Origin of the sequence: Streptomyces curacoi (assembly GCF_001513975.1) — a bacterium.
In the GTDB taxonomy this organism is placed as follows: Bacteria; Actinomycetota; Actinomycetes; order Streptomycetales; family Streptomycetaceae; genus Streptomyces; species Streptomyces curacoi.
Genome location: NZ_KQ947998.1, coordinates 1 through 57,671 on the forward strand (window position 1 = coordinate 1; position 57,671 = coordinate 57,671).

General features: G+C 67.8%; 52 protein-coding genes and 1 pseudogene. 23 read left to right on the forward strand and 30 right to left on the reverse strand.

Annotated features, from left to right (window positions below; all coding sequences use genetic code 11):
• Positions 1 to 448: 448 nt before the first annotated feature.
• From AQI70_RS34995 to thyX, 3 genes are all read right to left on the reverse strand, one after another.
• Complete coding sequence (locus AQI70_RS34995) at positions 449 to 2,134, reverse strand: ribonuclease J (protein ID WP_062156472.1); 1,686 nt, start codon at positions 2,132 to 2,134, stop codon at positions 449 to 451.
• 154 nt (positions 2,135 to 2,288) lie between these two features.
• The gene (gene dapA / locus AQI70_RS35000) at positions 2,289 to 3,188 is read right to left on the reverse strand and encodes a 4-hydroxy-tetrahydrodipicolinate synthase (protein WP_062156473.1); all 900 of its coding nucleotides are present in this window, start codon (positions 3,186 to 3,188) and stop codon (positions 2,289 to 2,291) included.
• Positions 3,189 to 3,400: 212 nt separating this feature from the next.
• Complete coding sequence (thyX, locus tag AQI70_RS35005) at positions 3,401 to 4,141, reverse strand: FAD-dependent thymidylate synthase (RefSeq protein WP_062156474.1); 741 nt, start codon at positions 4,139 to 4,141, stop codon at positions 3,401 to 3,403.
• A gap of 218 nt (positions 4,142 to 4,359) precedes the next feature.
• Here thyX and AQI70_RS35010 point away from each other — a divergent pair, with 218 nt between their 5' ends.
• Complete coding sequence (locus AQI70_RS35010; protein ID WP_062156475.1) at positions 4,360 to 4,596, forward strand: hypothetical protein; 237 nt, start codon at positions 4,360 to 4,362, stop codon at positions 4,594 to 4,596.
• 133 nt (positions 4,597 to 4,729) lie between these two features.
• Complete coding sequence (locus tag AQI70_RS35015) at positions 4,730 to 5,284, forward strand: hypothetical protein (RefSeq protein WP_062156476.1); 555 nt, start codon at positions 4,730 to 4,732, stop codon at positions 5,282 to 5,284.
• A 67-nt stretch (positions 5,285 to 5,351) separates the two neighbouring features.
• Here the strand turns inward: AQI70_RS35015 and AQI70_RS35020 are convergent, their stop codons facing one another.
• The 6 genes from AQI70_RS35020 to eccD form a co-directional block, all read right to left on the reverse strand.
• Positions 5,352 to 5,795: a tetratricopeptide repeat protein gene (locus AQI70_RS35020; protein ID WP_062156477.1), complete on the reverse strand. Its 444-nt coding sequence runs from the start codon at positions 5,793 to 5,795 to the stop codon at positions 5,352 to 5,354.
• Between the two features lie 15 nt (positions 5,796 to 5,810).
• Complete coding sequence (gene dapB, locus AQI70_RS35025; protein WP_062156478.1) at positions 5,811 to 6,563, reverse strand: 4-hydroxy-tetrahydrodipicolinate reductase; 753 nt, start codon at positions 6,561 to 6,563, stop codon at positions 5,811 to 5,813.
• A 54-nt stretch (positions 6,564 to 6,617) separates the two neighbouring features.
• Complete coding sequence (locus AQI70_RS35030; RefSeq protein WP_062156479.1) at positions 6,618 to 7,997, reverse strand: M16 family metallopeptidase; 1,380 nt, start codon at positions 7,995 to 7,997, stop codon at positions 6,618 to 6,620.
• Positions 7,994 to 10,240 carry a polyribonucleotide nucleotidyltransferase gene (locus tag AQI70_RS35035; RefSeq protein WP_062156480.1) on the reverse strand — a complete coding sequence of 749 codons (2,247 nt, stop codon included), beginning with the start codon at positions 10,238 to 10,240 and terminating at the stop codon, positions 7,994 to 7,996. Before AQI70_RS35035 ends, AQI70_RS35030 begins: the two co-directional genes overlap by 4 nt.
• Before the next feature lie 345 nt (positions 10,241 to 10,585).
• Entirely contained in the window at positions 10,586 to 10,873 is a 288-nt protein-coding gene (gene rpsO / locus AQI70_RS35040) for a 30S ribosomal protein S15 (protein ID WP_003997419.1), read from the reverse strand.
• A 199-nt stretch (positions 10,874 to 11,072) separates the two neighbouring features.
• Positions 11,073 to 12,530: a type VII secretion integral membrane protein EccD gene (gene eccD, locus AQI70_RS35045; RefSeq protein ID WP_079051607.1), complete on the reverse strand. Its 1,458-nt coding sequence runs from the start codon at positions 12,528 to 12,530 to the stop codon at positions 11,073 to 11,075.
• A 269-nt stretch (positions 12,531 to 12,799) separates the two neighbouring features.
• On the opposite strand from eccD, the gene eccCa reads away from it, so the two are divergent.
• The 5 genes from eccCa (at position 12,800) to AQI70_RS35070 (ending at position 20,387) form a co-directional block, all read left to right on the forward strand.
• Positions 12,800 to 16,741, forward strand: a complete 3,942-nt coding sequence (gene eccCa / locus AQI70_RS35050; RefSeq protein WP_062156481.1) for a type VII secretion protein EccCa — start codon at positions 12,800 to 12,802, stop codon at positions 16,739 to 16,741.
• 171 nt (positions 16,742 to 16,912) lie between these two features.
• Positions 16,913 to 17,299 (forward strand): hypothetical protein, encoded by a 387-nt coding sequence (locus AQI70_RS35055; RefSeq protein WP_062156482.1) that lies wholly within the window; start codon positions 16,913 to 16,915, stop codon positions 17,297 to 17,299.
• Between the two features lie 82 nt (positions 17,300 to 17,381).
• Positions 17,382 to 17,699, forward strand: a complete 318-nt coding sequence (locus AQI70_RS35060) for a DUF397 domain-containing protein (RefSeq protein ID WP_062156483.1) — start codon at positions 17,382 to 17,384, stop codon at positions 17,697 to 17,699.
• Positions 17,700 to 17,865: 166 nt separating this feature from the next.
• Positions 17,866 to 19,998, forward strand: coding sequence for a hypothetical protein (locus AQI70_RS35065; RefSeq protein ID WP_062156484.1), 2,133 nt, complete (start codon positions 17,866 to 17,868; stop codon positions 19,996 to 19,998).
• An 83-nt stretch (positions 19,999 to 20,081) separates the two neighbouring features.
• Complete coding sequence (locus AQI70_RS35070; protein WP_063801654.1) at positions 20,082 to 20,387, forward strand: hypothetical protein; 306 nt, start codon at positions 20,082 to 20,084, stop codon at positions 20,385 to 20,387.
• A 20-nt stretch (positions 20,388 to 20,407) separates the two neighbouring features.
• On the opposite strand, the gene AQI70_RS35075 is transcribed toward AQI70_RS35070, so the two are convergent.
• Positions 20,408 to 20,836, reverse strand: coding sequence for a hypothetical protein (locus AQI70_RS35075; RefSeq protein ID WP_062156485.1), 429 nt, complete (start codon positions 20,834 to 20,836; stop codon positions 20,408 to 20,410).
• A 166-nt stretch (positions 20,837 to 21,002) separates the two neighbouring features.
• Here AQI70_RS35075 and AQI70_RS35080 point away from each other — a divergent pair, with 166 nt between their 5' ends.
• Entirely contained in the window at positions 21,003 to 21,542 is a 540-nt protein-coding gene (locus AQI70_RS35080) for an LppU/SCO3897 family protein (RefSeq protein WP_062156486.1), read from the forward strand.
• 88 nt (positions 21,543 to 21,630) lie between these two features.
• On the opposite strand, the gene AQI70_RS39325 is transcribed toward AQI70_RS35080, so the two are convergent.
• Complete coding sequence (locus tag AQI70_RS39325) at positions 21,631 to 21,849, reverse strand: hypothetical protein (RefSeq protein WP_159042736.1); 219 nt, start codon at positions 21,847 to 21,849, stop codon at positions 21,631 to 21,633.
• A gap of 66 nt (positions 21,850 to 21,915) precedes the next feature.
• On the opposite strand from AQI70_RS39325, the gene AQI70_RS39330 reads away from it, so the two are divergent.
• The 8 genes and pseudogenes from AQI70_RS39330 (at position 21,916) to AQI70_RS38115 (ending at position 32,672) form a co-directional block, all read left to right on the forward strand.
• Entirely contained in the window at positions 21,916 to 22,053 is a 138-nt protein-coding gene (locus AQI70_RS39330) for a hypothetical protein (protein WP_159042737.1), read from the forward strand.
• Between the two features lie 42 nt (positions 22,054 to 22,095).
• Positions 22,096 to 22,746 (forward strand): hypothetical protein, encoded by a 651-nt coding sequence (locus tag AQI70_RS35090; RefSeq protein ID WP_062156488.1) that lies wholly within the window; start codon positions 22,096 to 22,098, stop codon positions 22,744 to 22,746.
• A gap of 218 nt (positions 22,747 to 22,964) precedes the next feature.
• On the forward strand, positions 22,965 to 28,223 hold the full coding sequence (locus tag AQI70_RS35095) for a toxin glutamine deamidase domain-containing protein (protein WP_062156489.1): 5,259 nt from the start codon (positions 22,965 to 22,967) through the stop codon (positions 28,221 to 28,223).
• Positions 28,224 to 28,321: 98 nt separating this feature from the next.
• Positions 28,322 to 29,077 carry an immunity 49 family protein gene (locus AQI70_RS35100; protein ID WP_244181965.1) on the forward strand — a complete coding sequence of 252 codons (756 nt, stop codon included), beginning with the start codon at positions 28,322 to 28,324 and terminating at the stop codon, positions 29,075 to 29,077.
• Positions 29,078 to 29,236: 159 nt separating this feature from the next.
• Complete coding sequence (locus tag AQI70_RS35105; protein WP_062156491.1) at positions 29,237 to 30,244, forward strand: HEAT repeat domain-containing protein; 1,008 nt, start codon at positions 29,237 to 29,239, stop codon at positions 30,242 to 30,244.
• Positions 30,245 to 30,463: 219 nt separating this feature from the next.
• Positions 30,464 to 31,039 carry a hypothetical protein gene (locus AQI70_RS39335; protein ID WP_159042739.1) on the forward strand — a complete coding sequence of 192 codons (576 nt, stop codon included), beginning with the start codon at positions 30,464 to 30,466 and terminating at the stop codon, positions 31,037 to 31,039.
• A 98-nt stretch (positions 31,040 to 31,137) separates the two neighbouring features.
• Positions 31,138 to 31,821 carry an SUKH-4 family immunity protein gene (locus AQI70_RS35115; RefSeq protein WP_062156493.1) on the forward strand — a complete coding sequence of 228 codons (684 nt, stop codon included), beginning with the start codon at positions 31,138 to 31,140 and terminating at the stop codon, positions 31,819 to 31,821.
• A 259-nt stretch (positions 31,822 to 32,080) separates the two neighbouring features.
• Positions 32,081 to 32,672: pseudogene (locus AQI70_RS38115) on the forward strand (immunity 49 family protein).
• A gap of 177 nt (positions 32,673 to 32,849) precedes the next feature.
• Here the strand turns inward: AQI70_RS38115 and AQI70_RS35130 are convergent.
• Complete coding sequence (locus AQI70_RS35130; RefSeq protein ID WP_062156496.1) at positions 32,850 to 34,160, reverse strand: SUKH-4 family immunity protein; 1,311 nt, start codon at positions 34,158 to 34,160, stop codon at positions 32,850 to 32,852.
• A gap of 412 nt (positions 34,161 to 34,572) precedes the next feature.
• Between AQI70_RS35130 and AQI70_RS35135 the strand changes: the two genes are divergently transcribed.
• Positions 34,573 to 35,103: a hypothetical protein gene (locus AQI70_RS35135; RefSeq protein ID WP_244181966.1), complete on the forward strand. Its 531-nt coding sequence runs from the start codon at positions 34,573 to 34,575 to the stop codon at positions 35,101 to 35,103.
• Positions 35,104 to 35,239: 136 nt separating this feature from the next.
• Here AQI70_RS35135 and AQI70_RS35140 read toward each other — a convergent pair whose 3' ends face one another.
• The 7 genes from AQI70_RS35140 to AQI70_RS35170 form a co-directional block, all read right to left on the reverse strand.
• Positions 35,240 to 35,632, reverse strand: coding sequence for a hypothetical protein (locus tag AQI70_RS35140; RefSeq protein WP_062156498.1), 393 nt, complete (start codon positions 35,630 to 35,632; stop codon positions 35,240 to 35,242).
• Positions 35,633 to 35,689: 57 nt separating this feature from the next.
• Positions 35,690 to 35,974: a hypothetical protein gene (locus AQI70_RS35145; protein WP_062156499.1), complete on the reverse strand. Its 285-nt coding sequence runs from the start codon at positions 35,972 to 35,974 to the stop codon at positions 35,690 to 35,692.
• 83 nt (positions 35,975 to 36,057) lie between these two features.
• Positions 36,058 to 37,188 carry a type VII secretion target gene (locus AQI70_RS35150; RefSeq protein WP_100246882.1) on the reverse strand — a complete coding sequence of 377 codons (1,131 nt, stop codon included), beginning with the start codon at positions 37,186 to 37,188 and terminating at the stop codon, positions 36,058 to 36,060.
• 81 nt (positions 37,189 to 37,269) lie between these two features.
• Positions 37,270 to 37,683 (reverse strand): hypothetical protein, encoded by a 414-nt coding sequence (locus tag AQI70_RS35155; RefSeq protein ID WP_062156574.1) that lies wholly within the window; start codon positions 37,681 to 37,683, stop codon positions 37,270 to 37,272.
• Between the two features lie 252 nt (positions 37,684 to 37,935).
• Positions 37,936 to 38,418 carry a hypothetical protein gene (locus tag AQI70_RS35160; protein ID WP_159042740.1) on the reverse strand — a complete coding sequence of 161 codons (483 nt, stop codon included), beginning with the start codon at positions 38,416 to 38,418 and terminating at the stop codon, positions 37,936 to 37,938.
• Positions 38,419 to 39,197: 779 nt separating this feature from the next.
• Complete coding sequence (locus AQI70_RS35165) at positions 39,198 to 40,382, reverse strand: S8 family peptidase (RefSeq protein ID WP_062156501.1); 1,185 nt, start codon at positions 40,380 to 40,382, stop codon at positions 39,198 to 39,200.
• Positions 40,379 to 40,792 carry a hypothetical protein gene (locus AQI70_RS35170; RefSeq protein WP_062156502.1) on the reverse strand — a complete coding sequence of 138 codons (414 nt, stop codon included), beginning with the start codon at positions 40,790 to 40,792 and terminating at the stop codon, positions 40,379 to 40,381. The genes AQI70_RS35165 and AQI70_RS35170 overlap by 4 nt, the downstream gene beginning before the upstream one ends.
• Before the next feature lie 854 nt (positions 40,793 to 41,646).
• Between AQI70_RS35170 and AQI70_RS35175 the strand changes: the two genes are divergently transcribed.
• The 6 genes from AQI70_RS35175 to AQI70_RS35200 all read left to right on the forward strand — a co-directional run bounded on the left by AQI70_RS35175 (position 41,647) and on the right by AQI70_RS35200 (position 45,994).
• A complete protein-coding gene (locus AQI70_RS35175) occupies positions 41,647 to 41,874 on the forward strand; it encodes a hypothetical protein (RefSeq protein WP_244181968.1) in 228 nt (75 codons plus the stop codon).
• Positions 41,871 to 43,280 (forward strand): putative T7SS-secreted protein, encoded by a 1,410-nt coding sequence (locus AQI70_RS35180; RefSeq protein WP_062156504.1) that lies wholly within the window; start codon positions 41,871 to 41,873, stop codon positions 43,278 to 43,280. The genes AQI70_RS35175 and AQI70_RS35180 overlap by 4 nt, the downstream gene beginning before the upstream one ends.
• A gap of 83 nt (positions 43,281 to 43,363) precedes the next feature.
• Positions 43,364 to 43,810: a hypothetical protein gene (locus AQI70_RS35185; protein ID WP_159042741.1), complete on the forward strand. Its 447-nt coding sequence runs from the start codon at positions 43,364 to 43,366 to the stop codon at positions 43,808 to 43,810.
• The gene (locus tag AQI70_RS35190; protein WP_062156506.1) at positions 43,810 to 44,484 is read left to right on the forward strand and encodes a hypothetical protein; all 675 of its coding nucleotides are present in this window, start codon (positions 43,810 to 43,812) and stop codon (positions 44,482 to 44,484) included. Before AQI70_RS35185 ends, AQI70_RS35190 begins: the two co-directional genes overlap by 1 nt.
• A 753-nt stretch (positions 44,485 to 45,237) precedes the next feature.
• A complete protein-coding gene (locus tag AQI70_RS39340; protein WP_159042742.1) occupies positions 45,238 to 45,408 on the forward strand; it encodes a hypothetical protein in 171 nt (56 codons plus the stop codon).
• Positions 45,409 to 45,547: 139 nt separating this feature from the next.
• Positions 45,548 to 45,994, forward strand: a complete 447-nt coding sequence (locus AQI70_RS35200; protein ID WP_159042743.1) for a hypothetical protein — start codon at positions 45,548 to 45,550, stop codon at positions 45,992 to 45,994.
• A gap of 312 nt (positions 45,995 to 46,306) precedes the next feature.
• Here AQI70_RS35200 and AQI70_RS35205 read toward each other — a convergent pair whose 3' ends face one another.
• The 11 genes from AQI70_RS35205 to eccB form a co-directional block, all read right to left on the reverse strand.
• Positions 46,307 to 46,945, reverse strand: a complete 639-nt coding sequence (locus AQI70_RS35205; RefSeq protein ID WP_159042744.1) for a hypothetical protein — start codon at positions 46,943 to 46,945, stop codon at positions 46,307 to 46,309.
• Positions 46,946 to 46,990: 45 nt separating this feature from the next.
• Positions 46,991 to 48,121 carry a hypothetical protein gene (locus AQI70_RS35210; protein WP_159042745.1) on the reverse strand — a complete coding sequence of 377 codons (1,131 nt, stop codon included), beginning with the start codon at positions 48,119 to 48,121 and terminating at the stop codon, positions 46,991 to 46,993.
• 215 nt (positions 48,122 to 48,336) lie between these two features.
• Positions 48,337 to 49,506, reverse strand: a complete 1,170-nt coding sequence (locus AQI70_RS35215) for a WXG100 family type VII secretion target (protein ID WP_062156511.1) — start codon at positions 49,504 to 49,506, stop codon at positions 48,337 to 48,339.
• Complete coding sequence (locus AQI70_RS35220; RefSeq protein WP_062156512.1) at positions 49,503 to 49,838, reverse strand: hypothetical protein; 336 nt, start codon at positions 49,836 to 49,838, stop codon at positions 49,503 to 49,505. Before AQI70_RS35220 ends, AQI70_RS35215 begins: the two co-directional genes overlap by 4 nt.
• A gap of 266 nt (positions 49,839 to 50,104) precedes the next feature.
• The gene (mycP, locus tag AQI70_RS35225; protein ID WP_062156513.1) at positions 50,105 to 51,472 is read right to left on the reverse strand and encodes a type VII secretion-associated serine protease mycosin; all 1,368 of its coding nucleotides are present in this window, start codon (positions 51,470 to 51,472) and stop codon (positions 50,105 to 50,107) included.
• Positions 51,473 to 51,540: 68 nt separating this feature from the next.
• The gene (locus tag AQI70_RS39345; protein WP_159042746.1) at positions 51,541 to 53,094 is read right to left on the reverse strand and encodes a hypothetical protein; all 1,554 of its coding nucleotides are present in this window, start codon (positions 53,092 to 53,094) and stop codon (positions 51,541 to 51,543) included.
• Positions 53,095 to 53,130: 36 nt separating this feature from the next.
• Positions 53,131 to 53,499 carry a hypothetical protein gene (locus tag AQI70_RS35235; protein ID WP_063801655.1) on the reverse strand — a complete coding sequence of 123 codons (369 nt, stop codon included), beginning with the start codon at positions 53,497 to 53,499 and terminating at the stop codon, positions 53,131 to 53,133.
• Positions 53,500 to 53,609: 110 nt separating this feature from the next.
• A complete protein-coding gene (gene mycP / locus AQI70_RS35240; RefSeq protein WP_244181970.1) occupies positions 53,610 to 54,770 on the reverse strand; it encodes a type VII secretion-associated serine protease mycosin in 1,161 nt (386 codons plus the stop codon).
• A gap of 378 nt (positions 54,771 to 55,148) precedes the next feature.
• Positions 55,149 to 55,433 (reverse strand): WXG100 family type VII secretion target, encoded by a 285-nt coding sequence (locus AQI70_RS35245; RefSeq protein ID WP_003997455.1) that lies wholly within the window; start codon positions 55,431 to 55,433, stop codon positions 55,149 to 55,151.
• A 79-nt stretch (positions 55,434 to 55,512) separates the two neighbouring features.
• Positions 55,513 to 55,824, reverse strand: coding sequence for a WXG100 family type VII secretion target (locus tag AQI70_RS35250; RefSeq protein WP_003997456.1), 312 nt, complete (start codon positions 55,822 to 55,824; stop codon positions 55,513 to 55,515).
• 217 nt (positions 55,825 to 56,041) lie between these two features.
• A complete protein-coding gene (eccB, locus tag AQI70_RS35255; protein ID WP_062156517.1) occupies positions 56,042 to 57,619 on the reverse strand; it encodes a type VII secretion protein EccB in 1,578 nt (525 codons plus the stop codon).
• Positions 57,620 to 57,671: the final 52 nt, after the last annotated feature.

Sequence of the window (57,671 nt, forward strand, 5' to 3'; positions counted from 1 at the left end):
AGTCCTCTCGCACACAGCGTCCTCGCTGTGTTTTTTCAAAGGAACCTCGTCCCAGCAGATGCTGGAGACGGGGTATCAACATATCTGGCGTTGATTTTTGGCACGCTGTTGAGTTCTCAAGGAACGGTCGCTTCCTTTGTACTCACCCTCGCGGGCTTTCCTCCGGGCGCTTCCCTTCGATCTTGCGTTTCCGACTCTATCAGATCTTTTCTCGATCCGATTTCCTCGGTGCTTTCCAGGTTCCCGCTCTCGCGTTTCCCTTTCCGGCGGCTCCGACTTTATCAGAGATTCTGAGTCGGAATTCCCGCCCCCTGCGGGGACTGGTTCCGGCGCACGAGGTGGCCGGGTTCCCGATCGGGCGGAGCCGTAAACGTACTGGAGCGGGGCGCCCCGATGCAAATCGAGGCGCCCCGCTCCAGGTTCACTCGGCCGAACGTCCGACGGACCGTCAGACTTCCACCACCACAGGCAGGATCATCGGCCTGCGGCGGTACGTGTCGGAGACCCACTTGCCCAACGTCCGTCGCACCAGCTGCTGCATCTGGTGCGGTTCGACCACACCGTCCTGGGCCGAACGCTCCAACACCTCCGTGATCTTCGGGATGACCTCCCCGAAGACGGAGTCCTCGATGCCGGAGCCGCGGGCTTGGATGTGCGGGCCGCCCGTGATCTTGCCGGTCGACGAGTCGATGACCACGAAGACCGAGATGATGCCCTCGTCGCCGAGGATCTTGCGGTCCTTCAGCGCCGGCTCGCCCACGTCGCCGACCGAGAGGCCGTCGACGTACACATAGCCCGCCTGGACCTTGCCGGAGATCTTGGCCTTGCCCTCGATGAGGTCGACTGCCACGCCGTCCTCGGCGATGACGATCCGGTCGTGGGGCACGCCGGTCAGGGCGCCCAGTTCGGCGTTGGCGCGCAGATGGCGCCATTCGCCGTGCACCGGCATCAGGTTCTTCGGGCGGCAGATGTTGTAGAAGTACAGGAGCTCGCCCGCGGACGCGTGGCCGGAGACGTGCACCTTGGCGTTGCCCTTGTGGACGACGTTCGCGCCCCAGCGGGTCAGGCCGTTGATGACGCGGTACACCGCGTTCTCGTTGCCGGGGATCAGGGAGGACGCCAGGATCACGGTGTCGCCTTCGACGATCCGGATCTGGTGGTCCCGGTTCGCCATCCTCGACAGCGCGGCCATCGGCTCGCCCTGCGAGCCCGTGCAGACCAGCACGACCTCGTTGTCCGGCAGGTCGTCCAGGGTCTTGACGTCGACGACCAACCCCGGCGGGACCTTCAGGTAGCCCAGGTCTCTCGCGATGCCCATGTTCCGCACCATGGAGCGGCCGACGAAGGCCACCCGGCGGCCGTACTCGTGCGCGGCGTCCAGGATCTGCTGGATGCGGTGGACGTGGCTGGCGAAGCTCGCCACGATGACGCGCTTGCGGGCGCCGGCGAAGACCTGGCGCAGGACGTTGGAGATGTCGCGCTCGTGCGGGGTGAAGCCCGGGACCTCCGCGTTCGTGGAGTCCGACAGGAGGAGGTCGATGCCCTCCTCGCTCAGGCGTGCGAACGCGTGCAGGTCGGTCAGACGGTTGTCCAGCGGGAGCTGGTCCATCTTGAAGTCGCCCGTGTGCACCACCATGCCGGCGGGCGTGCGGATCGCCACGGCCAGGGCGTCCGGGATGGAGTGGTTGACCGCGACGAACTCGCAGTCGAAGGGACCGATGCGCTCGCGGTTCCCCTCCACCACCTCCAGCGTGTACGGGCGGATGCGATGTTCCTGGAGCTTGGCCTCGATGAGGGCGAGGGTCAGCTTGGAGCCGATCAGCGGGATGTCCGGCTTCTCGCGGAGGAGGAAGGGGACGCCGCCGATGTGGTCCTCGTGGCCGTGGGTGAGGACGATGCCCTCGATGTCGTCGAGGCGGTCCCGGACGGACGAGAAGTCCGGCAGGATCAGGTCGATTCCGGGCTGCTCCTCCTCTGGGAAGAGCACTCCGCAGTCGACGATCAACAGGCGGCCGCCGTACTCGAAGACCGTCATGTTCCGGCCGATTTCGCCGAGGCCGCCGAGCGGGGTGACCCGCAGGCCACCTTCGGGGAGCGGCGGGGGCGCGCTGAGTTCAGGATGCGGATGACTCAAAAGACTCTCCTCACCACACGCGCCACGTACCGGTAGGGCACGTGGCGCGCATGACGTTCGTGCAGAAGCAGTTGTCGTTGTGGGGTGCAGGCACCGGTGGCCTGCTTATTCAGTTGTGAAGTCAGGTGCGCGCCCGGGCGCGCGAAGTCTGGTGCTAGAGCTGTACCCCGCCTGCGGCAAGATCGATCTTGAGCTGCTCGATCTCCTCGGGCGAACACTCGACCATGGGCGCGCGCAGCGGTCCGGCGGGCAGGCCCTGGAGGGCGAGTGCGGCCTTCGTCGTCATGACGCCCTGGGTGCGGAACATGCCCGTGTAGACCGGGAGCAGCTTCTGGTGGATCTCCGTGGCCTTCTGGACGTCACCGGAGACGTACGCGTCGACGAGGGCGCGCAGGTCGGGGGTGACCACATGGCCGACGACCGAGACGAAGCCGACCGCGCCCACGGAGAGCAGCGGCAGGTTCAGCATGTCGTCGCCGGAGTACCAGGCGAGGCCCGAGCGGGCGATGGCCCAGCTGGCGCGGCCGAGGTCGCCCTTGGCGTCCTTGTTGGCGACGATCCGCGGGTGCTCGGCGAGGCGGACGATCGTCTCGGTGTTGATCGGGACGCCGCTGCGGCCGGGGATGTCGTAGAGCATCACCGGCAGCTCGGTGGCGTCGGCGATGGCCTTGAAGTGCCGGTACAGGCCCTCCTGCGGGGGCTTGTTGTAGTACGGCGTGACGACCAGGAGGCCGTGTGCGCCCAGCCGCTCTGCCGTGCGGGCGAGCTCCAGGCTGTGGTGGGTGTCGTTGGTGCCGACGCCGGCCACCACGTGGGCGCGGTCGCCGACGGCCTCCAGTACCGCTCGTACGAGGTCCGATTTCTCCGCGTCGCTGGTGGTGGGCGACTCGCCGGTGGTGCCGTTGATGATCAGGCCGTCGTTGCCTGCGTCCACCAGGTGCGTGGAGAGCCGCTGCGCGCCGTCGAGATCAAGTGCGCCGTCCGCCGTGAAAGGCGTGACCATGGCGGTGAGGACCCGCCCGAAGGGGGTCTGCGGAGTGGAGGTCGGAGCCATGGGTTACACGCTACTCGTTGCGCTCGGCCTGGTCTGCCCTCGGGGGGTGCGGGAAAGTCAGGACAAATGTGGAGCCCGGCACTGCCTGCTCGGGGGTTCAAGCAGTGCCGGGTCCGTTTGATCAGGCTAGATGAACTTCTCTAAATGCCGCAATACGGACACTTCATGAGGCTGACGCCCGCGGCCGTGCCCGGCTGGAGAACGGGGGTGCGCTACGGCGCCACACGACCGTTCGCGTTGAAGGCGGCGTACGTCAGCGGCATGAGCCTGGCCCACTCCGCCTCCATCTTCTCGCCGACCATCTCGATCTCGCGCTGCGGGAAGGACGGGACCTTGGCCTGCTCGTGCTGGGTGCGCAGGCCGAGGAAGTGCATCAGGGAGCGGGCGTTGCAGGTGGCGTACATCGAGGAGAACAGGCCGACCGGGAGGACCGAGCGGGCGACCTCGCGGGCGACGCCGGCGGCGAGCATCTCCTGGTAGGCCTCGTACGACTGCCGGTAGGAGTCCTCCATGACGCGGCCGACCAGCTCCTGCTGGGCCTGGGTGCCCTCCACGAAGACGTACTTGCCCGGGCGGCCCTCCTGGACCAGCTTGCGGGACTCGTCGGGGACGTAGAAGACGGGCTGGAGCTCGCGGTAGCGGCCGCTCTCCTCGTTGTACGACCAGCCCACGCGGTGCCGCATGAACTCGCGGAAGACGAAGATCGGGGCGCTGATGAAGAAGGTCATCGAGTTGTGCTCGAAGGGGCTGCCGTGCCGGTCCCGCATCAGGTAGTTGATCAGGCCCTTGGAGCGCTCCGGGTCCTTCTTCAGCTCGTCCAGGGACTGCTCGCCGGCGGTGGAGACGCGGGCGGCCCACAGCACGTCGGAGTCGGCCGCGCTGTGCTTGACCAGCTCGACGGTGACATCGCTGCGGAAGCTGGGCTTGAGGTCGTCGGCGGGGGTGTCGGTCACGGCTCGGGGGGTCCTTCCATCACTTCTGGGGCGGCGCCCACTCTACGGCCCGGCACTGACACCGGGGCGTTCGGTGCCGGGTCACGACATACGTCGGCGAACTTCGGCGAACTTCGGCGAATTTCTGTGAATTCGGCGAAACCGGGCACCTTTTGGGGCACTGGCTCGTCTGTGTCAGTGACGTCACTCATACGACCCCGAGAGGAGAAGACGCCCCGATGCTCCGTCGGCGCGAACCCGTCCCGTTCGCCTTCCTCGCCGAAGCCGACAGGTTCCGCAGCAATGTCACTCCCCCGCCCCGCGAGCGGGCGTCCGCCGGTCAGATAGCCGGACGCTGGCTGCTGGGGCTCACCATCGTCGCCGGGCTGGTGGGCTCACTGGTGCTCGGCATGCCGGCACTGTCCACCGACACCGCCTCGCGGACTCAGCAGTCACAGGCCTCCCAGGGGCGCTGACAGCGGCGCCGGCTGTCGCCCGCTGCCGGAATGGCGCGGGAGCACCCCCATGGGCCCCCAGGAGTGGTGAGCAGGGACACCGGTCGATAACCTCACCGGCACAGCCCACGCATGGATCGAGTGAGGACCAGCCGTGCCCCTGCCCTTCCTGACGGCCGACCGCGCATTCGAGACAGCCGACGACGTCGCGCTGCCCTTCGAGGACCGCGACCGCTGGCGGCGTCCCTACCGTCCCGGGCCGTGCCGGGTGGGCGTGGCGGCACTGTGGCTGCTGCTCGCCTCGTATGTGCTGTTCGCGGCGGTCATCATCGCCCTGACCGGCACGGTGACCGAGGCCGCCGTCGTCTTCGGCGTCGCGCTGCTCGTCATCGCCGGCGCCCTGCGACTGCTGCGCGTGGGCGTGTGGGTGAGCGCGCGCGGGCTGCGCCAGGTGAGCTTCCTCGTCACGCGTACGGTGCCCTGGGAGCAGGTCGTCGTGGTGCGGACGGTGCAGCAGCCGGTGCGCTGGCTGGGGCTGCCGCGCACGGTGCAGGGGCAGGCGCTGATGCTCGTACGGCGGGATCGTGCGGCGGATGACATGCCGACGCTGATGACCACCCACAACGCGGACTTCCTGGCGCGGCTGGAGGCGTTCGACCGGGCCACCGACGCGGTCGAGGCGTGGGCCGCGGAGAACGCGCGCGGCTGAGCTCAATGGGGTGGGGCCCGGTCCGCGTGCGCGGGCCGGGCCCCACCCCATTGAGCGGGAAAAAAACTCAGTGAGAGGTGTCGTGCAAGGCGATGGCCCGCTGCATCGCCCTGCGGGCGCGTGGGGTGTCCCGGGCGTCGTGGTAGGCGATGGCGAGGCGGAACCAGCTGCGCCAGTCGTCGGGCGCCGCCTCCGTCTCGGCCTTGCGCCGGGCGAAGACCTCGTCCGCCGAGTCGCGGTCGATACGGCCGCTGGGGGTGCGCTTCAGCTCGTCGACGGGCAGACCGCCCTCGGCGTCGAGTTCGGCGGCGAGGGCGTTGGCCCTGCGGACGAACTGGGTGTTCTTCCACAGGAACCACACGCCGATCACCGGCAGGATCAGCACCGCCACGCCGAAGGTGACGGTGAGGACCGTGCCTGACTGGATGAGCATCACGCCACGGCTGCCGACCAGGACGAAGTAGACGACCAGGACGGCGGCCGTTATGGCGTAGGAGATCTTCGCGCGCATCTGATGAGCCTCGTGTCAGCCCAGGTCCAGGAAGTGCTCCAGGCCGAAGGTCAGGCCCGGAGTGGTCACCACGCGGCGCGCGCCGAGCAGGATGCCCGGCATGAAGCTGCTGTGGTGGAGGGAGTCGTGGCGGATGGTCAGCGTCTCGCCCTCGCCGCCGAGCAGGACCTCCTGGTGGGCCAGCAGGCCGCGCAGGCGGATGGCGTGCACCGGGATCCCGTCGACGCTGGCGCCGCGCGCGCCGTCGAGGGCCGTCTCCGTGGCGTCCGGCGCGGGGGCCGAGCCGGCCTTCGCGCGGGCCTCGGCGATGAGCTGGGCGGTGCGCGTCGCGGTACCGCTCGGGGCGTCCACCTTCTTCGGGTGGTGCAGTTCGACCACCTCGACCGACTCGAAGTACGGCGCGGCGATCTGCGCGAACTTCATCGTCAGGACAGCCCCGATGGAGAAGTTCGGCGCGATGAGCACACCGGTCTGCGGGGACTCGGCCAGCCAGCCCGTCAGCTGCGCGAGGCGCTCGTCGGTCCAGCCCGTCGTACCGACGACGGCGTGGATGCCGTGCCGTACGCAGAAGTCGAGGTTGTCCATCACCGAGGCCGGCGTGGTCAGTTCGACGGCGACCTGGGCGCCCGTCTCCGTGAGCGTCTCCAGCTTGTCGCCCCGGCTCAGGGCGGCCACCAGCTCCATGTCCTCGGCGGCCTCGACCGCCCGTACCGCCTCGGAGCCGATGCGGCCCCGGGCACCGAGGACCGCCACGCGCAGCTTGCTCATCTCTCTTGCTTCCTTACGTCGGATGTTCCGAACGGTGTTCCGCGGACGGACGGACTAGGCGACGGCGTCGTGCAGCCGGGACGCCTGTTTGTCCTTCAGCGGGCCGATGACCGACAGCGAGGGCCGCTGTCCGAGGACGTCGCGGGCGACCGAGCGGACGTCGTCCGGGGTCACCGCCGCTATCCGGGTCAGCATCTCGTCGACGGACATCTGCTCGCCCCAGCACAGCTCGCTCTTGCCGATGCGGTTCATGAGCGCGCCGGTGTCCTCCAGGCCGAGGACCGTGGAGCCGCGGAGCTGGCCGATGGCACGGTCGATCTCGTCCTCGGGCAGGCCGTGCTCGGCGACGCGGTCGAGTTCGTCGCGGCAGATCTTCAGCACGTCGTGGACCTGTGAGGGCCGGCAGCCCGCGTACACGCCGAACAGGCCGCAGTCGGCGAAGCCGGAGGTGTACGAGTAGACGCTGTAGGCCAGGCCGCGCTTCTCGCGGACCTCCTGGAAGAGGCGGGAGGACATGCCGCCGCCCAGGGCGGTGTTGAGGACGCCGAGGGCCCAGCGGCGCTCGTCCGTGCGGGAGAGGCCGGGCATGCCGAGGACGACATGGGCCTGCTCGGTCTTGCGGCCGATGAGCTCGACACGGCCCGCGGTGCGGATGGTGCGCCGGCCCTCGCGCGGGCCGATGGGGGTGGCGTCCGGGTTCTTGAGGGCGCCGGCCTTCTCGAAGGCGGCGCGGACCTGTCGTACGACCTTGTTGTGGTCGATGTTGCCGGCGCACGCGACCACGAGGTGGGTCGGGTCGTAGTGCTTCCGGTAGAAGCGGCGGATGCGGTCGGCGGTGAGGGCGTTGACCGTGTCGACGGTGCCCAGGACCGGGCGGCCGAGGGGGTTGTCGCCGAACATGGTGTGTGCGAACAGGTCGTGCACACAGTCGCCGGGGTCGTCCTCGGTCATGGCGATCTCTTCGAGGATCGCGCCGCGCTCGACGTCGACGTCCTCTTCGAGGATGAGGGAGCCCGTCAGCATGTCGCAGACGACGTCGATGGCGAGCGGCAGGTCGGCGTCGAGCACGCGCGCGTAGTAGCACGTGTACTCCTTCGCCGTGAAGGCGTTCATCTCGCCGCCGACGGCGTCGACGGCGGAGGAGATGTCCAGGGCGCTGCGGCGCGTGGTGCCCTTGAAGAGCAGGTGCTCCAGGTAGTGCGTGGCGCCGTTCAGGGCGGGGGTCTCGTCGCGGGAGCCGACGTGCGCCCAGATGCCGAAGGTGGCGGAGCGTACGGACGGCAGGGTCTCGGTGACGACGCGCAGGCCACCGGGGAGGGTGGTCTTGCGGACGGTGCCGATGCCGTTGGTGCCCTTGATGAGGGTTTGGGTACGGGCGACGGCCCGCGCCTCCGAGGAGGTGCGGGCCGTCGCCGTGGAGCTACTCGACGTCACTTGTCGGTGTCGTCCTTCTTGTCGTCCTCGGAGCCCGCGGCGGAGTCGCTGCTGGACTCGGCCTCGCCCTCGATCACGGGGACGAGGGAGAGCTTGCCGCGGGAGTCGATCTCGGCGATCTCGACCTGGACCTTCTGGCCCACGCCGAGCACGTCCTCGACGTTCTCCACGCGCTTGCCGCCGGCGAGCTTGCGGATCTGCGAGATGTGCAGCAGACCGTCCTTGCCGGGGAGCAGGGAGACGAACGCGCCGAAGGTGGTCGTCTTCACGACCGTGCCCAGGTAGCGCTCGCCGACCTCGGGCATCGTCGGGTTGGCGATGCCGTTGATCGTGGCGCGGGCGGCCTCGGCGGACGGGCCGTCGGCGGCGCCGATGTAGATGGTGCCGTCGTCCTCGATGGTGATCTCGGCGCCCGTGTCCTCCTGGATCTGGTTGATCATCTTGCCCTTGGGGCCGATGACCTCACCGATCTTGTCGACCGGGATCTTCACGGTGATGATCCGCGGCGCGTTCGGGGACATCTCGTCGGGCCGGTCGATGGCCTCCATCATCACGTCGAGGATGTGGAGACGGGCGTCCCGGGCCTGCTTGAGAGCGGCGGCCAGGACGGAGGCCGGGATGCCGTCCAGCTTGGTGTCGAGCTGGAGGGCGGTCACGAACTCCTTCGTGCCGGCGACCTTGAAGTCCATGTCGCCGAAGGCGTCCTCCGCACCGAGGATGTCGGTGAGGGTGACGTAGTGCGTCTCGCCCTCGATCTCCTGGGAGATCAGGCCCATGGCGATACCGGCGACCGGGGCCTTCAGCGGCACACCGGCGTTCAGCAGCGACATGGTGGAGGCGCAGACCGAGCCCATGGACGTCGAGCCGTTGGAGCTCAGCGCCTCGGAGACCTGGCGGATCGCGTAGGGGAACTCCTCGCGGGTCGGCAGGACCGGGACCAGGGCGCGCTCGGCGAGGGCGCCGTGGCCGATCTCGCGGCGCTTCGGGGAGCCGACGCGGCCGGTCTCGCCGGTGGAGTACGGCGGGAAGTTGTAGTTGTGCATGTAGCGCTTGCGGGTCACCGGGGAGAGGGTGTCCAGCTGCTGCTCCATACGGAGCATGTTGAGGGTGGTGACGCCCAGGATCTGGGTCTCGCCACGCTCGAACACGGCGGAGCCGTGGACCCGCGGGATGGCCTCGACCTCGGCGGCCAGGGTGCGGATGTCGGTGACACCGCGGCCGTCGATGCGCTTCTTCTCCTTGATCACGCGCTCGCGGACCAGCTGCTTGGTGAGCGAGCGGTACGCGGCGGAGATCTCCTTCTCGCGGCCTTCGAACTCCGGCAGGAGCTTCTCGGCGGCGAGCGCCTTGACGCGGTCCAGCTCGGCCTCGCGCTCCTGCTTGCCGCCGATGGTGAGCGCCTGGGCCAGCTCGGGCTTGACGGCGGCGGTGAGCGCCTCGAAGACGTCGTCCTGGTAGTCCAGGAAGATCGGGAACTCGCCGGTCGGCTTGGCGGCCTTCGAGGCGAGGTCGGCCTGGGCTTTGCACAGGACCTTGATGAAGGGCTTCGCGGCCTCCAGACCGGCGGCGACGACCTCCTCGGTGGGCGCCTCGGCGCCGCCCTCGACCAGCTTGATGGTCTTCTCGGTGGCCTCGGCCTCGACCATCATGATCGCGACGTCGCCGTCCTCCAGGGTGCGGCCCGCGACGACCATGTCGAAGACGGCGTCCTCGAGCTCGGTGTGCGTCGGGAAGGCCACCCACTGGCCGCGGATCAGCGCGACGCGGACGCCGCCGATCGGGCCGGAGAAGGGCAGACCGGCCAGCTGCGTGGACGCGGACGCGGCGTTGATCGCGACGACGTCGTACAGGTGGTCGGGGTTGAGCGCCATGATCGTGGCGACGACCTGGATCTCGTTGCGCAGGCCCTTCTTGAAGGACGGGCGCAGCGGGCGGTCGATCAGCCGGCAGGTGAGGATCGCGTCCTCGGAGGGACGGCCCTCACGGCGGAAGAAGCTGCCGGGGATCTTGCCGGCGGCGTACATCCGCTCCTCGACGTCCACCGTCAGCGGGAAGAAGTCGAGCTGGTCCTTGGGCTGCTTGGAGGCGGTGGTGGCCGACAGCACCATGGTGTCGTCGTCCAGGTAGGCCACGGCGGAACCGGCGGCCTGCTTGGCCAGGCGGCCCGTCTCGAAGCGGATGGTGCGGGTGCCGAAGGCGCCGTTGTCGATGACGGCCTCGGCGTAGTGGGTCTCGTTCTCCACTAGCGTTTTCTCCTCGTCTTCGTCCCGTCGCTGCCCGTGTGGCAGGGGGACGGTTGCGGAGAAGCGCTCCGTGCGGTGCGGGCCGGTCTTCGATCGAAGCACCCGGGGCTCGCTTTCCCCCGGGGGCCACTACCGAGGACCGGCGGCGGCGAGGTGCGCTTCTCCTCGTTCGTTGTCGTGCTGACGCAGTACCCACGGTGAGTCCGCGTCATCACGCCGTGTCGTACGTATTGCGTTGTGCTACCACACTACAAAGCGGCGGTGACACTCCGCACGTTTCCGCACGTACAGCAAAGGGAGCGGTCCCCAGCTCTCGGGCTCGGGAACCGCTCCCTTCACGGCGTCTTACTTGGCGCCCGCCGCACCGCGGCGGATGCCGAGGCGGTCGACCAGCGCACGGAAGCGCTGGATGTCCTTCTTGGCGAGGTACTGCAGCAGACGGCGGCGCTGACCGACCAGGATCAGCAGACCACGGCGGGAGTGGTGGTCGTGCTTGTGGGTCTTGAGGTGCTCGGTCAGGTCGGAGATCCGACGGGACAGCAGAGCGACCTGGACCTCGGGGGAGCCGGTGTCACCCTCCTTGGTACCGAACTCGGCGATGATCTGCTTCTTCGTAGCGGCGTCGAGCGACACGCGTACTCCTCGTGAGTCTTTTCTTGCCACCGAGTGCCCCTGGTCTTCTTCTCAGGGGAGCTTCCGTAACTCGGGAGGCGGGGATCCGCTGGGCGCTGCCCCCAGGTGGACCGGGGGCGCGTACACAAACGGCCGTCACACAGCGTACCAGCACACGAGCACGCTCCTGACGGGCGGCCCGTCGGCCGGTCCCGGCCGGTCAGACGCCGCCGCGGACCCTGCCGTAGACGTCGAGGACGGCCAGGCAGATCGGGACCAAGGACAGCAGCACCAGCGAGTCGGCGAGGTCCAGCATCCGGCCCCAGAAGGGGGACAGCCCCTTCTGCGGCACGATCAGGGCGATCGCGATCAGCAGCAGCACACCCGCGCCGACCGAGGAGCCGAGCCACAGGGTCCGTACGTTGACCGGGCCGGTGTTGCCCTGGATGAGCTCCATGATGATGTCGGTCGGCGGCGAGATCGCGAGGCCGAGGACCAGCAGGCCCAGCGTGACGACGCCGGCCACGAACAGGCAGGTGACCTGGGCGGTGTAGCGGAACAGGCGGGCCCGCAGCATCGCGGCGAGGCCGGTGCACAGGGCGAGCAGCTGGGCCCAGCCGCTGTCGCTGAAGCCGAGCACCGCGCCGCCGGCGCCGATGATCACGGCGGCGCAACCGCCGACCAGGCCGAGCAGCAGTTCGTGGCCCCGGCTGGTCTGGGCGACGATGCGCTGGACGTCGACGGCCTCGGCGTCGCCCTCCCGGCCCTCGCGGCGGGCCCTGGCCAGGTCCTCCGGGTTGCGGAAGCCGATCGGCAGCTTGGCGAAGCGGGCCGACCAGCCGGGCAGGAAGCCGACGACCGCGAGTGCGACGACCGCGGTGCCGGCGGCGATCTCGCGCGGCTGTGCCTCGGTGAGCACCCCGCAGAACACGGCGAGCGTGCCCAGCGCGGCGGCCAGCGCGGCGGCCACGAACGGGGCGTCGCCCTGCGGCAGCAGCATGATCAGCACGATGGAGACGAGCAGTACGGCGACACAGCCGACGAGGAACTGGATCCTGCCGGGGCCTTCACCGGCGTCCTGGGGGATGGCGCCGGAGCCCGCGATGAGGGCGTGCGGCAGCGCCGAGATGCCGAGCGCGACGGCGGAGCCGCGGTCGTCGTACACCCGGGCGCGTACGCCGGCGAGGGCCGTCAGGGCGAGCGCGGTCACTCCGGCGAGGACGCCCTGGAGGCCGTGCATGTCGTGGCGTACCGGGTCGGCGAACCAGAAGACGAAGCCGAGCATGATCAGCAGCAGCGCGCCGGCGACGAGGCCGGCCACCCGCATGAGGTTGTCGTTCCAGCTGCGGTTGTCCTGCTTGACCGCGGCGGCGATCGCGTCCACCACGTCGTCGTGCACGGCCGGCGGCAGGGAGTCGGCGAAGGTGCGCAGCAGCAGCACCTCGCCGTCCCTCACCCGGTGTTCGAGCAACGAGCGGCTCGCGTCGAGCACTTGGCCCTCACGGGTCACGAGGTGGTAGCCGGAGGGGCTGGCGTCCGACTGGACCATGCCCGAGAGTCTGACGATCTCGGGAAATAGGTCCTGGATCGGCAGGTCCTCCGGCAGCGCGACATCGACACGGCTGTCCGGTGCTGCGATGGTGATTCGGCAGAAACCTGTCGAAGTCCCCGTGCTCACCTGGTGTTCCCCCTGCTAGACAAGGCTTCCTCGCGCCGCTCGTACGACGCGGAGCGCCACCATATCCGTTGCCGCACCCGGTACAGGACCTGCCTCCCTCATTCCTCCCAGGACCTGCTCCGCATCTCCATCCTCCTGCCTCCCTGGGGCACTCCACGCATCAGTAGGATCGACGACTACGCGAACGACGCCTACGCGAACGAGAACACGTCGCGGTACACGGGGGCGTCGGTGCCAGGACGTATCAATCGCTAAGGATGAGTGCATCGGTGAGCGTCGTCATCATCAAACGGCCACCGCGGACAGTGCCCCCGGCCGTCCCGGACGGCGAGGTCAAACTCGAGACGCCGCCCGAGATTCCGCGCGAGGGCGACGACAGCATGCTGATGAACATGCTGCCCATGATGGGCATGCTGGGTTCCGTCGCCTTCTTCTTCACAGCCGGCCAGTCCTACATGAAGGTCGTCGGCGGGCTCATGCTCGCCTCGACACTGGCGATGATGATCGCCCAGTTCGCCAAGGCCCGGCAGGGCCCCGGCGCAGGCATGGCCCAGGACCGGCGTGACTACTTCCGCTATCTGGAGCAGGTCCGCAAGGACGTGCACAAGACGGCGGAGCTGCAGCGGCGCAGCCAGCTGTTCCAGCACCCCGACCCGGAGCAGCTGTGGGCGGTGGCGGCGGACAGCAAGCGGCTGTGGGAGCGGCGCCCGACCGACGGGGACTTCGCCTCGGTACGGATCGGCCGCGGCATCCAGCAGCTGAGCACTCCGCTCGTCGCCCCGGAGACCGCCCCCAAGGACGAGCTCGAACCGCTGACGGCGGCGGCGATGAAGGCCTTCCTCGACGCGCACGGCAGTCTGCACGACCTGCCCGTCGCCGTCTCGCTGCGCGCCTTCTACCACGTGACGGTCTGCGGAGAAACCGACACGGTCTACGGCAACGCGCGTGCGGCCCTGGCCCAGCTGGCGACGCTGCACTCGCCCGAGGACCTGATGATCGCCGTGGTGGCGCACCCCTCCGCGACGCCGGAGTGGGACTGGATCAAGTGGCTGCCGCACAGCCAGCACCCGAAGGCCAAGGACGGAGCGGGTTCGACCCGGCTTCTCTTCGACGACCTCGGCGAGCTGGAGGAGGCGCTCGCGGACCAGCTGGACGACAGGCCCCGCTGGAACCGTGAGGCGACCCCCGTCTACGACCAGCCGCACCTGATCGTGGTGCTCGACGGCGGCACCGTGCCGCCGGACTCCGAACTCGCCAGCTCCGAGGGTCTCCAGGGCGTCACCTTCCTGGAGATCGCCCCCGGCGAGCTGGAGGAGGAGCTGCGCGCAGGTCTGACGATCTATGCCAAGCCGGACCGGATGCGGCTGTTCGTCGGCCACGAGTCCGCGTACACCGGCAAGCCCGACCTGCTGAACGCTGCGCAGGCCGAGTCCCTGGCCCGGCAGCTCGCGCCCTTCCGGGTCGGCTCCGCTGAGGAGGGCGAACCCCTCCTGTCCAACCTGGACTTCACGGACCTCATGGGCATCGGCGACGCGGGCACGGTCGACGTCTCCCGCACCTGGCGTCCGCGCACGCTGCACGAGCGGCTGCGGGTGCCGATCGGTGTCGGCGAGAACGGCGAACCGGTCATGCTGGACCTCAAGGAGGCCTCGCAGGAGGGCATGGGCCCGCACGGTCTGTGCGTGGGCGCCACCGGTTCCGGTAAGTCCGAGGTACTGCGCACGCTGGTGCTCGGCCTCGCGGTCACGCACTCGTCGGAGACGCTGAACTTCATCCTCGCGGACTTCAAGGGCGGTGCGACCTTCGCGGGTATGGCGGACATGCCGCACACCGCGGCCGTGATCACCAACCTGGCGGACGACCTCACCCTCGTCGACCGTATGCGCGACTCGATCATGGGTGAGACCCAGCGCCGTCAGGAGCTGCTGCGCTCGGCCGGCAACTACGCCAACCTGCACGACTACGAGAAGGCCCGGGCGGCGGGCGCCGCGCTGGAGCCGCTGGCTTCGCTGGTGATCGTGCTCGACGAGTTCTCCGAGCTCCTCACCGCCAAGCCCGACTTCATCGACATGTTCATCCAGATCGGCCGTATCGGCCGTTCGCTGGGCATCCACCTGCTGCTGGCCTCGCAGCGCCTGGAGGAGGGCAAGCTGCGCGGCCTGGACACCTATCTGTCGTACCGGATCGGTCTGCGGACGTTCTCCGCCGCCGAGTCCCGTACGGCGATCGGTGTGCCGGACGCCTACCACCTGCCGTCGATCCCCGGTTCCGGCTATCTGCGGTACGACACCGACACCATGGTCCGCTTCAAGGCGGCGTACGTGTCGGGGCCGTACCACGGTGAGGGCCCGTCCCGGGTGAGCCGCTCGACGCAGCTGCGGCCCGCGCTGTTCACGGCGGAGCACGTGGCGCTGCCCCCGCAGCCGGTGATCGAGGAGCCGGAGCCCGACAACCGGGTGGACGACGCGCTCGCCGACACCGTCCTGGACGTCCTCGTCAGCCGGATGGTCAACCAGGGTCCGCCCGCCCACCAGGTGTGGCTGCCCCCGCTGGAGGAGGCGCCCTCGCTGGAGCAGCTGCTCCCCCAGCTCGCCGTCACCCAGGACCGCGGCCTGACCGCGCCCGACTACACGGCGCTCGGCCGGCTCAACGTGCCGGTCGGCCTGGTGGACAAGCCGTTCGAGCAGCGGCGTGACGTCCTGTACCGGGACTTCGCGGGCGGTGCCGGTCACGGCCTGTTCGTGGGTGGTCCGCAGTCCGGCAAGTCGACGCTGCTGCGCTCGCTCATCTCGTCGTTCGCTCTCACGCACACGCCGTCCGAGGTGCAGTTCTACTGCCTGGACTTCGGTGGTGGCGGTCTGATCTCGATGGAGGAGCTGGCGCACGTCGGCGGGGTCGCCAACCGTCTCGACGCCGAGAAGGTGCGCCGTACGGTCAGCGAGGTCGAGGGCATCCTCAACACGCGCGAGGAGTACTTCCGCGCCAACAACGTCGACTCGATCCAGACCTACCGTCAGCGCCGGAACGCCGGCCAGCTGCCGGACCAGCCGTGGGGCGACGTCTTCCTCGTGATCGACGGCTGGGCCACGTTCAAGACGGACTACGAGATGCTCGAACCCACCGTCACCGAGATCGCCACCCGTGGCCTCGGTTTCGGTGTGCACGTGATCCTGACGGCGAGCCGCTACACCGAGGTGCGGCCCGCGCTCAAGGACATGCTGCAGAACCGCATCGAGCTCCGGCTCGGCGACCCGACGGAGTCGGAGATCGACCGCAAGGTCGCGCAGAACGTCCCCGCCACCGTCCCGGGCCGTGGTCTGACCCAGGACAAGCTGCACTTCATGGCGGCGCTGCCCCGCGTCGACGGCTCCTCGGAGACGGAGGACCTGTCGGAGGCGACGTCGATCCTCATCCGCGGCATCAACGACAACTGGCAGGGCAGCCACGCCCCGGCCGTACGGCTGCTGCCCACGATGCTGCCGGCGGACCGGCTGCCCAAGGGCTTCGAGCACCCGGACCGCGGTGTCGCCATCGGCATCGACGAGTCGTCGCTGTCGCCGGTCTTCGTCGACTTCGAGACGGACCCGCTGTTCATCGTGTTCGGTGAGAGCGAGTCCGGTAAGTCCGCGCTGCTGCGGCTGCTCATCAAGCAGATCACCGAGCGCTACACGCCGGACCAGGCGAAGATCGTCATGGGTGACTACCGGCGTGCCCACCTGGAGGGCGTGCCCGACTCGCACCTGTCGCGGTACTGCGCGTCGGCGCCCGCTCTGTCGGAGACGCTGGAGGGTCTGGCCGGTTCGATGAGCCGCCGTATGCCCGGTCCGGACGTCACGCCCGAGCAGCTGCGCAACCGCAGCTGGTACAGCAGCCCGGACGCGTTCGTCATCGTCGACGACTACGACCTGGTGGCGACGGGCGGGAACCCGCTGTCCCCGCTCCTGGAGTACCTGCCGTTCGCCCGTGACATCGGTCTGCGCATCATCATCGCGCGTGCCTCGGGCGGTGCGAGCCGGTCCCTGTACGAGCCGATCATGCAGCGGATGCGTGAACTGGGCGCCCAGGGCGTCGTGCTCTCCGGCGACCGCACGGAGGGTCAGCTGCTGGGCAACATCACGGCGACGCAACTGCCGCCCGGCCGTGGCTACTTCCACACGCGTCGACGCGGTGGGCAGCTCATTCAGACGGGCTGGCTGCCGGCCCGGTTCTGACGATCGGGGTCGGTCCAGCCGGAGGGGCGGTATCCGTGTGGGTACCGCCCCTTCGCGTTGCCTGCCCCTCTGCGGTACCGGTGAGGGGTGGGGCTCGTGGGGGTGCCACCGCTAAGGTGGCGTTGCTGCTGAAAAGACGAGCCACGGGGGGCAGTTGTGCCGTCGGAATACATGGACTCCGATCCCGCGGTCCTCAAGACCGAGGGCTTCCACATGTTCAATGTCGGCGTGGACTTCGCCAAGGCCGTGAAGACCCTCAAGGCCGGACTGACCGGACTGGAGAAGGGCGACACCCCGCCCTGGGGTGACGACGACATCGGTGAGAAGTTCGGCGTCGTCTACGAGGGCCTGCGCGACGGCATGTACGACTCGATGGGCAGCCTGGCGGAGCGGATCGCCGGGATGGGGGTCGCCTTCACCAAGATGGGCGTGGCGCACGAGCTGAACGAGGCCGAGCAGGAAGCCATCTGGCAGAAGACGATGTCCGAGTACGACGGTCAGGTGCAGGTGCCGTCCGGAGCCGTGCACGCCACGCTGCGGCCTCGCCAGGACCTCTGATCCGCAACGGACACATCGGGTCCACCGACGCAAGTAGGGTGAGGACCACACGTCGTTCGCACGTCAGGAGAGGCCCAGCGGCATGACCGAGGCACGCAACAACGAGGCCGGGACTCAGGCCGAGGACATCAAGGCGCGCAAGGAGCGGGAGCGGGACGAGCTGTACGCCCTCGACATCTCCGGAGTCGAGTGGCACTGCGCGCCCGGTACCGAGGCGCACGAGGAGCGAGTCGAGATCGCGTACCTGCCGGAGGGCGCGGTGGCCATGCGGTCGTCGCTGGATCCCGGTACCGTGCTGCGGTACACCGAGGCGGAGTGGCAGGCGTTCGTACTCGGGGCGCGGGACGGGGAGTTCGATCTGGAGCCGGCGCCGCACAACGGGGGTGTGGCGGCCGAGTAGGTCGTCTGCGGGGGTGTTCTCAGCGTGTGGGGCGGGGTTGTCCGCTCACCCCACGGCCGGCTCCCACGGCCGCCTCGGCCTCGGAGGAGTCGCCCGGCTCCTCCGGCTCGACGCCTAAGATCGGCGTCGTACGCGAAGCGTCCGTGATGGCGGAGGACGGGGACCCATGGCCGACTCGACCGAGGACTACGCACCGCACCCCCACATAGGCGGCCGGGTCGCCGCCCTGCGCGCGCTCGCCGCGTGGCGCGCGGCCGCGCCCGGCGCTCCACGCGTGGTCGTACTCACCGGCAGCTCCGGCAGCGGGCGTTCGCACCTGCTCACCGGGTTCCTGATGCTGTGCGAGCCGGAGTACCGCAAACGGCTGCCGCTGGACCGGATGGATCCGTCGACGGTGCCGCCGGAGCTGCCGGCTCCGGCGGTGCCGGCCCCCGCGGGGTTGACCGCGGCCCAGGTCCTGTGGCTGCTCGCCGACCATTACGCGCTCGACGCCACCAGTACGGACGGCGTGTTCGCGAAGCTGGCCGCGCTCGATGAACCGGTGACCGTCGTCGTACCGGATGTCGACCGGGCCGGGCCGATCCGGGCCGCGGGCGAGCCCGCACGGCTCGTACGGGAGGTGCTCGCCCCGCTCGCCGCCACCGAGACGGTCCGGCTGCTGGCCGAGGTGCCGCGTCCGCTGGCCGCCGAGCTGGCCGACGGTCCGCCGACCGGCACCGTGCAGGTCATCGATCTCGACGCACGGGAGTGGGCCGACCCGGAGGTTTCGGTCCTGTATGCCCAGGCCGCGCTCAACCCGGAGTTCGGGGCGCCCGAGCTGCCGTTCACCGTCGATCCCGCCGTACGTCTCGCCCTGGGAGCGGCCATCGGCCGCCGGGCGGGGACCAGTCCGCTGGTCGTCCAACTCGCCGTCCACTGCGCCCTGATGGCTCCGGAGGGCTTCGACCCGGCCGACGAGAGCCTGTTGCCGACCTCCGTCGGTGAGGCCCTCGACCTGCATGCCCGGCGGCTCGGTGCCGACCCGCGGACGCTACGGCTGCTGCTGGCACCGCTCGCCCTGGCGGAGGCCGACGGGATCCCGGTCCAGCTGTGGGGGCGGCTGGTGAGCGCGGTCGCCGGGCGGGACATGAGCGAGGCGGTCGCGGGCGGGACGCTGCTCGTGAGGCCGTTCGTGCAGCACGAGGAGCAGGAGGACGGCGGGCGTACGCTGCTGCGGCTGCTGCACCCGGCCGTCGGGGACGAGATCCGCGCCGGCCTGGAGAACGTCCGGGGCGCTCAGACCCAGATCGCCATGGCGCTGCTGGAGGCCGTGCCGGAGCAGGACTGGAGCAGGGCCGACCCCTACGTGCGCAACCACATCGCGGGCCACACGCTGGAGGCGGGCCTGCTGCCCCAACTCCTCATCGACCCGGGGCTGTTCGTTCACGCCGACCCGGTGCCGCTGCGCGCCGCCGTCGAGGCCGTACCGGTCGAGGAGCTCGGGGCACCGGCCCGTACGTACCTGCGTACGGCGCCCCTGCTGACCCGCACCCAGGCACCCGCCAGGATGCGCGCCGCGCTGCTGGAGACCGCGTTCGTCGAGGACGGGCTGCCCGAGTACGCCGAGGCCGTTCACCGTCGGCTCGGGCTCGGCATCGAGCTGCCCTGGCAGACGCTGTGGAGCCTGCCCGTCGGCGGCATCAGCGCCGTGACCGTCGGCAGCCTGCCGCAGCCCGAGGGGCCGGCCATCCCGGTCGCCGTTCTCGTCGTACCCGCGGGCACGCCCGGGGCGCAGCCGGTCGGCGAGCGGGGCGACGGGGCCTGGGCCGGGAGTGACGGGGCGGGGTCCGCGGGGGCGGGCTGGGCGGGCGACGGGTCGGGGTCCGCGGGGGCGGATTGGGCGGGCGACGGGTCGGGGTCCGCGAGGGCGGATTGGGCGGGCGACGGGTCGGGGTCCGCGAGGGCGGATTGGGCGGGCGACGGGTCGGGGTCCGCGAGGGCGGGCTGGGCGGGCGACGGGTCGGGGTCCGCGGTGCTCGTGCACGGGCTCGTACAGCCCGGTCTCCTCGGTGGCATCGACCCCGCTCGGATTCTGCGCCCCTCCGAGGACGAGCGGGCCGCTGCCCCGCTGGAGCTGAGCCGGGGCGCGGACTACCTGCGGGTCCGGGAGCGGGCGAGTCAGGAGGTCGTCGCCGCGCTGATCTCCGACACACCCTTCATCGCCGCAGACCTCTCCCCCGACGGCTTCCTGCTCGTCGCCACTGAGCGCGGAGCCAAGTGCCTCCGCATCCTCCGGGCGGACCCGGCGATAGCCTCGTAGGCACGTGTACGACATCGTCGCGCCTGCCTGCTCCGCACGTCCGCCCTTCGTCCCGCTTCCCCGGCAACAAGGAGAAATGCCCCGTGACTTCGGACCACCCGGCACCGCCCACGACCGCTGAGCAGGCCATCGACATCGTGCGCAGCCGGTATGCGCAGCCCGAGCTGCCGGACGGCACCCCTGCCGAGCTGCGCGCGGAGGAGTTCGACATCGGCTACCTGGTGTACGCGGTGTTCCCGCCTGTCACGGACGCCGCCGGGCGGCCTCAGCCCGCTCCGCCCGGGGGCAGCAAGATCGTGGTCTCGAAGGAGACCGGCGAGACCGTCACCGTCCCCAACTACCCGACCGAGACGGCCATCGCGCTGTACCGCAAGCAGCGCCAGTCGTGACTCGTACGTCGAGCGCGTGATCAGTAGAGCGAGAAACCGCCGCTGTGGCGCCCCTGGTTCTTCTTTCCTTCCTGCGGGGACTGGTTCCTGGAGCTGCTGGTGTCGGACTGCCCGGAGGAGGCGTTTCCGCTCGCCGGTGTCTCTCCGTGCCTGATCTGGTCGCGCTCCTCCTCCGACAGCGACTCCCACTTTCCACGCAGGGACGCCAGGCCTCCGCCCAGGGCTCGGGCCACCGCGGGGTCGTCCAGGGCGTCGCGCAGGGCGAGGCGGCCGGAGAGCATCCTCTTGGCCGCCTCCTGCAGGTCCTTGCTGACGCCGTCGGTCTCGGTCAGCTTGCGCAGGGCGGAGTTCAGGGAACGAATCTGTTCCGGTTCGAGCGCCTCGTCCAGCACACCGCGGTCCGGCGAAGGACCGTCCGGGTCCGGGGAGTTCTCGGGTCGCCTGGTCATGTCGCCGCTCCTCGTCTCTCCTCGCGTCTCGACACCCGCAGTATCTCCCGTCGCGTACGGGTGCCATGACACCCGGCGGCGGTCCGGCTGACGCCGGACGGTAGCCTGCGCCGGTCAACTTCGCGTTGTTCTTTCCTCTTCCAGTCAACTACGGGGTCTTGCAGGCATGTCGACGCCTCCGCCGCAGTACCAGAACCAGCCGCCGTACGGGCAGCAGCCGCCTCCCTATGGGCAGCAGCCGTACGGATACCCCCAACAACCGCAGCAACCGCAGGCTCCGTACGGATATCCGCAGCAGCCCCAGCCGCAGCCTCCGCGCGGACCACAACGCCCCCAGCCGGGCGCCCTGTTGCGGGCTGTGAAGTCCGGCGTCATCGTCCTGGCGGTGTTCGGCGCCGTGGGCTACTGGGTCTGGGACTACAACACCAGCCCCACCGGCGGCAAGGCGAAGGCAGAGGCGTCGGCGTCGGCGGCTGCCGAGGAGGCCAAGACGCACGAACCCGAGGTCGGCGACTGTGTCAAGGTCGCGGACCCGCAGGGCAACCCGGTGCCCACGATCGTCGGCTGTGGCTCGTCCGAGGCCGAGTACAAGATGGGTGCCCTGCTGCCCGGCCAGGGCCAGGAATGCAGTGCGGAGTACGACTACGGCATCCAGCACTACGACCGCCGGGGCTTCGACTACACGATGTGCTTCACCAAGGTCTGACCGGTCTTCGGCTCGCTGACCGAGAACAGGCCGCCGCCCGCTGCTGTGGGCGGCGGCCTGTTCGGGCTGACTATGGGGGTGGGGTGGGTCAGGGCAGCGCATCCGCCAGCGATGCGCCCGCCGCCGCGAGAATGATCGCCATCATGGCCCAGCGGGTGCGTGCGCGCCGTGCCAACTCCACACTGAGAGCGGCGGAAGCGAGGGACAGGCCGTACACCGCGGTCCCCATCCCCGTCGGCGTACCGCTGTTCAGACGTCCCGCGATCACGAAGAGGCAGACCAGCGCCACCAGCGCTCCGGCAGCCATGAGGCCACCGCGAGCGCTCCGGGCCTGCTGCGACCGCTGTCTCGCGAAACCCGGATCCGATTGCCCATGGAAACTCGCCGTGAGTTCGTCCACGCCGGGCCGGGCCGACTCGCCCTCGCCGCCTCGCACCTGCATCTGTACCTGTCCCTGTCCCTGTTCCCCGCCGCGTTCCCGGCCGTCCATCGTCATGCCGAGGCAGCGTAGGTGAACGAGGCAGCGTAGGTGAATTCGCTAAGCTCACGCACCATGTTGCCTTCGCACACGCCCTCCCCCGCGCCGGATGCCACGGTCATACGGACCGGCCGCCGCGGTGCCATGGTCGGACTCCCCTGTTCCGTCCTCCTCATCGCGATGGGCGCCGTCGGAGTCCTCGGTGCCGTCGTGATTGCCACCGGGAACCAGAAGGGCGAATCCACCCCCGCCGGATTCGCTGGCCTCGGGTTCATGTTGGCGCTGGGCGCGCTCGGCGTATTCCTCTTCGTCATCAACTGGGCGAACCGCAGGACGAGGATCCTCGTCGACCACACCGGCCTGTGGATCGACAGCGGAAAGCTCCGGAACGTCATCCCCTGGCAGACCCTCGCCGGGGTCGGCCTGTACTGGAGCAAGTTCGGCCGCCAGAACGTCTACTCCCTGGAGCTGTTCCCCACCGGCCCCGTCGACCGTGACGACCCGGTCCTGTGGACCCTGGTCCGCGACGAGGAGCCGTTGCATCCGAACCTGCCCCGCCTGCGCTACCGCGTCCCCTTCCCCGCCGGCTGCCGGGAGCAGGTCGTCACAGCGGTCCAGCAGTACGTCCCGCACATCTGGCTCGGCGAGTCCGAGCGCGCGCAGGGGCACGTGGGCCGACCCGACGTGAAGGGACACAAGGAGCGGACTCGGGGCCGTACTCAGTGACGCAACGGCTGTGACGGGTCAGCAGCCACTCGGACCAACCGTCCGCTGCTCGCACCAACGGTCCCGGCCTGCAACGAATTTGTGACAGCAACCCTCTGAAGTTGCCTACTGGTGACTCCGTAAGCTGTCGGCACGGCTGTGCATCTGTGTGGCTTCCCTTGAGGAGTGAGGGAGTTGTACGGCCGTGAAGTCCGACGGGGGTGCTTGCTGCTGTGGCGATGATGTTGCCGGACGAGCTCGAGTGGGTTCTCCAGATGCTGGGCTATCGCTGGCCCACGGCGAACGAGGACAAGCTCAGAGACTGCGCCACCATGTGGCGGGACTTCGGCGACACCGTCACCGAGCTGCACACCAAGGCGAACGGCAGCGCCCGTCAGGTGCTCGCCCACAACGCCGGCGAGTCGATCGACAAGTTCACCAAGACCTACGAGAAATTCGACGGCGGGGGCGGCTCCGACGGCTACCTGCGCAACGCCGCCCAGGCCGCCTACCTCATCGCGAACGTCCTGGAAGCCTGCGCCTATCTGGTCGAGTTCGCCAAATGGGCGGTGATCGCCCAGCTGATCGCCCTGGCCATCGAGATCGCCGCCGCCCACGCCGCCGCGCCCTTCACCTTCGGCCTGTCCGAGGTCGCCGGCCTCGGCGCCACCCAGGTCACCCGCCTGATCGTCCGACGCCTCCTGGACGAGCTCAAGCAGGCGATGATCGACGCGCTCATCGAGACGATGAAGGAACCCGCGATCTCGGCCGTCGAGGCGATGATCAGCGACCTCATCCGGCAGACGGTGAACGTCGGCTTCGGCGCCCAGGAGGGCTACGACATCGGCGCCACCATGAAGGCCGGCGGCGAAGCGGGCCTCGACGCCCTCAGGCAGAGCCCGCAGACCTTCGCCGAGGGCGTCCGCGACAGCCTGGGCCAGAAGGCCGGCAGCCGGGCCCGGGACGCGATCGACAGCCGTCTCGACGGGTACGACGGGCCGTCGGGGTTGTCGGGGGGCGACATCGGCGGTGACGGTGTCAGCGGCAAGGACGGGGGCAGCGACTCCGGGTCGGGGAGCTCCAACTCCTCTTCATCCGACTCCTCTTCATCCGACTCGCCCTCCTCCAACTCTTCGTCATCCGATACGAGTTCATCGGGGGCGGACTCCTCGACCTCGACGCGCAGTGGCAGCGGGCCGGGTGTGAATATAGGCGGCGGGATATCCGCCGACACCGGCGGCAACGACATCGGCGCCCCGGATGTGGGCCCGGGCCCCGGCCCCGGCTCCGGCTCCGGTTCCGGTTCTGGTTCCGATTCCGGGAGTCCGTCCTCCTCGGACAGCCCGTACTCGCGGCCGACGCCCTCTCTGTCAGGGCCGTCCCTGTCGGACTTCGACGACCCCTCGTCCGGCGGAGCCTCCCCCGGTGGTGCGGACTCCAACGGTTCGTCCGGCACTCCGAGCACATCCGGCCCCTCGCACTCCGGCAACGGCAACCCCGTGTCCGGCCTGTCGTCCCCGAGCCCGCAGTCCGCGCCCACGCCCGCGTCGTCCGGCGGTACGTCGTCCTCGCCGGGGGGCGGTTCGATCGGCACCCAGATCGACGGCCTGGCCGCCAGCGCGCCCACGCAGTCCAACGCGGCGCCGACGCCGACGACGGCCGACCCGTCTCCCGCCGGTACCGGCGGCCGTTCCGACGGCGGCTCGGCCATGCCGACGTCGCCCATGGCACCTTCCACCGGGGGTCCTGCTCCGGGCACGCACCACGCCCCGAGCGCCTCCGGCGGCACGCAGTCCGCGACGAGCCCGAATCCCAACTCCGGCCCGGCGAGGAATGCTCCCGTCGGCACGCCCGGCACGCCCTCCACCACGGGGACGGGGCCTGCCTCGACGCCGAGCCCCACCGCGTCCTCGACGACGCCACGGACAGCGCCGTCGTCGACGCCCTCGCAGACGCCGGATCCCCGCATATCCGGCTCCGACGGCCGGACCCCCGGTACGGCGGACAGTCGCGTACCGAACCAGAGCACTCCGGGCACGTCGCCGGGGGACCGCACGCCGCCTCGGAACACCCCGGGCACGACGCCGGGCGACCGCACCCCATCCCGGGACACCCCAGGCACGACGCCGGGCGACCGCACCCCATCCCGGGACACCCCAGGCACGACGCCGGGCGACCGGACGCCGCCCCGAGACAGCACCGGCTCCACGCCCAGCGACCGCACCCCGAACCGGGACAACACCAACACCACGCCCGGCGACCGCACCCCGCCGCGTAACAACGCGGACCCGACCGGCGCCCGTACGCCCGGCCAGAACCCGAGTCAGACCACCCCGAACCAGAACACGGCCCAGTCGTCGCCTCCCAGGACCCCGTCCCCGTCCCCCACCACTCCGACGACCCCGCCTTCCACCTCTCCCAACAACAACCCTGACCGAGCCTCGACGCCGAGCAACAACGCACAGAGCCCGTCACCACAGCACGGCCGCGCTCACGCTCCCGACACGTCGCCCACGCCCAGCACTCCGCACCAGCCGAGCGCCGGCACCGGCTCCACCCCGCCGCGGCCTCACCAGCCCGCCGGCAACACGCCCAACACCCCGCCCAACCCGAACCCGCACCCCAATCCGAATCCCAACCCGAACCCCACCGCCCCGCAGCAGCCGGCCGCACAGCCCCACAAGCCGGAAAGCACGCCGTCCGACCGGGACCGGCAGAACCAGCAGCAGCAAGTGACGGTGGTCCCGATCCACACGGTCGTCACGACCCCGGGCTCCTCGCAGTCACCCTCACACGCGGACCCTGCCACGCCTCAGCACCCGGGGTCGCCCCAGGCCACGCCCAGCGACTCCAACCAGAACCACCCCCAGCAGGACAGCCTGGACGACATCCGCGCCGACCTGGACCACCAGCCGGGAGGTCTGTCCCAGCCCGACCCCGCCGATCAGCAGGCACTGGTCGACGCGGTCCCGCACAACGAGGACGGCACCCCACAGCGCTTCCCCGACCCCTTCGGCCCGTGGGCCCAGCTCCAGAACGACGGCGGCAACACGGTCCCCGGCCGCAGCAACAACTGCGCCGACTGCTCCCGCTCGTTCCTGGAGACCTGGTACGGCAACCCACAGGTCTCGGCACCACGCACCGTCGACCTCGACGAGAACGGCAAGCACAACCCGTTCACCCCCGAGGACAACGCGAACGACAACCAGATCCGCTGGACCGGCGCCGCCCACACCTACGCGGGCCCCGGCGGCGACCCCGACACCGCCAACACCATCGCCTCCACCCTCCAGCAGGCCGGCCCCGGCTCGGCAGCCATCGTCCAGGTCGACTGGCCCGGCGGAGGCGGCCACGCCTTCAACGTCGTCAACCACAACGGCAAGATCGTCTGGATCGACACCCAGAGTGGTGAGGTCAGCGACAAGCCCCTCCACATCGACAAGGCGGCACACGTCTGGCACATCCCGCTGGACGCCGACCGGAACCCCATAGACACCAGCCAGTCCGACGACAAGGGCTCAGAGGACTCCAAGAGCCAGAACGACGAGGCGCAGGACCAGAAGGGCGACGCGTCACAGCCGGAGAACTCCGAAGACAACGGGCAGCCGCACAACGACCAGAACCCGCAGAACGACGCCTCGGGCGACACCCCGAAGCAGGGCGACGACACCGACACGGGAACGGCAGACCAGGCAACACCGGACGACCAGTCGCCCGAGGCCTCCTCGGAACAGCACCGCCCGTCCCCGGCCGAGAGGCCGAGCACGCCGGACCCGCAGTCACTCCCGAACGAGGCGACCCGCCCCGACGAGGAGGGCCGCGCCGCCGAGGAGAGCCGCGCCGCCGACAAGGAATCCCAGCAGCCGACCGCGACGACGGAGAGCCAGTCCCGGCCGGACGCCATTTCGGAACACCGGCAGCCACCTGTCCACACCGCATCCGACAACCCCGGCGACGGCACGCCGGACAAGGCCACGACCCCCACCCGCCCTGCGACGGACGCCCTGAACGACCCGACGACCAACCGGGACACACGTCAGCAGACCACCACACCCTCGGACCCGCGCACGTCCATTCCACAACAGCGCACCATGGACCCGCGCACTGCAGATCCCCGCACCACGGACCCGCGCACGTCGGACCCCCGTACTTCAGATCCGTACCGGGACACCTCCACGCAGAAGAAGCCGGAAACCCACGAGCGCTCCGAGCATCTCGGAGATCCGCGGTCGGAGACACCGGACAAGGACCGGTTCGAAGCCCCGGACCAGACACGGCCCGAAGGCCCGAGCCCGTCGCCGACAAGCGACCACCGCAACCGCGCGGACAACACGGTCAAGGACTCCGCTGTTCCCACGCGCGAAAACCTGCCGGACGGCAGGACCGCCGATGCGGCCGGCTACGTCAAGGACTCCGTCGACGGAAAGAAGCCGCTCTACGGCGACATCGCGGACGAAGGCGCTACGGACACCGCCCGATCCGATTCGGAGGACGCCTCCCCTCCGCGCGGACCCGCCGAACCCGGCGCCGGCAACAACGAGGACAAGAAGGCGTTCATCCGCAGGATGGTCGACTTCGCCAATGAGAGCAGGGAGAACCGCGAGAAGTACTGGCGCAAAGACGGCCAGCGTTTGAGCCTGGACGACAGAGTCGACGGCAAGGAGCTTCCGCAGCTCAAGCGGGATCCGGATTATCCCGACGACCCCGACAAGTTCATCGCGGCCAGCGACGTCCCACCTCCAGTGCAGCCCGACTACATGCCCGAAGAGACGCACCCGCCGGTCAGCCTGGGCCGCAACGACGGCGTCGTCACTCCCGAGAATCTTGCTGCCCTCGACGCGGAGACCAACGACCGCGAATGGACACTTCAGGCCGACCGGATCACCGAGTCCGTCAAGCTGCAGGCGAAGGAGGACCATGGCGAGGACTCGGAGGAATACAAGGCCGCCAAGCGCGTCTACGCGGATACGCATTCCGCGGTGCGGGACATCGGTGAGAGCCATGGCGAGATGGCGGCACTCCATCATGCGATGGCCACCGAGCATCCCGAGTACGTCCTGGTCGACATACCGCGGACCGGTAATGGCAGCGATCAGTTCGACCAGATCTATGAGGACCCGAACAATCCCGGCCATTACATCGTGGTCGAAGCCAAGGCTCCCTCTGGTCAGCTCGGTCCACGCACTGGCCATTCCGGCCAGAAGGTAATGCAGGGGACCAGGGAATACTTCGAAACCATCTACATGCTCATGCAGGAAGGCACCCCGGAACAAAAAGCAATTGCCGACAAGCTGGAGACCGCCTACGAACTCGGGAACGTCCAGTACGTACTGGTGCAATCCAAGGTCGAGCCCGATCCCGAAGCCAACGAGGCGGCCAACAACGGCAACACCGAGGGTGGTTACGTCGGCGACGAAGGACCGCGTGAACGCAAGAGGTACGGTGGAGTCTCGATGGAGTACTTCGACATCCGGAAGCCGGAGGACAGGCAGGAATGACTACACAAGTGACACGTCACGAGGTGCCTGCCGACCGTGTGTCCAGCGTCCAAGAACTCGTTGATGACACAGAGGCACGTGTCCGGAAGCTCGAATCCATGCCCAGTACGTTCAACACAGGGCTGAACAGGGCACTGGCGAACGCCAAGAGTCATTGCGCCCTTGACCCTCGTGCCGCCCGGATCGAGACCTGGGAAGCCTGGGTCGCGGCCATGCAGATCGGGTCCGCACTGTTCCGGGCCGCCACTTCATCGGAGCCCACCGTGGAATGCCTGATCTCGGGCAAGCCGCGGACGATCCGCTCCACGGGCCCGCAGTCACCCGCCAACGCGGGCAACTGGCTCACTGCCTTCTACTTGGCGCTCATCTGCCGCGAACGCGGACGTCTCACAGAGCTGAGCAACGTCCCGATCTCGCTGCTGCGCGAGTCCGGAGCGGTCTTCGACGAGTACATCTACGACTGGGTCGACACCCTTCAGACCTACTGGAAGCGGGGCCCCGACGTCGGCGACAAGTTGGTGGCCGCAATCAATGGCACGAATCCGGAGGCGTTGCAGTTCGCCGACCGCAGCCTGATGTTGCGCATCCTGTACCCCCCGCTCAACTTGTTCTACCGCCTGGTCCTGGGCGACGGCGAGCGCTTCAACGTCGAGCTGGTGAAGGCCTTGGAGTGGCACAAGGAGTACTGGACGGCGGAGGAGTCCACGGCGGCACAGGTCAGCGGCCTTGTCGCACTGGGTCCGCTCGCCATGGCCTGCCTCGCACACGACGGGGGAATCCCCGTCGAGGTGGAGTCCGGCTACATCCCCAAGTACTTGCTGGAAGGCGGCCGCGTCGGCGACTTCCCCACCTGATCTCCGACATGGGCTGCCCCGGTGCACTTCGCCGCGGGCGTCGGCCCATTTGTCGCGGATGGCCCGACGACCTCGACGAGTGGGGCGACGTCCAAGTGCGGCTCACCGCGGATGACGTTCGCCCGCCGTCGCGGCACGAAACCCCATTGAGGCCTATCCATGACAGCAGCCATCGACACGCTCGTACGGAACCTTTCGGTCAGGGACCGCACCGTACGCGGCGCCGCGCAGGACGCCCTGATCGCCCTCGGGCCTCAGGGCATCGACCAGCTTCTGCCCTACACCCTCGACGGCGAGCCAAGTAGCCGAAGGCGTGCCGTCCGGTCCGTCATCGAACGCATGGGGGACGAGGCGCTCCCGCGCCTCCGTGAGATCCGCCGCGAGGGTCCCGGCCGGCTGCGCAGCAGTGCTCTGGCGATCCTGGTCGATCTGGGCGGCGTGGACGCGCTCGACGAGATCGACCGGCGTGCCGTGGAGCGCCTCATACGGATCAAGATCCTCGACGAACGCCCGGTGGAGGTCCCGATGGAAGCCGGTCGCTGGCTGGCCTTCCCGGCGGACCGGCTCGACGACGCCGTAGCCGCTCTCGGCCTGCACGACCTTCGACCGATCACCACCGTCATGGGCGTGGCCGCCGCCACCAAGGCGACCGACTCCCTTGAATTCCAGGATTCCCAGGGCAAGACACACAGGGCCTACCGCATCTTCATCACCCCGGAATTCGAGAATTCCTACGCGGAGGGGCAGTTCAGGAACTGGCGCATGTTGTGGGGAAACTCGTTCCTGGACGAACTCGACGGCTTCCGGCTGGCGAGGGAACTCAGCGAGCGATGCGGTGAGGCTCACTTCTACATCCTCGATCCCTACAACTCCGCGGAGAACTGGTACGTCGCCCGCGACGGTCGCACGGTGCGCAGCTACGGCACCTACGACTACCCGCAGTTCGCAGGAGAGCCCCTGCCCTTCGAGGCCTGGTACATGGAGAACGCCGACGAGGACGAGGCAGAGGAGTACGCCGAAGGCGTTCCCGATGCGTGCAAGGCAGCGGACAACCTCTCGGTCGAACCGGGCCCCCAGCTCGCGGAGGACACCCACGGCCACGGCTGGCTCGCCACCACTCACCCCGACATACCCAACTGCCGCTTCAAGGGCGCCCTGCCCGTCTGATGGAGTCAGCACATTCAGCCATGAGCTCAGCGCATTCAGCCATGAGTATCGAGGTGCCCAGCCCTTCGCCGGTAGCGGCCGAGCAGGCTCTGACCGAGTTGGTGGAGTGGCAGAACAGGCGGATGGTGCACCGCTTCACCCTTGAGCTGGCCGTGACCGGGCCGCCTGAGGGGTCTCATCGAACGAGACCTGCCCGATGCCAGGCTCTTCCACCGGAACTTGGTGGTCACCCTCCAGTCGGCCACCGGCCGGGAGCGAGCAGAGCAGCAGCTCGTCGGTACGGACGCCGACGCGCTGCGGGCGCTCGCCCTGGCCGAGGTGCGCCGGGCACCACTGGCCGTCTGGAAGGCGCTTGCGCAGGCGTTGGAATCGCACACCGGCCGAGCCGTCGACGCCACCGCCGCACTGCGGTCCGCCGACGAGTTGCTCGACGCGGGCGGCGACGGCTGGGTCTCCTTCCGGGATGAGCGCGTCGCCGAATCCCTCCGCCACGCCACCGACCCCGACGTCGTACGCGCAGTGAGCCTGGCGTTCGTCGACTGGCTACGCAACCAGCCCGCCACCGGCGCGACGGGCCGGTATCGGGCGCAGGGGCTGGCCATGCACGCCGTGCAGGCGGGACGGTTCGGGGAGACCGCAGCCGACATCGCCGCCGCCGGACAGCGACTTCCGTGGCGAGTGCGCTGGGCGCACTGGCGGCCACCGGGCGCGCTGAGCGCAACGTTCATCCGGCCCGGCCCTTTGGACCGGCCCCTCGTCGCCCCTGATGAGTACAGCCCGGGCGAACAGCCGTAGTCGCACAAGGCGACTGGGACCGGCGGAATCGCGTCTGGGACGCCGAGACCGGCGAGCCGCTCGCCGGTCCGTGGCCGGACGCCGTACCCGCGCCCGGCATGCGGGAGCCGCTCTGGCTTGCCGACACCGACCGTGCTGTCACTCCCGCATGGGTCGACCTGACCGAGTACGACTCCTTGAGCCCTTCCTTCATTTCCGGTCAGGCCACAGTGGGCGACGTCACGGTGGTCACCGGCCTCGGTGGCATCTTCGCCGTCGAATCCAACGGCTCCACGGAAGCACCCGTACTCAGCGCGGTTCACGGCGAGCCGATGTTCGACGACGACAACTTCGTCTGTGCCCTGCAGGAGAGAACGCGGGAGCCCCGGGGCGCATACCACCCTGACCTCTTCGAACCGGGCGTCGTGCGCCGCCTGCCCGCCGACAGGCTCCCCGAGGGCGTGACCGACGCGGCCACGCGCCGCACCCTCACCGAGCTCGGCCTGCCCGCCTTCGAGGTCGAGATGAGGCTCGTGGCCTTGGACGAGCAGGGCCTGCCTCAGCTGGACACCGAGAGCATGCCGGGCGGCGCCCTGCAGGGGGCGTACTACAAGATCGGCGTGTGGGGCGGTGGCGAAGTGATACTCCACGGCTCCACGGGCAAGGTCTTTCTGCTTTCCACCGGCTTTTCGCGCAGCGCGGGCTACGACGACGAAGAAGGCGTAGAAGGCGTCGGGAACTGCGGCGGGCACTTGGACGGCCGACCTCGACGAGACCGACTGACTGACCGACTGACCGACTGACCGACTGACCGACTGACCGACTGACCGACTCTGAAGGATGAGCGTGATCAGCGTTCCGCGTCATGAATTCCCGACGGCGGCCCTGCCCCAGGTACTGCAGAGCCTGCAGGCAGAACTTGAGGACGAGCTCGACGACCTTCACGAGGACCCCGAGTGGTTCGGCATGGCCCTGAGCACGGCGATTGACGCCCTCAACGGCCGCTGCTCCGGGGACCCCAAAGCCGACAAGGTGGAGACCTGGGAAGCCTGTGTCACCGCGATGCAGATCGGCCACGCCCTCTTCGTCGCGGCCCTCGCCACGACACCGACCTTCGAATGCCAGGTCGACCACAAGAAGCACGTCTTCCGTTCCGGCACCTGGCCCTGGGCTCACGCAGGGAACTGGCTCACGGCCTTCTGGCAAAGTGCCCGTTTCCCTGCTGCGCGAAGCCGGCGGCTTCGACGAGTACGTCTACGACTGGGTCGAAGCGCTCCAGGCGTACTGGCTCAAGCGGCCGGAACTCGGCGACAAACTGCTCGCCGCGGTGGACGGCACCGACCCGGAGGTGCTCCGGCCCGCCTCACGAAGCGCCGTACTGAACATCATGTACCCGCCCATGATCCTCCTCACCCAACTGGTGCGTGGCGACCAGGAGAGGTTCAACACCGACCTGGCCAAGACCATCGAATGGCACAAGGACTACTGGACCCGGGACGAGGAACGGGCGCGCGATTCCGACGGCCTCATCGCCCTGAGGCCCCTGGCCATCGCCTGCCTGGCCCTGGACTCGGGTTTCACCATCGAGGTCGAGTCGGAGTACCTGCCCAAGTACCTCCTCGACGGCGGCTGGTACGGCGAGTTCCCCACATAGGCGACGCACCGGTCAGCCACCATCCGAGTGACGAACTCCCCCGCTCAATCTGTTCTACCGCTTGCTCCGAGGCGACGCCGACCGCTTCAACGTTTCGAACTGGTCAAGGCCCTGGAGCGGTGCCTCGCCCAAGACAGCGGCATCACCACCGAGGTGGAGTCCGGCTACCTCCCCGCGCTAGAAGCCGTCCACACCCAGTTCCGTGATCCCTGCGTAGAGCCAGCTCCACATCATGCCGCTGGGCGTCTCCGCGTCGAACAGGCCCGGAGACAGCTCCTCCACCTCATCCAGGAACACCTGCGCCACCGCTTCCTGGTCCTCCTCCACCGGGTACGGATGCCAGCAGGCATTGCTGTAGCGGTACACGGCCTCAAGGACGCGGATGAAGACGTCGAGGTCCGGTGCGAGCGGCACAAGCGTCTCGTCCGTGGGTCCTTCCAGCCGGCTCCATATGTGGACGGACCCGTCCCGGCGGTGCAGGTACAGCTCGCCGTAGTCGCACATACCGAAGGCGATCAGATCCGCGGCGACCACGCCGGCGGGCAGGCCGTCCTCGGACACGTCGCCGTCGGCCGGAGGGCGCATGGCGTCGGCCGAACGGGCCTCGTACTCGGCCTGGTGGCACACCCACCACTTGGGAAGGCCGACGTCCCGCAACAGCCGCCTGCTTCCCGCGTGTTCGAGCCCCGCGGGCAGGGCGCTGTCGGGTATGCGCAGCACGTGCCGCTGTCCGAAGGCGTCGTCGACCCGCGCCGCGGTCAGCGGACCGGTCGGCCGCCGCCGCACCGGTGCCGGGCCGGGAGGCGCTTCTTCGGACGACGTGACGTCCATCCCTTCACCGCGCGGCCAGTCGCGCAGCACCTCCGCGTCCGTCTCGATCACGGCCAGTCCGTGCATGTCCTCAACGAGGTACCGGGTCCTGCCGCCCTCGACGGCGAAGGCGACCGCCTCTGGCCAGCTCTCCGGGGCGCTCAGCTCCCAGTCGTACAGCCGGGGCGCGTTGCGCACCTTCGGCGCCAAGGGCGCTTCCGCCAGCGTTCCTTCGTCCCGGACCGTCACCCTCCGGCCCGTCTCCACGTCGAGCCAGATCGAGCCCCGGTGATCGACCACCTCGACGATCTCCGTCCCTTCGTACAGACGGCGATGAACCTGGTAATAGTCGCCGTTCAGGCTCGGCAGGGACGGGAACCAGTTCGCCGGCCGCCACCACGCCCACACCGTCCGCCACGGCATCCCCGGCTCGGCCTTCGCGATCTGCTCGGCGTACTCCTCATGACCGGTCGCCTGCGCCGCGAAGTGCAGCCAGGAGGCGAACTCGGCCGACGGCACCTCCACGCCACCGAAGATCGCCTCGGCCTGCAGGAAGACCTCGGCCCCTACGCTCTCCGCGACCTTCGCGGCGGCGACGATGTGCCCGCGCACCGCCGCGCGGTCAGCGGCCAACAGCCTTGCGGGGTCGGCCAGTACGTCGTCCAGATGGTGACTCATACGGCCATCCTGTCAGCCACCACTGACACCGGTGACGAGTGCCCGGTGCCGCTGCCCCGTGCCCCATGGGACGATTCCCAGAACGGAAGGCGGAGTTCAGCGGGAACACCGCTTCACGCACGCCGCCCCGGCTCCGACGGCCACCTCCCGATCTCACTGATAGCTTGCTGCTCTTGTCATTTCACTCCGTGGGAAATCAATGAGTCAGCCGCCGTTCCAACCGCCTCCGCCGCCGTCGCAGCCACCGCAGAACTCCTACAACCCGTACAACCAACCCGCCCCGCCGCAGCAGGCCCCGGGGTTCGGCCCGCCGCCCGCCGCCGGGCAGCCCCCGATGCCGGCCGGGCCGCCGCCGGTCCCTGGCCAGCCCCCGATGCACCCGGGCACGGCACCGGCCCCGGGACAGCCGCCGATGCAGCCGATGCAGCCCATGTACGCCGCACCGCCCTTCCAGGCCCCCTTCGGGCAGCAGCCGCGCTCAAGCGGCCATCCGGTCGGCGCGGCCTTCCTCGCCTTCTTCGTCTCGGTCATCGTCTCGATGCTCTACAGCGGCCTCATCCTGCTGACGTACAAAGACCTCACGCTCACCACGGCCAACACCCTTTACCTGGGCCATGCGTTGATCAACGGAGCGATTGTCGGCACCTTGGTCGGCGCGGTCGGTCACCGCAGCCATGGCGCCTGGAGCGCCGGGGTCGTCATCGCCGCACTTGGCGCCTTCTTCGGCTACACCAACGCCTGGCCGCTCATCGTCGCCGAGAGCCAATCGCCCGCTGCCGTCTGGGATCTATTGGGGTACGACATCTTCTTGCCGGCCAAGGCCTGGTGGAAGGACGAATCCGCCGGAGGAGTCGACTGGTTCTCACCGCTCGGCCTCGTGGTCGCCGCAGCCGCCGCTTGGGGCCTCGCCTACCTCACGGGTAACAAGCGCGGACGGGTATGACTTCTCGCCAGATGCCGGTCCGGGCCACCGCGTGGTTTGCGGCCGGGCAGCTGGCATCTGGCCCGCCGAGGACGAGGAGCCGCCTTCGGGCATCGGCCGTCAGCCAGCTTCAGACAGAGCCTTCAATCAGCCTGCCTCAACGGAACGCCGCGCTGTCACCGATGCCCGCCAACGCTCCCCCGATACAGGTGACCGCCATCGCCCAGCGGGTCCGGCCGATCCGGGCCAGCACGAAACCCCAGCCGCTGAGGGCCGCGCCCACGGCATACAGAGCGACCCAGGCACCTACCACGTCGCCCCCAACGAGGCGTACGACAGTCAGGACCAGGCAGATGACGGCGACCAACCCGGGCAACACCGCGTACACACCACGTGCCTGCCGCGCATCGCGCCGACTGTCCTCGGCGAGCCCCTGTCGGTCCTGAGCCTGGAACTGCGCGCGCAGCTCGTCCGCGCTCACCCCGGACGACCGCGGCTGCCCGCCCGTCTCATCCGGCCTGTTCGTCGCCTCGCCGCCATGCGTTGTCATGGCAGCGGAGCTTAGCGACCGAACGCACCCCTGCTTTCGTGCGCCCAGCCGATCGCGTTACAAGCTCTCGAGGTACGCAAGTCCAAGCATCAACGGCAGTGAGGCGAGGGCGAGCCCGAACGCCGTGGCCGACATTCCCGTATGGATCTCTCGTTTGCCGCGGATCCCGAGATAAGCGGCGATCAGCGGAAGGACGCAGCCGACGAGGAAGCTGAAGTGCCAGCCGACATCCCCGATGAGGAATATCGTGAGGCCCCAGCAGGCCGGTACCGATCCGAGGCTCAAGTAGCACGAACGCGTGAGGAAGCGCTCGAGATCGTCGACCCCGCCGAAGAGACCCATGCCCCTGATCGCCTTTCTCCGCGTCTCCGCGTTCTCCGCGTTCTCCGCTGTCTCAGCTGTTTCCGCTGTTCTCGCTTTTTCCGCTACACCGCCTGGTGGTCGTAACCACCAGTACCCACCTGGGGAAATCCGTCCGCCGCCGAGAACCCGTTGACGGCCGCGGACATGGCCATGCCGAGCGCGCTCAGCGCCAACGCGAACTTGTCGAACGCCTGGGCCGCCTCGGCCCACATCTGCATGAGCCGGATGGCCTGCGCCGCGGCGAGCGCGAACATGGCCACGGAGGCGGCCTGCCCGCCGACGGGGATCGCGTTGACGGCCTGCGCCGCGAGCAGGTTGACCAGCCAGATGACGAGCAGGTCGCAGAACATCACCAGGAAGCCCTTAAGGAATTCCGCGAACTGGAACGCCATCTGCGCCGCCTGCGCGTAGCACTCTTGCAGAGACTTGAAGGTCTCCTTGATCTCGTCGAGTTTCTTGATGAACTCGTCGAAGTACACGGTGGCGGCGTCCGCGGCGTTGCCGTCCCAGCTGAGGCCGACGTTCTGATTTCCCTTGCGCACGTTGGCGGCCAACGCGTCGCAGAACGACGCGAGATTGCCCCATACGTCGGAGCAGTCGTTGTACTTGTTCCAGTCCCCGAAGACCCAGTTCGTGCAGACGCCGAAGGGGTCGAAGTCGAAGAGCAGTTTGGACGCCTCCACCGCCATCGCCGAGGGGCTGCCCAGGTCGAGGGCGCTGCCGAGCGTCTTCTGCACGGGGTTCATGTTGTACTCGTCCGCGTGACCCGACGCGTACTTGGCGAAGGGATTGGTGGGATCGCCCGGCGGCTTCAGCGTATCGACGGCGTCACTGGCGTCGGAGAAGTCCTGCGGGTCGCCGCCTGAGCCTCCGCCCGACACTTTGGACCCCGGATAGGTGGCGTCGAGTTTCGCCGCCTCGTCGCTGTCCGTCTCCCGGTAGTACTTGGCCGTGCCCGTGAGTTCCTTCTCGGACGCCTCCAGAACGCTCTTGATCTTCCCAAGCGCCTTCTTGGCCTCGCTCACATATTGGTCGTGGTCACCCGCGACGAGGTCCCAGGCCTCGCCGCCCACGGACTTTTCGATCTGCGCGTGATTGCCGGTGTACGAGACGGCCTGCGCACTGCCTTCCGCGGCACGCCCCACCAGCTTCGCGAAGCCGTCGATCGCACCCGGTTCCACACGGAAGTTCACTTCTCCCCCATCGCCTGCATCGGCTGATGCCGTCGGTGGTCCGGCCGCAGGACACGGCCATTCGCCACCACGTACGGCCGCTCAGTACAAGGACCAGCCGCGCCCGTCGTGACGCGACTTCACACCGGACCGGTTCTCGGACTCCGCACGCCGCTCGTCATCGAGCTGGCGCCGCTCCTCCGCAAGTCGGCGCTCCCCCTCCGCGGCGAGCTCGTCACGCTCGCGGTCGGACATGGAAGCCCACTTCTCAGCAAGCGGAGCTGCCTGCTCCACGGCCTGCTCGGCGTACGCCGACACATTGGCGGCCTCGCGCAGGCTCATGCGCCCGGAGAGGACCTCCCGAGCCATCTCCTTGAGGGCGTCGCCTCCCAGCCCCGAGGCGAGATGCTCCAAGGACTGCCGCAGGATCTTGACCTGGGCGGGGTCCTGCTGGGTCATCTCCAGGAACTCGGAGTCGTCCACGGGCTTGCCGGAGCTGTTGGGAGAGCTGTCCAAGGGGTACCTCATCGGAGGGTCGGCGTGAATCGACCGGCGTGAACCTACCAATGCACCTGCGAACGGTTCAACACACAGCCGGTGCGGGAACCTCATGGATTGTGTCAACGCGCTGAAGACCGCCGCTTGTTGGCCTTGCGGAGCCACCTGTTGGCCAGCTTGATCGTTTACTTCAGGGCCGATCACGTATGTCCCGGAATTCTCCGAATTCCTCCCGAACGAACTCGCCGTCTGCCGCTGGGCAGTGGCAGCTCACCCCGTGTACGGAACCGGGTCGAGGTGACTCAGCCGGAGCGGGAACGCGTCCGACATCCGGCTCCATCCCTCGCCCCAGAAGCGGACCGTGCACCACGAACCATCGACGAAGCCGATCTCGTGGTCGCCGCCCGCCACGTCACTGCGATCCCGGATCCAGGTCACATTTCGAATATCAGTGGCCCACCCCGCTTCGACCAAACCGGGCTGGCCGGTCAAAGAACGCACGCGGGACACGTACACGATCTGCAGGCGGCGGTCGGTCACCTGCATCACCAGGGCTACCTGGCTTGCCGGGTTTTTCGTCCGAGGCACCAGGCCGCGGGCCAGATGGCCGGCCATGCTGTTCCAGCCGCCGTGGAACGGCTTGCCCGGCCTTTTCTTCTCACGCTCCATCAATGCTTCGACCAGCCACTCGACCGGGTTCCAGGAGGTGGCCGTGAATATCCTCACGAGCCAGTACACCGGCTTCAAGAACAAGCCACCGAGCGTACGGCGCTCGGATCGCAGAACGCGCGGGCGACGAAAACGGCTCGGTGACGGTGCTCGTTCGGCCAGAACGACCCCGTGATCAGCACGCAGCACCTCACCGGTCGGCACCAACGCCCTCGCCCGCTCGAACTCGAACCTGTTGCGGACGGAGTCCGTCTGATTCCTTCTAGCCACCCGAAATCGCCCTTCGCTGTCCAGCCCAGGTTCTGACGAGGTTCGGTACGGCGGTTTGAGGCGCTGCGAACAAGAACGCCGGCTCGTAACCCAAGGCCCCCGCCTGGATGATCACCGCCGCGAATGTAGCGCATGAGGCCGGTCTCGTGACCCTTGAGCCATTGCGCAGCGCCACCCTGGTAGCTCCCCCTCCTGCGTATGTGCGTGAATGCGGCGCGTGTGGTGGATGTTCAGCGGAGGACTGCTGGACCTACGACAACCGCCCCCACTCGTGGACGGAGTTGCAGCCTGCCCCACTTCAGCGCGCACAGACGGCCACGGAACTCAAGTTCAGTTGCAGCCCTGGGCGTCCTGGCCGCGCTCGTGGGCGCACTCGTCCTGTGACGCCCTTGTCCGCATCCTGAGGAACCTCAATGACACAACCGCACGGGTACGGGAACGCCACGACGGACGCCCCGCCAGGAGACCGGACGGACGGGCCTCGGCCGCCTCATCGGCGTGGGCGATCGGCCACTGTCCATGGGAAGCTTCACCACTTCGGGGAGCTTCACCATCTGCCAAGGGCTACTGACAGCCCACCGATGGCGTCCCGTTCAGAACTGTCCTGGCGGCGGGGCCATGCCCGTAACGCCGGAAGCCGCCCTGCGACGGCCCCGCAGGGCCAAGAACAGCCCGCCGATCAACATCAACAGCCCTACGCCGGCGGCACCCAGACCGGTCAGCCACACTTCCTGCTCCATCGGAGGATGGGTGGTCCTGGGCGTGCCCACGGGAGTTGCGAAGTGCTTCTTGCCCTCGTATTTTACCGGCACTGTCTTGTCATCAAGCGGCGAGGCCGCGGCCTTCACGGCGGCGGGTGCATTGATCTGCCCGTACCCGAGGAGAGCGTTCCCACCACCTTGAGGGTGGCGGGCAGTGCTGGTGAGGATCGCACGCACCTGGGCCGGCGTGAGCTTGGGGTTCTGGGAGAGCATCAGCGCCACGACGCCTGACGCGAGCGCAGTTGCCGGAGACGTGCCCTGGATCGACTCGAGGCCACCCGTGTTCTTCGCGCTGGTGATGTCCACACCCGGGGCGGCCACTTCGTTGTACGTGTGGACGGTCGAGAACTCGGCGTGCCCGCCACCCTGGTTCGTCGCTGCTACAGCAATCACGCCGGCGTAACCGGGTGGGAAGGCGGTCTCATTGAGTCTCCCTCCACTGTTTCCGGCCGCCGCGAGGACCGGCACGCCATGACTCACTGCATAGCCGATGACTGCAACCTCTGCCGAGTCCGCGAAGTTGGCGACTTCGCCGGTCCCCAGAGACAACGAGATCACATCGGCGCCATGGTCCACTGCGTAGTAGACACCGCTCGCGACCGGACTCGTGCCCTGCCGTCGCTCGACGCTGCCGTCTCCCTTCTCCTCCTCGTCGTTGAGAACCCTCACCGAAAGGATCTTGGCCTTGGGCGCGACCTTGAGCACGTCTGACGCCATGTTGGTGCCATGCACACCCCACTCGGGGCTCTGCCAGTCAAGACCATCGTCGAAGTAGTCGGGGCCGGTGGTCACTCTCCCCTTGAGCGCAGGATGGTCAGCCACCACTCCGCTGTCCAGGACGGCCACGATGACGCCTTCACCCTGATCGAGCTGGTGCGCTGACGAAAGACCAAGGGCATCGCTCTCCCACCCGCCGGGAATGGCAGATGCGGCGTGTGCGGGGGCCGTCGGCAGTGTGCAGAGGAGACCGCTCAACGCAGCTGTGACGACAGCAGTCCTCGTTCGTCGGTCGTTCACCAGTCCGTCCCCCCGAGCTGCAGGTCGTCCATGTGCAGTGAGAACATCTCGACGAGCGTTTCCGCCTCGGCGTACCAGGACTCCCGGTCGGCACTGACTTCGAGGTCGTCGTCCCCCCAAGCGCCTGGCAGGTTTCCTGCAAGCCGCCCGTCGACCGCGCCCGTGGTGGCGGCGATGGCATAGGGCATGTGCTCACCGCTGGTGGAGTCCAGCGCTACTCCGTTACGTACGTCCGCCTTCCAGCCGGCGGCCGGAGTGCCTGGCACGGGCAGGGGGGCCACCGTTCCCTCTGCTTCCAGTTCCTCGTAGGCCTGGGCGAGCTTCACATTCGCGCCGTCCCCGGGCAACACAATGAGTGCGACCGTAGCCACCATGTCCCCGGTGGGGTCGACATAGGTGGCGCGCAGCACGGCCTTGCATCCACCCGCTCCGCGTTCGCCAGTGTCTTCCCCGTCAGTCCCTTGCTACAGGACGTCTCAGGAGAGATTCCGAGCCGACGCCAGTACGCGTACTTGGGATTGGTGAGATCCCCGAGACGGCCGTCACGCCCTCCGATGGTGTCCGGAAAGATGCTGTCGGCGGGTTCATCCGACCAAATCACCTCTCCGTACTCGGGATTGTCTATCGTCTGCAGGCTGTTGCCGTAAGCGTGCGCAGCGAGCGCGCCGCCTCCCAAGGTGGGGAGCACGCCGAAGAGTCCGAGAATCGAACCGATCACGATGCGCGCAGTGCGCCTGCCGCCGCTTGGAGCACCGGGAGGAGCAGGGGGAGCCACTGGCTGCATCCCTGTAGGCACGGGCGGCCCTTGGACCGGCCCCCACTGCTGCTGGTGCTGGTGCTGCTGTTGCTGCTGCCAGCCGGCACACCTTCCCCGTAAGTCACGCGACACCTTATGGCGTTCGCGAACGCAGCGAGGCATGCCCTCGTGGGGTTCTCATGTGTGATTCGCGATCGAAATGTGCAGCCCGCCGATAGCTGACGACAGGGGTGCTGTACGGGCCGGTCGGCTTTCAAGGAACGGTAGAGCGGCGCATGAGTGCTCAAAGGACTGCGAGGGGGCGACGGGCCGCACGGATGAGCCGTGAAGGCCCTGCAAACAGCAGGGCCCGATTCCAGGCACTCGACGCCTGCTGGCTATCTTGTTGCAGCAGCTAATCGCTGCGCCATGCGAGACAGGGGGACACCAGCCATGGGAGCGGGCTTCAAGGTAGACATATCCGAGCTGGACTCACTGGTCAGGGAACTTCACCGAAGTCAGGACGAGATGCGTGCAGCGCTGAACGCACTGCGTGACACCGGCCCGAAGACCACGGGAAGCAAAGAACTCGACAACGCCTGCGACGAGTTCCACGACAGCTGGGACGACGCGATCACGAAGATCGCCGAGGGTACGCAGGCGATCGAGGACGGCGTGAAGAAGACCCGCGACAGCTACCGGGACGTCGAGACGGCCCTGCGCGACGGCTTCGCCGGGAAGGGCGGCACCCGGTGAGCAGCGACTCGTACCCCGCGCTCGGCTTCGACCCCGCGCCGGGCAGTCCCGGCAACGTGGACTCACTCGCTGCCCGCGCCAAGAGGGCGGCGGACGCGCTCGACAACGCTCAGAACAGCATCAAGCGCCTCACGGGGAACGTCACCTGGGCTGGAGACGCCGCCTCGGCGTTCTCGAAGAAGGTCGGGGAACTGCCCCGCTATCTGAAGGACAGCCAGGAGGCGATGCGCACGGCGTCGTCGGAGCTGTCGAAGTGGCGCGAGGCACTGGCCCACTACCAGAACACGGCCCGCACGTACGAGGCTCAGGCCAAGGCGGCCAAGGGCCAGATCAGCACCGCGGAGAAGGCCAAGGACGCCGCGACGAGCCGCTACAACCAGGCGGCATCCGATCCCGCGTTCCGCCTCAGCGGCCAGTACTTCACCGGCCCCGCTCTGCAGGACGCCCAAGCGAAGATCGACGCGGCGAGCTCTCGGCTGCAGCAGGCCGACGGCGAGTTGTCGGCAGCCTCGGCTCGGCTGGACCAGGCTGAGCGTGAACTCGAGGAGATCATCAAGCAGGGCGAGCGGCTGCTCGAGGAGCACCAGGCCGAGGCCCGCGGGGTCGCGAGTCACCTGCGCAAAGCGACCGAGAAGGCACCCGACCCAGGGTTCTGGGAGCGCCTGGGCGATGAGCTCCAGAAGTGGGGGCACAGCATCCAGGAGTGGTGCGCCCGGCACAAGGACCTGCTGAAGACGATCGGTGACTGGCTGAGCAACATCTCCGCCGTCCTCGGCATCCTGGCGCTGCTGACCCTGTGGTGCCCACCGCTGTCCGGGGCGCTCGCGCTGGCCAGTGCGGGCTTTTCGGCGGGGGCGCTCCTGACCCATGGTGCGGCCAAGATCGGTGGCGCCGATATCGGGCTGATGGACCTCGCGGGCGACGCTCTCGGCACCGTTCCGGGCTTGGGTTTCGCCAAGACAGCCATCACCGGCACAGCGAAGGTCGTGGTACGCGCTGAGAAGGCGGGAGAACTGGTGACATCGGTCGACGGTGCGGCGAGGGCCGCTCGGCTGGGCAAGCTCGTGGATGACGGAATCGCAACAGCGGAGGACTTCGGTCGAGCGGGTAACCGACTCCTCCGCGGCGCTGAGGGCCAGGTCTTCGAGGCTCAAGGCGCCGCGAACAAGTTGAAGCTTGCCTGGGAGAATTCGGTGGCCAAGAACATGGGTGCCTCGATGGGTGAGACCGGGCTCAACACCATTGTCGCCAACACTCCAGGGCTCAGGAACCTCGAGTCCCTGCAAGCAGCGATACGTGCCGACGGAACCTTGGATCCAACGTCCTGGTGGTCGAAGGGCCCCCAGCTCGCGATGCAGGTGCCGGGCGCCGTGAGCGGCATTTATGACAGCGTGACGGGAGATTAGCCTTGGGAGTCACGCCGTCCTCCAATTCGGTCGCCGATCCAGTCCTTCCGTTCCCTTCGAGGCTGGGGCTCCTACTATGGTTCATGCTGCAGTGGGTCCTCATTCCGGTAGAATTCGTTGCCAAACTTGTCTGGCTTCTCATGGTCCTCTTCGGAGACGGCCATGAGGATGATCTGATGCGGATCCTCAACGCTCCCGCCCGATTCATCTCACCTGGCAAGCTGGCGCTCCGCCTCTCTCGCAGCCCGATCAAGCACGAAGCCTCCTTGGACCGGGAGTTCGCCCGGCTGGCCGGGGAGATCGAGCGACAGCAATTCGGCTGGCGCACGACGATCTATCACTTCGTCATACTGACCTCCATGCCTGACGGCGCACGCCTGAAGGGCGTCGCGCTGCATCCTCGTGAATTCCGGGGGTCCCCGGTGAGTGTGCTGACACGCCTGGCGCACAAGCACCTTCTCGCCCTGGACGTACCTACGGATCTGCGTCGAGGTGTGATTCTGCGGCCGACCCACAGGAAGATTCTTTGATGTCCGCACCGAGTATCGAACTGCATCTGGACATGCCCGGTGGGTTTCACTCACTGGGACTCGACTTGGACGATGAGGATCGCCAGGAGCAACTCTGGTCCATCGCCGAGGAAGTCTGGCCGCACGGCACCGACTTTCAGCGAGAAGTCACCTTTCATTCCTACCGTGAAATGGCCGAACTTGCCCTCACCGAGAAGTCCTTCTATGCGGGCTTCTGCCTCGATGAGACGCCCGACGGCCGCATGACCACGGCATCGTTGATCGCCCGGCTCGACCCGCTCGACGAGCTGGACGCCGAGCTATCGGCACGCGGCCTCTTGGAGGCGCTGTCCGTGAACCCCAACAACACGGTCGAGCCGATCCGCGTTCCGGCAGGGCCCGGCGTCCTCGTACTGTGCGGGTTGGAATGGCAGTCGGACCCACAGGACGACACGGCACCATCCCTGCCCCTCGCCCGGGCCGACGTCTACCTCCCTCTGCCACGGATGGGACGGCTGCTCGTCCTGAGCCTCACCACACCGTCCCTGCCCGATCTTCCCTTCTACGTCTCACTGTTGTCGAAGACCGCCCACGACCTGACGGTGTCCAGCGGTTCAGCAGCCGACGCGAGCCCGGAAAGTGGGGACGAGCCACGGCCTACCGTCGCCGATCACGTGAGGGGCGACTTCGGGTAGCGTCTCGGGCTCGGCTCAGGCGGCCTGAGCAACAACCCCGGCAGCCCTGTCCGTGCTGATCTTCCTGGTCCTGCGGCTGCGACAGTCGCTGATCGGGGCTGGGGGCGGTGAGCCGGAGCGGCCGATGTGGGCATCGGGCAAGCTGACACATGATTCAGGCGCCGGGGAGGCGAGCGGCACCGGAGTGTGCTTCCGATGGGTCAGCCGAATCGAACGGCACAGCGGACGGAGCTGCCGATGGAGCTGCCAGTGGAGGCCGCCGACGCGGACGGAACCGGCAGAGCTGCCGGGGGGAGCGAAGGCAGCGGTCACCAGGCGGCGTCGTCCGCCACTGGAGCCGATGCCGAAGGGCTGACGCAGGAGCAGCGGAACGCGCTGCGCGACGAGGCCACGAAAAGCCGAGTCGGCACAGAACTGCCTTGCGGCCGAAACCCGGCTCAAAGAGGCGGACAGCATCGAGAACGACCTGGACGAAGGGCAGCAGAAGACGGTGGTGGCCTGGGCGGCATGCCTCCTGGTCACAGTGCTCCTCGGATGCTGGCTCTTCATGGTGAAGTCGACACTGCGTGACGCTCTGGTGCTGGCTGAGCGATCGCGCTCGCTGTCCCTGGCCTTCTCGGCATGGGCTTTGCGACGCTCGTCGGGCAACCCGGACCCCGCCGCGGTCTATCGCGCCCTGGCCGACCGCGTATCGCATGAGGCGGAGAGCGGACCCAGGGCCGTCCCGTGAGGTTGCGAGGCGCCTCCGCTCTGTTGACCAACGCAGCCCTGTCGTTCTACGGCGGGGTCATGGCGCTGATCGTTCCGCTCGCCCTTGGGGTGGGCGATCCCACGCCCACGGGCAAGGCGGCGGAGATCGCTTCCGCCCCGACCGGCCCGAACTGGGCGCCGTGGGTGACAACGACAGCTTCCCCCAGCGGCTGAGTGGTGACGAACGTGTGCTGCGCGCGCGCATTTCTGGGTACGACGGTCATGGGGCGGACAAGCAGCGGATCTGCCTGGACACTTCCGGGGCCCCGTGCAGCTGCATGTCCACGGAGACAGTGCCAGGTACGTGGACACCGTGGGGCACTCGGAAGGCCATCTGGTCTGGGTGCCGGACCGCAACCGGCACGGAGGCCGCAAGGGGCCGCACCGTACGGGCGCGGTCTTCATCAGCGACGCCGGCTGGTTCATCCCCGGCGGACTCGCCCCGGACCACGAGGAGTCCGCACGTACGGCGGCAGATCACCAGGGTGCCGTCGACTCAACCGGGGAGAGCCGGCTGCTCGACCTCGACACCGGTTGGGTCCTCAGCATCCCGAACCGGCTGATGCACGTACTCCTGCTCTGGACGCTCTGCGTCACGGTGCTCGCGCTTCCCGTTCCGTCGGCGGCTTGGCGCCTGGTCGTCGGAATCGCCGGCATGGTTGGTCTTCTGGCGTACGGCCTGTACGCAGTCGCGAGCCTGGACCCGGCGGCACAGAAGCAGTCGGGCAGCAGCCAGGGTGCCGTGGGCTCTGCTTCGTGACGTCGCCCATCAGCTCGGCTTGAGGGGTTGCTCCGCTCGAGCCGAGCTGGTTGGCCCACGCCCCGGGAACACTAGACACCGCGCACGGTCCTCCTCACGCGCGCCCTGCCGCAGGACGTTGGCCAGTGCTCCATACGGACTCGCCAAGGAGGCCAGGGGCCGTCACAGGCCGCGCCGCGGGATGGGGATCATCTGGCCCAGGGCCACGCCCGCTCACTCCGCCGCTGGAACGTACAGGAGCCCGAGGGTGGCTTCGGGCAGCTTGCACATGGGCCACCTTCCCCGACCCCAGAAGCTCGGCGGTGGGTCCCGTCAGTGATCCCCAGGGCGTTGCGTCACTGAGAAGAGGTCGCCGACACCCGGAAGCGTCAGCACACCGCGTCCTTTGCTCGCCGCGGTACGGGCGTTAAAGGTGTCGCCCGCGTACCACGCGCCGTACTCCATGGCCTTGGGCCACCGTCGATACGTCCTCACCGGATTCCAGACGGACATGAGGCCGGTCAGCCTCTCGTGCTCGTCGTACTGGAGCTGGACGGCAGCGGTGTACGCCTCCCAAGTGCCCTTTGTCCTGCGCACTCGCGGGACCAACCGCCACGGGTGCGTCTCCAGGACACGACGCATGCGCCTGACGCAGCTGAGCGATTTGTGGCTGAGGTAGAGAAGAGCGGGGTAGCCGATAACCCAGGCGATCAGGGTAGGGCCCCCGATCTTGTTGGCCGTCTCACCGGCGTCAGGACTCATGAGGGCACTCACCGCAAGAAACGAGGGAAGGCAGAGAACCCACCAGATCGTCCGACGCCTCCTCACCTTGCGGTGCATCCTCTCCCAGGCGTCCCGGGTCTCCAGTTGGTCGAAGGCACGCTTGAATGCAGGCGCCGGGATTCCGGATGTTTCCAGTGGAACCGGTACTCCGGTCTCATGCAAAGGCAACTGAGGGCTCTTCCTTTTCATCGGCTCCCCTTTTACGTCGGTCAATCGGCAGGCACACGAGCAGACTCAGCCGGCCCCGCGGATCGAGCCAGTGCTCATGTCGCCGCCGGACACGAGTGCTTCCAGGTGCTGCTTCACCTGGCGTCCCGCGCGCCTCCGCCCTATCAGAACTGCCAGTACGGAGGTGATAGCGAGAGCGACCGTCGCGACGTCGCCGACGCCAAGAGTGATGACGGCCAAGGCCACGATGCTGAGTAGGAGCGCCTTCAGCACAGTGGAATTGGCTCTTGTCTCCACGGGAGACGCGGGGTGAAAGGCCCGAGCTTCACCCACTGCCGGGAGCGCCCAGTCCGCCGGAACAAGTGCGCTCGCCGGCAGGTCGACCGAAGCGTCCTCGGACTCAAGCCATCCGGCAACGTAACGCTGCCCGTCCAAAAGCAGTACGGCGTAGCCAACTGAATTCGCGTACGGGAGCTCGCGAGTGGGCCGTCGCCAGTAGACATGACCACGGGCACCCATGAGTGGTTGTGCCAGAAGCGAAGGGTCGACGATGTCATCCAGGTAGAGATACAGGTCACCGAACTCCGCGCTCGTTAGGCAAATGCGGGGCTTCAGGTGTTTGGTCACAGACGCGGACGCCGGGCGCTCATCGAGGGCCACCCCCACTCCGGTCACAGAGACGGGCAGTGCGTGGAGTGTGCCATGTTGTCTCGAACGGTGGAGACCTGCCACAGGATCGGAGCGCCAGCGGCCGAACAGGTTCATGAACCAGCAGAAGGCCAAGCACGCCAGGGTCAAGCAGACGGTCCAGAGGTCTGCACGCCCACCGATCTTCTCCTCAAGCGACTGTCGATCCCCGACAAAGAACCCCAGGTCGGGTGACGACGGCGCGAAGAGGACCCAGATTTCTTGCCCGGCCCTCGGCTTGTCGCCCGAGGTCATCTCCGCTTCAGAGGTTTTGGCCCCTTGGTCGAAAGGCACAGATACCAGCACTGTGGAGGTGTAATGCCCAGTGCGCTGACTGCTGACGTACTTCGTGGAGAGAACCTTCTCGATCTCGGTCGTACGCATTGCGGAACCGGCGTCGACGATCTCCCACGCCGCTGGCGTCGGAGAAACCGCTGCGTAAGCCACCAGAAACGCAGGCACCACCCAAGACCAGGTTGCGAAGCCGACCCAACCGTTGCGTTGCTCCACCCACCAGTGCCTGCCCTCCATGCCTGGGTCGTGGGCGGGGCGTCGGCGAAGAAAGAGGACGGCGCTGCCAGCGGCTACTGCTGCCACCACGAGGCAAGCAAAGAGGTCCCACCTCGGTGGGCGAGTGGAGGGCTGAGCAAGAACGGCAACGATCGTCGCCAAGATGCTGAGCCCCAGCAGAGCCGAGCAACGAGCCGGAAGGCTGGACCTTGTCATCATCCGAAATCTTCCTCAAGACTGCGCTGCTTACGGCCGAACGCCGTGTTCGGCTCGTCTGCGGCCTTGTCCTTTTCCTTGCCGTTCTCGTCGTCACTCGCGGTGAGCTCTCCGCCTGCGCCTGCCAATCCGGCACCCACGCCACCGGCGGGCACTTCAACGGCAAAGTCAGGGTTCTGGCCACGCTGCCCGTATCGTGACGAATCCCAGCCCGGCGCATCGGTGAGGTTGTCCCTGTAGTGTCCGGCACCGCCCACCGTGGCTCCGCCAATTGCCCCACCTACCGCATTGACAAGGGCGTTCTTACCCCACTCGGGGTCTTCATCCGTCGTGAGAGCGGTATGGGCATCCACCGCGAGTCCGCCAGACACATTGCCGACAACCCCGCCGGTGATGTTCTCGGTCAGACTCTGGGCAAGATCGCCCGGCGGACTGGCCATGCCATCCATGATCTTCCCGGCCTTGCCCGCTGCTGCCGCGCCCGCAGGGGTGCCGACGGCTGCCGCAAGCCCTCCCTGCCAGGTTGCTTCCCACACCTTGGCACCGTCGATGTCCTGGCCGGAGAGGCCAGCGCCGAGCAGCGTGCCACCAGTGTTGCCAGCCCAGTTGACGAAGAAGCTGGCAGTCAGCTTGGTCATCTTCCCGGCCTGCTGGTATGCCCGGATTGCCGCTGCGATGCGTCGGAGCAGCGTACCCAGGCGGGCCGAGATACGGACCGCCTGGGCGGCGAGTCGAGCGACATTCGCAGCAGCGGCCCCACCCGCGACACCAAAACTCACAAACGACAAAGCCACGCCAACGCCGATCGAGACGCCAATTTCGGCGTAGATCGCGTGAATCTCGTCGTTGACGTTCTCGATCTCATCGGCCACTTCATCGAGCTGCTTGGCGATGTCGTCGTACTCTTGGACGCCTTCTTCGACTGCAGCTTTGACCTTACGCCAATGCTCCCTGAAGGCTTCCGCAGCTTCACCGCGCCAGGTGTGACCGACTGTGTCTTCGACTTTTCTGTCGAGCGCTTTGAGTAGGCCATCCGCGCCCGCCACCTCGTCCTTGAGCTGTCGCCAGGCCTTGGCAGCCTGCCTCAACTCATCGGGCCGACCACCGGGATTGACGAGCTCCAATCCGAGTTCGACGATCTCCTCTGCTCCCGACTCCTTGCCACTCACTTGTTCCCCCCGGAGGCCTTACCAAAGAGCACAGCCAGGTCCTCATCATTCACTTCGGTGTTCTTGTTGACCTTCCTCAGGGCGTCCGCGATAGCGTCCAAATGTTCATGGAGGGCCTTCATTGCAGAGGCTGCGGTGGTCGAGTACTCGATGTACGCGTTTCGGACCTCGTCCGATTCCGTAAGAAGCCCAAAGCCGTCAGAGATTGCCTCTTCACCGGTCTCGTTCTCGAACTTCTTGAGATACGCACGCAGGTCGTACGCCTGGAGCTCGAATTGCTTGGCCAGACCTCTGCCTGCTCCCTCCGCGTAGAATGCCTCACCGTCAGCCACTTATTTCCCCCATCCTTGAATGACTCGCCAGAGCCGATTCATGAAAGCTGCCTATCGCTATGGCAGTCGGCCCTGAATTGTGTACCGTTGTTTTTTGTCACGTCTGATTGCCGTGTCTTATGCCATCCTGTCCCAATTCTCCCGCAGCGCTGTGCCATCTCCGGCTTGAGGGCCCGAGAAGCAGCACAGGCATGCCCCTTTTGACACGCGGATGTCGAGTCCACGCGAGCGAGCCTGTACCAGCCCGGCACGAATATGGCGAGCTCTTACTGTCCTTGGTGGGGAGGCTGTTGGGCGTAGGGGTTGGGGTGCTGCGGGGACTGGCCGGGAGGCGCCGGGTATCCCTGACTGGGAGGTGTGTTGGGGTACGGCTGGTAGCCCGTCGGGGGCTGGGGCGGGTAGCCCGTGCCGGCAGGCGGGGTTCCGCCGCCCGAGCCGGGGCCGCCGTTACCGCCGTTGCGGCGGCTGCGGATCACCACGGCGGCAATGCCGATGACGACCACGACCGCTGCGATGCCGGCGATGAGAAGGATGCTGCCCGAGGAGGACTTCTTCTTCTTTTTCTTCGCCTGGCTCGTGCTGTCGTCGTCGGACGCGGTGCCGGAATTCGTGGACGTGGACGGCGCGGACTGGGCGAGGGGGCCCTGCTTGGGGCCCTTGGGGATGTCCCTTGTCAGTGCCGCGTACGGGCGGATGATGCCGTAGCCGTACTCCTCGTCGGGCACCTTCTTGACGTCGTGGTCGAGAAACGTGGCTGATTTGATCAGGCGGTTGATGACCTGGCCTGCCGTGAGGTCCGGATACTTGGCCCTGACCAAGGCCGCGGCTGCGGAGACATAGGCCGTTGCGTCGGAGACTCCACTGCCCTCCGCGTAACCGCTAGCTTCGCTTGTGTCTGCTCTGGCAATATTCACGCCGGGAGCAGTCAGCGTCACACCGGGACCGAAATTCGAGTTCTTCCAAACCTTCAGCGATTCATCAACGGCGCCAACGGCGACGACACCTGGAAGCTTGGCCGGATACTCCAGACCTGCAGTTCCGTCATTCCCTGTGCCTGACACAACGACAACGTTGTGCTGCAATGCATATTTGATTGCCTCGGTCGCCTCAGGGTCCGGCGAGGTGGAAGAGCCGCCAAATGACAGATTGATCACATCTGCACCCTGATCAACTGCGTATCGGACTCCCTCTGCCCACTGGTCGTCGCGGTAGTCGTCACCTGTTGAGGAGGCCTTAATTGGAAGGATCTTAGCCTTGGGCGCCAAGCCGATCACGCCCTCAGAATTGTTCGTTCCGTGTCCGTGACCGGCGATAAGACTCGCCATGCCGGTGCCATGCCCGTTGGTGTCATTCTGGGCATCACCACTTCCGGTGACATCCATGCCCTTCAAGACCTGCCCGGTCAGATCGGGATGGCTACCGTCCACTCCGGTATCAACGACGGCAACCGTCACCCCTTCGCCTTGTGACTCCGCCCAAACTTTCTTGAAGTTGATGACGTCGATGACCCACTGCTTGTCACGGACGTAATCCGCTGAGGCAGTGGGAGCCGAGGTGAGGAGCAAGGCTCCTGTCAATGCCACGACTCCCGTCGTGGACCAGAATCGCTTGACAACCAATTCCTTGCTCCTCACTCAACTAAGACTGGTTTCGCCAGCCTTCATTGCGGACCGGAACAGAACTCATCCGGTCGCTTGCCTGCCTATTCGATGGTGCGCGGCACGTTTCGTTTGCGGTCCTCTTCCGAGATCCAGGTCTCTTCGTCCTCGACCAGGTAATCGGGACGGTCGCCCCGGCTGTTCTCGTCCTCGGACCGTCGACCATTGCGACCGCCCATGCCACCAACTCCACCAGCCATGGCGCCACGCTGGGTTCCGCCACGGCTGCCGTGCAGGCCTGCGCCTCCACCGGCGCCCTTGCCCGTGACCCCCTTGGCCGCGCCGACCACACCGCCCCGAGACTTCGCGAGGGCTCCACGACCGCCAGCGCCAGCACCGCCTCGGCCAGCCGCACCGGCCCCGGCGCCGCCCATGCCTCCCATGCCAGCTCGGCCTCCGGAGCCGCGACCTGCTGCCCCGCCGCCACCAGCCAGACCACCACGAGCGCCTGCTGCTCCAATGCCGCCGCGTGCAGCAGCGCCTCGTCCGAGGCCAGACACTCCGCCGGGAGCCACCACGCCTGGGCCCTGAGCTCCGCCAGTACCGAGGCCACCGCCACCGCCGCTGACACCGACAGGGCCGGTGCTGGGACCAGTCCCGGTCAGGCCTGGAGAGATGCTGTCCACCTTCGTTCGAGCTGCCGGGAGCTGCGAACCACCTGTGATACCGGCATCTCGGGGCACCGCGGGCGCCGGCTTAATGCTAGTGGTAGGACCTGCACTCCAAGGCTTGTTAGCTGTGCGAGCTGTGCCCGGTCCTCCCGCCGAAGCGCTCGGCATTGTGATCGGAGGTGGCATCGTCACATCGGTGTTGGGGGGCTCGATGCCCTTCTTGTCATCTCGATTCGCCTGGGCCTGCTTGAGGTTCCCCGCATACACCTTGTAGTTGGCCGCCAGCTGCTCCATCACCGCCACGGCCTCGAGCTTCCGCTCCATCCCCAGCGACAAGTTTTTCTCGTTCGCCTTGGCCACGGCGTCGGCGCTGGCGCCTGCAGCCATGTCCTTCTTCATCTGGGAATCGTCTTGATCGTCATTGAGCTTGTCCCAGCCGCTCTCAAGCATGGAGGGTTCCTCAATGCCCTCCATCTTGGCCTTGGCCGTGTCGAGGTCCTTGCTGATCGCAAGAAGCTGCTTCGACGTGAAGTTGGCGTACGCAGCCCCGTTCCGAATCTGGAGCCCGATTTCATCCGCCCTGCGCTTAAAGGCCTCGGCCGCTGCGCCTTCCCAGTGTTCGAGGACGTTGTCGACAGCCGTCTTCAGTGCCCCGGCGATACTGTCGTTCGAGGAGACCTGGTCCACACCACCCTTCTCGCCGTCGCCGTCGCCGCCGGACAGGATGTTGTGGACCATCTTCCAGTGATCACCGACCGTCGCGATGACTCCGGGATTGGATTCCAAGATCATCCTACGCAGGCCATTGATGGAGTACTTCATGAACTCCGTCTTGAAGCCATTCTCGTGATCAATGGGCTTGCCCTCGCGCTTGACCGTGTCGGACTCAATGAGGCGGTCGTGCTCCTTCTTCTGCTCTTCCTTCTGTTCCTTTGCCTGGTTCTCTGCGACCTGCTGACCAGCCTTGTGATCCTGCACGGTATCCACGGCCAACTCCCCTCGTCAGTACTTGTCCGGACTCGATTACTTAGAAGCCAGATCGTTCTTGGTGGAGCCACCCGAGCCGCTGCCCACGCTGCGCTTGATCTCGTGCTCCTCGTCGTTGTACCTGTCCCGTACCTTCGAGGTTTTGGTGCTGAAGTCGTCGATCAGCTCATGGAGATCCTTGATCATTTTCTCGATCTTGATCTTCATTTCCTTCTGTGCCGCGTGCAGTTCCACGGCCTCTACGAACTGGCAAGACTCCTCTGTGACCTGACCAAAGGCGTTCGGCGGGATCTCCGTCTCGTACTTCGACGTCTTCCCGGCCTTGTCCATGTCATCCAGCAGCGTCCACAGCCGCCGAATGACCTCATCCAACGCGCTCAGATCAACGCGCATCCCGTTACTCATACCCCGTTGTCCTCTCCCCTGTTTCTCAAGTTGTCAGCACCCACTCGGTGCCCAAGCCATCGCCCAAGTCGGCCAGGCCGACCAAGTCGCCCAAGCGACAACCGGGTCCGCTAACCCGACTGCCCAGCCCGCCGACTACGCCAATCCCGCAAAGCCACCCCACTCCCCGCAACCACCAGCGCCACAGCCAACCCGGTCCCCAACACATAGATGGCTACCCGGCGTTCCCGCTCAGCCTCGGTCTCCCCCAAGGTCACTGCCATGGGAACCACCCCACCCGCTCCCGGCGCAACCGGCGGATCCGGTTCCGGAGACGTGCCCGGTGTTGATTCCTCCGACAGCGCGGCGACCGGGTCGACGACGCCCCACCCGATGTAGCGGTTGGGTCCGCGTCCCGGGCGTTGGGCGGTTTCCTCGATGCGGGTGGCGATCTGGGCCGCGTTCCACGTCGGGTACTTGTCCTTCAGGAGAGCCGCGACCCCGGCGACATACGGCGCCGCGAAGCTCGTGCCGTCGGCGGTGCACTGGCCGCCGACGGGGACCGTGGAGACCATGCCGACGCCCGGTGCGGCGACGTCGACGAAGTTGCCCGACTGGGAGAAGACGGCGCGTTCGTCGTTGCGGTCGGAGGCCGCAACCGCCAGGACGCCGTCGTACGCGGCGGGGTAGGTGTTCGCGGACTTGCCGTCGGCTCCGTCGTTGCCGGCGGCTGCCACGATCAGGGCGCCCTGGCGCACCGCGTCCGCCACGGCGGCCTCGAGGATCGGGTCGTCCTGCCTGTTCTGGGTGTCCGACGAGATGTTGATGATCTTCGCGCCCTTGGCGACCGCGTAACGGATCGCGTCGGCCATCGTCTCCGCGTCGCCCTGCTTCTCCTCCCCGCCCGTGTAACGGAGGGAGAGGATCTTGGCGTCCGGTGCGATGCCCACGAAGCCAGTGCCTTTGAGCGGGCGGGCCGCGATGATGCCTGCGACCCGGGTGCCGTGGCCTTCGAGGTCCTTGGTGGCGGGACCGTCGACGAAGGTCTTGCTGCCTGCGGCCATGGCCTTGGTCAGTTGCCGGTTGGAGGCGTCGACGCCCGTGTCGATCACCGCGACCGTGACGTCCTTGCCGGTTGCCTGTCCCCACAGCTGGTCCAGGAGGATCCGCTGGAGCGACCACGGCGTGGACTTGATGACCTTGCCGCCGAAGACGCATTCCGTGCTGTCCGACAGGCCGAAGTCCGTGCTGTCGGAGGCGCGGGCGCCTGCGCCGGCAAGGCGGGTGGACACCGCCGCGTCAGCCGGAGACGGACCGGCGAACGCCGGCGGCGTCGACGCAAGGCAGATCCCCGTCGCCGCGAGCACGCCGAAAACCCGCTGCAGTGCGCGGGTTCCACTGTTGCGGCTACGCGAGCGGGCTGTCCGGCCCTCCACGTTCAGGCCCCTCATGTTCAGGCCCCCCAGGGCTTCCTTGCTGCCTTGCTTCCTTCGAAGCTGGGTCATGTATGTGTCACGTGTGTGGCGACGAGTGTGAATGTTTGCGGGATTTGGTGTGTGCGGTCCCGCGGGAGGCGCGTACGCCCCCGAAGCAGAGCTCGGCCCAGTCGACGCCACGGCGTCGGCTGGGCCGATTCTCTTCATCTCATGCCCCTCGGGCCGCCGACGGGCTCAGGCCCAGGTGTTGGCGTTGCTCTTCTCCGTGGCCTGGTAGTTCTCGGCCGCGCTCTGCAGCGCCGTGGAGATCTTCAGCAGGGTCGAGTGCAGGTCCGCGGCGGTCTGGTCCCACTCGCGCTGCTTGCGCTGGTAGCCCTCCTGCGCCTCACCTTCCCAGGTGGTGGCGACACGCTTGACCGCGGCCTCGAGGTCGTCGAGCTGCTGCTTGATGCGGCCGGCGGTGGACTTCACGTCCGTGGAGGCGTTGGTGATGGTTGCGTAATTGACGAGGATCGACATCGTCGTTCCCTTTCAGGAAGAATCGAAGGAAGTCTGTGGAAGTCGGGAGAAGTGGAGAACTTCGAGCCGAACGGCTCGATCAGCCGAAGTCCGACATGATCTTGCTGATCTCGGAGTTCTGCTGCTCTTCCGAGGCGGAGTAGTTGCTCCGCGTGGAGTCCACGGCTTCCTTGATGTCGTTGAGGATGTCGCTCATCCTCTTCGCGTCGGCGTTCCACCGCTCCTGCAGCTGGTGGTAGGACGTGGCCGCCTGGCCCTTCCAGCCACCCGCGATCTGGTCGATCACTCCGTTGAGACGGCGGATCTCGCTCTGCAGCTGGCCGTTGACGGTGTTGATGTCGCCGGAAAGCTTGGTGAGTTCGTCCTCTGTTACCCGGAACTGGCCGGCCATGATGAACCTTCCCCCATGTCGTCGTTGATCCGGGAAACCTGCACTGGTGCCCGGAGAAGCTTCGCACCTTTGAGCGCTGCAAACACTCTATCGTCAGCCTGTCACTCATCCACAGGCGCGGCCAATCAGTTACACGGCTCACACACTTGAGCGATCATCCTGTGACCGGCCTGCCGTCTTACTCTCAACTGCGCTTGCCCGCAGGCCGGTTGGCCGGTCACTGGCTCTGCGGCTGCGCCGCGCTGCCGGTGTCGAGCGTGGGCCCCTTCGGGATGAACGCCGCCCACGTCTGCGGCACGACCGCGGGCCTGGTGACGTCCTCGTAGCCCAGCCGCGTGCGCGCCTTGTCCGTCTCGCTCGGCTGGCCCTGCGACGTGCCGCCCTCCGCCGAGGAGGAACCGCTGCCGCTTCCCTCGGCCGCGGTGTCGTTGCCCTTCGGCAGCGAGTACCGCAGGCCCGTGTCCGTCAGCAGGTACTGCGCACCGCCGCCCCCGGCCGTACCCATGATCTCCGTGAAGAGAAGGCCCGAGCCGGACGAGACGTACGCGCTCAGCGAGTCGGCGACGATCCTCTTCGGGTACGCCGTCCCGGCCCAGGCGGCGAGCTGCGGCTTGTTGCCCTCAAGGGCACCCTTGTAGACGCTGCACGAGGTGGTACGGGCCTTTTCGGTGGCCGTGGCCGGCGAGTTGGCCTGCCGCGGGATGGCCTCGGGCCAGCCCTTGTCCTTGTAGAAGGGGTTCGCCTCGCCGCCGTTGGCGTCGATGATCTGCGACGTCGAGAGCTTGATGTCGGCGCTATCGTCCATGCCCGCCTCCGCCCTGAGCAGGCCGGCGACGAAGGGTGTGATGGCGGCCACCTCGTTGTCGAGGACGACGTAGTACTGCGCGGCCTGCGCGTCCTGCGCCTTGATCACCTGGCCCACCTTCGTGCCGGCGGGAACCCCCTGGACCTGGGTCGGCGCGCCGGCGGACGGGACGTCCGGGAAGGTGATCACCCCGCCGTCGTTGAGGGTGCTCAGCCATTCCGGGCTCACCAGCTGCGGCTCGGTCCCCGCGGCCGTGGTGCCGATGACGGCGGCGCGCAGCTTCTCCATGGTGGTGGTCTCGAGCGACGGGCCGCCCAGCCGGAACCTGTTGCCCTTGCTGTCGACCAGGTAGTCCTGCTTGGTCTTGGTGTCGCGGACGTACAGGGCCTCGCGGGGGTCCACCTTCCCCGCGTCGTCGAGCGACTTGGCGTCGTCGGCGTTGAGGACGAAGACGGCACGGTCGATAGCGCGGGCCGAGCCCTCGACCGGACGCTCGCACACCGCCCAGGTCTTCGCCTTCTCCGCGTCCTCCTTGGAGGGCAGCCGGTCGGGGGCGTACGGGATGCCGAGGGTCGCGCCGTGCGGGATGCCGCTCTTGTCGATCTCCTTGGCGGGGACCTCGATGACGCTGCCCTTGCCCTTGTCGAGGAGGAGCTTGGCGGAGGCGTAGTTGAGCACGGGGTGCAGCGTCTTGGTCTTCTTGCCGTTCGACGTCTTGTCGTTGAGGACGACGTACCGCGTCGTGGAGTCGCTGTCGACGATGATGTACTCGCCCGGTGTGTCCCAGCCCTTGGGCGCCGCGGGCTTGATGACGCCCCAGGCGATGAAGCCGATCACCAGGACCAGGCCCACCCCGAGGCTGGGCATCACCGTACGAATGGGACGCGGCGCGCCTTCCTCGGAACCTCCCGGCGACGGCGCCAGGAACGCCGCGACGGTGCGCTTGCGAGCGAACGTGTAGGCGGCGAGCTCATCCCGACGCTTTGCCATGGTCCCCGTGTCTCCCGTTTTCTGCTGCTCGATCGTTCTGTGATGGGCGATC

Coding starts and splice junctions, on each gene's coding strand:
- dapA (WP_062156473.1), bottom strand. CDS start 3,188: ATGGCTCCGACCTCCACTCCGCAGACCCCCTTCGGGCGGGTCCTCACC.
- AQI70_RS35010 (WP_062156475.1), top strand. CDS start 4,360: ATGCTCCGTCGGCGCGAACCCGTCCCGTTCGCCTTCCTCGCCGAAGCC.
- AQI70_RS35020 (WP_062156477.1), bottom strand. CDS start 5,795: ATGCGCGCGAAGATCTCCTACGCCATAACGGCCGCCGTCCTGGTCGTC.
- dapB (WP_062156478.1), bottom strand. CDS start 6,563: ATGAGCAAGCTGCGCGTGGCGGTCCTCGGTGCCCGGGGCCGCATCGGC.
- AQI70_RS35055 (WP_062156482.1), top strand. CDS start 16,913: ATGGACTCCGATCCCGCGGTCCTCAAGACCGAGGGCTTCCACATGTTC.
- AQI70_RS35060 (WP_062156483.1), top strand. CDS start 17,382: ATGACCGAGGCACGCAACAACGAGGCCGGGACTCAGGCCGAGGACATC.
- AQI70_RS35065 (WP_062156484.1), top strand. CDS start 17,866: ATGGCCGACTCGACCGAGGACTACGCACCGCACCCCCACATAGGCGGC.
- AQI70_RS35075 (WP_062156485.1), bottom strand. CDS start 20,836: ATGACCAGGCGACCCGAGAACTCCCCGGACCCGGACGGTCCTTCGCCG.
- AQI70_RS35080 (WP_062156486.1), top strand. CDS start 21,003: ATGTCGACGCCTCCGCCGCAGTACCAGAACCAGCCGCCGTACGGGCAG.
- AQI70_RS39325 (WP_159042736.1), bottom strand. CDS start 21,849: ATGGCTGCCGGAGCGCTGGTGGCGCTGGTCTGCCTCTTCGTGATCGCG.
- AQI70_RS39330 (WP_159042737.1), top strand. CDS start 21,916: ATGGAAACTCGCCGTGAGTTCGTCCACGCCGGGCCGGGCCGACTCGCC.
- AQI70_RS35090 (WP_062156488.1), top strand. CDS start 22,096: ATGTTGCCTTCGCACACGCCCTCCCCCGCGCCGGATGCCACGGTCATA.
- AQI70_RS35095 (WP_062156489.1), top strand. CDS start 22,965: ATGATGTTGCCGGACGAGCTCGAGTGGGTTCTCCAGATGCTGGGCTAT.
- AQI70_RS35100 (WP_244181965.1), top strand. CDS start 28,322: ATGCCCAGTACGTTCAACACAGGGCTGAACAGGGCACTGGCGAACGCC.
- AQI70_RS35105 (WP_062156491.1), top strand. CDS start 29,237: ATGACAGCAGCCATCGACACGCTCGTACGGAACCTTTCGGTCAGGGAC.
- AQI70_RS35115 (WP_062156493.1), top strand. CDS start 31,138: ATGCGGGAGCCGCTCTGGCTTGCCGACACCGACCGTGCTGTCACTCCC.
- AQI70_RS35130 (WP_062156496.1), bottom strand. CDS start 34,160: ATGAGTCACCATCTGGACGACGTACTGGCCGACCCCGCAAGGCTGTTG.
- AQI70_RS35135 (WP_244181966.1), top strand. CDS start 34,573: ATGCAGCCGATGCAGCCCATGTACGCCGCACCGCCCTTCCAGGCCCCC.
- AQI70_RS35140 (WP_062156498.1), bottom strand. CDS start 35,632: ATGACAACGCATGGCGGCGAGGCGACGAACAGGCCGGATGAGACGGGC.
- AQI70_RS35145 (WP_062156499.1), bottom strand. CDS start 35,974: ATGGGTCTCTTCGGCGGGGTCGACGATCTCGAGCGCTTCCTCACGCGT.
- AQI70_RS35175 (WP_244181968.1), top strand. CDS start 41,647: ATGCGTGCAGCGCTGAACGCACTGCGTGACACCGGCCCGAAGACCACG.
- AQI70_RS35185 (WP_159042741.1), top strand. CDS start 43,364: ATGCTGCAGTGGGTCCTCATTCCGGTAGAATTCGTTGCCAAACTTGTC.
- AQI70_RS35190 (WP_062156506.1), top strand. CDS start 43,810: ATGTCCGCACCGAGTATCGAACTGCATCTGGACATGCCCGGTGGGTTT.
- AQI70_RS35205 (WP_159042744.1), bottom strand. CDS start 46,945: ATGAAAAGGAAGAGCCCTCAGTTGCCTTTGCATGAGACCGGAGTACCG.
- AQI70_RS35235 (WP_063801655.1), bottom strand. CDS start 53,499: ATGAGTAACGGGATGCGCGTTGATCTGAGCGCGTTGGATGAGGTCATT.
- AQI70_RS35245 (WP_003997455.1), bottom strand. CDS start 55,433: ATGTCGATCCTCGTCAATTACGCAACCATCACCAACGCCTCCACGGAC.
- AQI70_RS35250 (WP_003997456.1), bottom strand. CDS start 55,824: ATGGCCGGCCAGTTCCGGGTAACAGAGGACGAACTCACCAAGCTTTCC.
- eccB (WP_062156517.1), bottom strand. CDS start 57,619: ATGGCAAAGCGTCGGGATGAGCTCGCCGCCTACACGTTCGCTCGCAAG.